This is a genomic window from Halomonas sp. G11 (genome assembly GCF_001663515.1).
Lineage (GTDB): Bacteria > Pseudomonadota > Gammaproteobacteria > Pseudomonadales > Halomonadaceae > Vreelandella.
The window spans coordinates 56180-113850 of record NZ_LYXG01000044.1; the positions used below are offsets into that span (position 1 = coordinate 56180).

Annotated in this window: 49 protein-coding genes (2 of these 49 running past the window's edge); 18 read left to right on the forward strand and 31 right to left on the reverse strand. The window is 58.7% G+C overall.

Annotated elements, in window-relative coordinates; genetic code table 11:
- From ADS46_RS17980 to doeA, 9 genes are all read right to left on the reverse strand, one after another.
- Window positions 1-557, reverse strand: the 5' portion of a protein-coding gene (locus ADS46_RS17980; protein WP_066322508.1) for an aminotransferase. The gene continues 877 nt to the left of window position 1, outside the view; 557 of the gene's 1434 nt are visible here — the first part of the coding sequence; the start codon lies at window positions 555-557; its stop codon lies off the left edge, out of view.
- A gap of 71 nt (window positions 558-628) precedes the next feature.
- Window positions 629-2125 carry an NAD-dependent succinate-semialdehyde dehydrogenase gene (locus tag ADS46_RS17985; protein ID WP_066322510.1) on the reverse strand — a complete coding sequence of 499 codons (1497 nt, stop codon included), beginning with the start codon at window positions 2123-2125 and terminating at the stop codon, window positions 629-631.
- A gap of 195 nt (window positions 2126-2320) precedes the next feature.
- Window positions 2321-5098: an aminotransferase class I/II-fold pyridoxal phosphate-dependent enzyme gene (locus ADS46_RS17990; protein WP_066322512.1), complete on the reverse strand. Its 2778-nt coding sequence runs from the start codon at window positions 5096-5098 to the stop codon at window positions 2321-2323.
- A 60-nt stretch (window positions 5099-5158) separates the two neighbouring features.
- Window positions 5159-6196 (reverse strand): C45 family autoproteolytic acyltransferase/hydolase, encoded by a 1038-nt coding sequence (locus ADS46_RS17995; protein WP_066322513.1) that lies wholly within the window; start codon window positions 6194-6196, stop codon window positions 5159-5161.
- A 2-nt stretch (window positions 6197-6198) separates the two neighbouring features.
- A complete protein-coding gene (locus tag ADS46_RS18000) occupies window positions 6199-7827 on the reverse strand; it encodes a biotin carboxylase (RefSeq protein WP_234346877.1) in 1629 nt (542 codons plus the stop codon).
- A 32-nt stretch (window positions 7828-7859) separates the two neighbouring features.
- Window positions 7860-8738, reverse strand: coding sequence for a carbon-nitrogen hydrolase family protein (locus tag ADS46_RS18005; protein WP_066322515.1), 879 nt, complete (start codon window positions 8736-8738; stop codon window positions 7860-7862).
- Between the two features lie 307 nt (window positions 8739-9045).
- Window positions 9046-9516 carry an Lrp/AsnC family transcriptional regulator gene (locus ADS46_RS18010; protein WP_066322516.1) on the reverse strand — a complete coding sequence of 157 codons (471 nt, stop codon included), beginning with the start codon at window positions 9514-9516 and terminating at the stop codon, window positions 9046-9048.
- An 8-nt stretch (window positions 9517-9524) separates the two neighbouring features.
- Window positions 9525-10556: a N(2)-acetyl-L-2,4-diaminobutanoate deacetylase DoeB gene (gene doeB / locus ADS46_RS18015; protein WP_066322521.1), complete on the reverse strand. Its 1032-nt coding sequence runs from the start codon at window positions 10554-10556 to the stop codon at window positions 9525-9527.
- A gap of 14 nt (window positions 10557-10570) precedes the next feature.
- Entirely contained in the window at window positions 10571-11770 is a 1200-nt protein-coding gene (gene doeA / locus ADS46_RS18020; RefSeq protein WP_066322524.1) for an ectoine hydrolase DoeA, read from the reverse strand.
- Window positions 11771-12130: 360 nt separating this feature from the next.
- Here doeA and ADS46_RS18025 point away from each other — a divergent pair, with 360 nt between their 5' ends.
- The 5 genes from ADS46_RS18025 (at window position 12131) to ADS46_RS18045 (ending at window position 16762) form a co-directional block, all read left to right on the forward strand.
- On the forward strand, window positions 12131-13066 hold the full coding sequence (locus ADS46_RS18025) for a 2-hydroxyacid dehydrogenase (RefSeq protein ID WP_066322529.1): 936 nt from the start codon (window positions 12131-12133) through the stop codon (window positions 13064-13066).
- A 77-nt stretch (window positions 13067-13143) separates the two neighbouring features.
- Window positions 13144-13713 (forward strand): nicotinamidase, encoded by a 570-nt coding sequence (locus tag ADS46_RS18030; protein WP_066322532.1) that lies wholly within the window; start codon window positions 13144-13146, stop codon window positions 13711-13713.
- Window positions 13710-15059 (forward strand): nicotinate phosphoribosyltransferase, encoded by a 1350-nt coding sequence (locus ADS46_RS18035; RefSeq protein ID WP_066322535.1) that lies wholly within the window; start codon window positions 13710-13712, stop codon window positions 15057-15059. Before ADS46_RS18030 ends, ADS46_RS18035 begins: the two co-directional genes overlap by 4 nt.
- A gap of 53 nt (window positions 15060-15112) precedes the next feature.
- Window positions 15113-15829: a hypothetical protein gene (locus ADS46_RS18040; protein ID WP_066322539.1), complete on the forward strand. Its 717-nt coding sequence runs from the start codon at window positions 15113-15115 to the stop codon at window positions 15827-15829.
- Window positions 15830-16762: a lysine exporter LysO family protein gene (locus ADS46_RS18045; RefSeq protein ID WP_066322540.1), complete on the forward strand. Its 933-nt coding sequence runs from the start codon at window positions 15830-15832 to the stop codon at window positions 16760-16762.
- 13 nt (window positions 16763-16775) lie between these two features.
- Here the strand turns inward: ADS46_RS18045 and ADS46_RS18050 are convergent, their stop codons facing one another.
- From ADS46_RS18050 to ADS46_RS18060, 3 genes are all read right to left on the reverse strand, one after another.
- Window positions 16776-17798, reverse strand: coding sequence for an asparaginase (locus ADS46_RS18050; RefSeq protein WP_066322541.1), 1023 nt, complete (start codon window positions 17796-17798; stop codon window positions 16776-16778).
- 43 nt (window positions 17799-17841) lie between these two features.
- Window positions 17842-19305, reverse strand: coding sequence for an alanine/glycine:cation symporter family protein (locus ADS46_RS18055; RefSeq protein ID WP_066322543.1), 1464 nt, complete (start codon window positions 19303-19305; stop codon window positions 17842-17844).
- A 248-nt stretch (window positions 19306-19553) separates the two neighbouring features.
- Window positions 19554-21737 (reverse strand): OsmC domain/YcaO domain-containing protein, encoded by a 2184-nt coding sequence (locus ADS46_RS18060; RefSeq protein WP_066322544.1) that lies wholly within the window; start codon window positions 21735-21737, stop codon window positions 19554-19556.
- 286 nt (window positions 21738-22023) lie between these two features.
- Between ADS46_RS18060 and ADS46_RS18065 the strand changes: the two genes are divergently transcribed.
- The gene (locus ADS46_RS18065; protein ID WP_066322545.1) at window positions 22024-23034 is read left to right on the forward strand and encodes a zinc-binding alcohol dehydrogenase family protein; all 1011 of its coding nucleotides are present in this window, start codon (window positions 22024-22026) and stop codon (window positions 23032-23034) included.
- A 108-nt stretch (window positions 23035-23142) separates the two neighbouring features.
- The gene (locus tag ADS46_RS18070) at window positions 23143-23943 is read left to right on the forward strand and encodes a helix-turn-helix domain-containing protein (RefSeq protein ID WP_066322551.1); all 801 of its coding nucleotides are present in this window, start codon (window positions 23143-23145) and stop codon (window positions 23941-23943) included.
- On the opposite strand, the gene ADS46_RS18075 is transcribed toward ADS46_RS18070, so the two are convergent.
- Window positions 23940-24530 carry a TetR/AcrR family transcriptional regulator gene (locus ADS46_RS18075; RefSeq protein WP_066322552.1) on the reverse strand — a complete coding sequence of 197 codons (591 nt, stop codon included), beginning with the start codon at window positions 24528-24530 and terminating at the stop codon, window positions 23940-23942. The genes ADS46_RS18070 and ADS46_RS18075 overlap by 4 nt on opposite strands.
- A gap of 214 nt (window positions 24531-24744) precedes the next feature.
- On the opposite strand from ADS46_RS18075, the gene ADS46_RS18080 reads away from it, so the two are divergent.
- From ADS46_RS18080 to ADS46_RS18095, 4 genes are read left to right on the forward strand one after another with little or no spacing between them, the layout of a single operon-like run.
- Window positions 24745-25950 (forward strand): efflux RND transporter periplasmic adaptor subunit, encoded by a 1206-nt coding sequence (locus ADS46_RS18080; RefSeq protein ID WP_066322553.1) that lies wholly within the window; start codon window positions 24745-24747, stop codon window positions 25948-25950.
- Window positions 25950-29048: an efflux RND transporter permease subunit gene (locus tag ADS46_RS18085; RefSeq protein WP_066322554.1), complete on the forward strand. Its 3099-nt coding sequence runs from the start codon at window positions 25950-25952 to the stop codon at window positions 29046-29048. Before ADS46_RS18080 ends, ADS46_RS18085 begins: the two co-directional genes overlap by 1 nt.
- Window positions 29048-30466, forward strand: a complete 1419-nt coding sequence (locus tag ADS46_RS18090) for an ATP-binding protein (RefSeq protein ID WP_199825264.1) — start codon at window positions 29048-29050, stop codon at window positions 30464-30466. The genes ADS46_RS18085 and ADS46_RS18090 overlap by 1 nt, the downstream gene beginning before the upstream one ends.
- Before the next feature lie 31 nt (window positions 30467-30497).
- Window positions 30498-31196, forward strand: a complete 699-nt coding sequence (locus ADS46_RS18095; RefSeq protein ID WP_066322555.1) for a response regulator — start codon at window positions 30498-30500, stop codon at window positions 31194-31196.
- A 13-nt stretch (window positions 31197-31209) separates the two neighbouring features.
- Here ADS46_RS18095 and ADS46_RS18100 read toward each other — a convergent pair whose 3' ends face one another.
- On the reverse strand, window positions 31210-32136 hold the full coding sequence (locus tag ADS46_RS18100; protein WP_066322557.1) for an alpha/beta hydrolase: 927 nt from the start codon (window positions 32134-32136) through the stop codon (window positions 31210-31212).
- A 131-nt stretch (window positions 32137-32267) separates the two neighbouring features.
- Between ADS46_RS18100 and ADS46_RS18105 the strand changes: the two genes are divergently transcribed.
- From ADS46_RS18105 to ADS46_RS19215, 4 genes are all read left to right on the forward strand, one after another.
- Window positions 32268-32654, forward strand: coding sequence for a hypothetical protein (locus tag ADS46_RS18105; protein ID WP_066322558.1), 387 nt, complete (start codon window positions 32268-32270; stop codon window positions 32652-32654).
- A 246-nt stretch (window positions 32655-32900) separates the two neighbouring features.
- Complete coding sequence (betT, locus tag ADS46_RS18110; protein WP_066322559.1) at window positions 32901-34949, forward strand: choline BCCT transporter BetT; 2049 nt, start codon at window positions 32901-32903, stop codon at window positions 34947-34949.
- A 284-nt stretch (window positions 34950-35233) separates the two neighbouring features.
- The gene (locus ADS46_RS19210) at window positions 35234-35461 is read left to right on the forward strand and encodes a DUF433 domain-containing protein (RefSeq protein ID WP_066322560.1); all 228 of its coding nucleotides are present in this window, start codon (window positions 35234-35236) and stop codon (window positions 35459-35461) included.
- Window positions 35458-35793 carry a DUF5615 family PIN-like protein gene (locus ADS46_RS19215; protein ID WP_082926145.1) on the forward strand — a complete coding sequence of 112 codons (336 nt, stop codon included), beginning with the start codon at window positions 35458-35460 and terminating at the stop codon, window positions 35791-35793. Before ADS46_RS19210 ends, ADS46_RS19215 begins: the two co-directional genes overlap by 4 nt.
- Before the next feature lie 70 nt (window positions 35794-35863).
- On the opposite strand, the gene ADS46_RS18120 is transcribed toward ADS46_RS19215, so the two are convergent.
- Entirely contained in the window at window positions 35864-36496 is a 633-nt protein-coding gene (locus tag ADS46_RS18120) for a methyltransferase domain-containing protein (RefSeq protein WP_066322561.1), read from the reverse strand.
- 228 nt (window positions 36497-36724) lie between these two features.
- Here ADS46_RS18120 and dauA point away from each other — a divergent pair, with 228 nt between their 5' ends.
- Window positions 36725-38449 (forward strand): C4-dicarboxylic acid transporter DauA, encoded by a 1725-nt coding sequence (gene dauA / locus ADS46_RS18125; RefSeq protein ID WP_066322563.1) that lies wholly within the window; start codon window positions 36725-36727, stop codon window positions 38447-38449.
- 95 nt (window positions 38450-38544) lie between these two features.
- Here the strand turns inward: dauA and ADS46_RS18130 are convergent, their stop codons facing one another.
- A complete protein-coding gene (locus tag ADS46_RS18130) occupies window positions 38545-40065 on the reverse strand; it encodes an aldehyde dehydrogenase family protein (protein ID WP_066322565.1) in 1521 nt (506 codons plus the stop codon).
- A gap of 117 nt (window positions 40066-40182) precedes the next feature.
- Here ADS46_RS18130 and ADS46_RS18135 point away from each other — a divergent pair, with 117 nt between their 5' ends.
- Window positions 40183-40872, forward strand: a complete 690-nt coding sequence (locus ADS46_RS18135; protein ID WP_066322567.1) for a response regulator — start codon at window positions 40183-40185, stop codon at window positions 40870-40872.
- On the opposite strand, the gene ADS46_RS18140 is transcribed toward ADS46_RS18135, so the two are convergent.
- From ADS46_RS18140 to ADS46_RS18185, 10 genes are all read right to left on the reverse strand, one after another.
- Window positions 40869-42269: a hybrid sensor histidine kinase/response regulator gene (locus ADS46_RS18140; protein WP_066322569.1), complete on the reverse strand. Its 1401-nt coding sequence runs from the start codon at window positions 42267-42269 to the stop codon at window positions 40869-40871. The two genes, ADS46_RS18135 and ADS46_RS18140, sit on opposite strands and share 4 nt — an antisense overlap.
- On the reverse strand, window positions 42241-43404 hold the full coding sequence (gene nosP / locus ADS46_RS18145; protein WP_066322574.1) for a nitric oxide-sensing protein NosP: 1164 nt from the start codon (window positions 43402-43404) through the stop codon (window positions 42241-42243). Before nosP ends, ADS46_RS18140 begins: the two co-directional genes overlap by 29 nt.
- Window positions 43385-45619, reverse strand: coding sequence for a hybrid sensor histidine kinase/response regulator (locus ADS46_RS18150; RefSeq protein ID WP_066322576.1), 2235 nt, complete (start codon window positions 45617-45619; stop codon window positions 43385-43387). The genes nosP and ADS46_RS18150 overlap by 20 nt, the downstream gene beginning before the upstream one ends.
- Window positions 45609-46127: a molybdopterin-dependent oxidoreductase gene (locus ADS46_RS18155; RefSeq protein ID WP_066322641.1), complete on the reverse strand. Its 519-nt coding sequence runs from the start codon at window positions 46125-46127 to the stop codon at window positions 45609-45611. Before ADS46_RS18155 ends, ADS46_RS18150 begins: the two co-directional genes overlap by 11 nt.
- Window positions 46128-46142: 15 nt before the next feature.
- Window positions 46143-46571 carry a universal stress protein gene (locus ADS46_RS18160; RefSeq protein ID WP_066322579.1) on the reverse strand — a complete coding sequence of 143 codons (429 nt, stop codon included), beginning with the start codon at window positions 46569-46571 and terminating at the stop codon, window positions 46143-46145.
- A 12-nt stretch (window positions 46572-46583) separates the two neighbouring features.
- Window positions 46584-49187: a TRAP transporter permease gene (locus ADS46_RS18165; protein ID WP_066322581.1), complete on the reverse strand. Its 2604-nt coding sequence runs from the start codon at window positions 49185-49187 to the stop codon at window positions 46584-46586.
- A 149-nt stretch (window positions 49188-49336) separates the two neighbouring features.
- Window positions 49337-50323 carry a TAXI family TRAP transporter solute-binding subunit gene (locus tag ADS46_RS18170; RefSeq protein ID WP_066322583.1) on the reverse strand — a complete coding sequence of 329 codons (987 nt, stop codon included), beginning with the start codon at window positions 50321-50323 and terminating at the stop codon, window positions 49337-49339.
- A 281-nt stretch (window positions 50324-50604) separates the two neighbouring features.
- Window positions 50605-51912, reverse strand: a complete 1308-nt coding sequence (locus ADS46_RS18175) for a TRAP transporter large permease (protein ID WP_066322585.1) — start codon at window positions 51910-51912, stop codon at window positions 50605-50607.
- On the reverse strand, window positions 51902-52381 hold the full coding sequence (locus ADS46_RS18180; protein WP_066322587.1) for a TRAP transporter small permease: 480 nt from the start codon (window positions 52379-52381) through the stop codon (window positions 51902-51904). The genes ADS46_RS18175 and ADS46_RS18180 overlap by 11 nt, the downstream gene beginning before the upstream one ends.
- A gap of 61 nt (window positions 52382-52442) precedes the next feature.
- Window positions 52443-53453: a DctP family TRAP transporter solute-binding subunit gene (locus ADS46_RS18185; RefSeq protein WP_066322589.1), complete on the reverse strand. Its 1011-nt coding sequence runs from the start codon at window positions 53451-53453 to the stop codon at window positions 52443-52445.
- 226 nt (window positions 53454-53679) lie between these two features.
- On the opposite strand from ADS46_RS18185, the gene ADS46_RS18190 reads away from it, so the two are divergent.
- On the forward strand, window positions 53680-54540 hold the full coding sequence (locus ADS46_RS18190) for a DMT family transporter (RefSeq protein ID WP_066322591.1): 861 nt from the start codon (window positions 53680-53682) through the stop codon (window positions 54538-54540).
- Here the strand turns inward: ADS46_RS18190 and ADS46_RS18195 are convergent.
- The 5 genes in view from ADS46_RS18195 to pyk are tightly spaced (at most 20 nt apart) and all read right to left on the reverse strand, a layout consistent with a single transcriptional unit that may run on beyond the window.
- Entirely contained in the window at window positions 54537-55058 is a 522-nt protein-coding gene (locus ADS46_RS18195; protein ID WP_066322593.1) for a DUF192 domain-containing protein, read from the reverse strand. The two genes, ADS46_RS18190 and ADS46_RS18195, sit on opposite strands and share 4 nt — an antisense overlap.
- A 15-nt stretch (window positions 55059-55073) precedes the next feature.
- Window positions 55074-56180 (reverse strand): ABC transporter ATP-binding protein, encoded by a 1107-nt coding sequence (locus ADS46_RS18200; protein WP_234346878.1) that lies wholly within the window; start codon window positions 56178-56180, stop codon window positions 55074-55076.
- Complete coding sequence (gene modB / locus ADS46_RS18205) at window positions 56173-56820, reverse strand: molybdate ABC transporter permease subunit (protein WP_234346879.1); 648 nt, start codon at window positions 56818-56820, stop codon at window positions 56173-56175. Before modB ends, ADS46_RS18200 begins: the two co-directional genes overlap by 8 nt.
- Window positions 56821-56840: 20 nt before the next feature.
- The gene (gene modA / locus ADS46_RS18210) at window positions 56841-57623 is read right to left on the reverse strand and encodes a molybdate ABC transporter substrate-binding protein (protein WP_234346880.1); all 783 of its coding nucleotides are present in this window, start codon (window positions 57621-57623) and stop codon (window positions 56841-56843) included.
- Window positions 57624-57625: 2 nt separating this feature from the next.
- Window positions 57626-57671: the 3' portion of a pyruvate kinase gene (gene pyk, locus ADS46_RS18215; protein ID WP_066322601.1), read on the reverse strand. It continues 1439 nt past the right edge of the window; only the last 46 of its 1485 coding nucleotides appear in the window; its start codon lies off the right edge, out of view — the gene reads right to left on this strand; it ends in the stop codon at window positions 57626-57628.

Consider the following 57671-nt stretch of genomic DNA (forward strand, 5'->3'; position numbering starts at 1 on the left):
TGCGGCGCCTCGGTGTGGCGAATCGTTTCAATCGGCAGGTCGAAATGGTCGTGGAAGGCTTTCAGGCCGGTCAGCGAGCCCGAGGCAATGCCGGAACCGTGGTAACCGCGCATCCGCGAAATGACCTTCTTCTTCTGCGGGCGGCCCAGCACGTTGTTGTAGTAGCGCACAATCTTGAGCTGGGTTTCGTTGGCGTCCGAGCCGGACATGCCGTAGTAAACCTTGGACATGTTCATGCCGGCAATTTTCAGAATCTGCTCGGAAAGCTCGATCTGCGGCTCGTTCGAATGGCCCACATAGGTATGGTAGTAAGAGAGTTCCAGAGCCTGCTTGTAGATCGCCTCGGCCACTTCGGTGCGGCCATAGCCGATGTTGACACAGTAAAGCCCGGCGAAGCCGTCGATGAATTCACGCCCATCCTTGTCCACGATATTGATGCCTTTACCGCCGGTAATCACCCGGCCCGGCGCATCGCCGTGGGCAAAATCACGCAGATGAGTGGAGGCATGAAAGGTGACGTTGCGGTCACGTTCGATCAGATCCTGGTGCAAGCTCATGGTGTTCCCTCTATACGGTAAACCTCCCCGATCAGCGGGGAGGATGTTGAAAATATGCCAAGCTTTTTGGGCTAGCTCCCGGACACGGAGCCCAGGGCGCCAAGGCAGTAATACTTGGTTTCGAGGTACTCATCGATACCCGTGGCGCCGCCTTCACGGCCAAGGCCGGACTGCTTCACGCCGCCGAACGGTACCGGCGGGCCGGTCATCTTCACCGAGTTGACGCTGACCATGCCATACTCCAGCGCGCGCATCAGCTTCCAGATGCGGCGGATATCGTGGGTATAGATATAGGCCGCCAGGCCGTACTCGGTGTCGTTGGCCATCTCGATCGCTTCATCATCATCGCGGTAGGCGGTAATACCGGCCACCGGGGCGAAGTTTTCTTCCCGCCATACTTTCATCTGTGGCGTGACGCCGGTCAGCAATACAGGCATGAAGAAGTTTTCGCCAGGCGCCTGGCTCTGATCACCCGCTACCATGGTGGCGCCGCGAGAGACGGCGTCATCGACGATCGAGGCGGCTTTTTCTACCGCCTGGCGATGGATCAAGGGGCCCAGGTCGATTTCGCTTTGCAGACCATTGCCCACGGTAAGCGCTGCCATGCGCTCAGCGAAATGCTCGACGAACGCATCATGAATCGACTCATGTACCAGAATGCGGTTCGCGGCGAGGCAGTCCTGCCCGGCGGTCTGGAACTTGGCGGCAACGGCTGCGTAGGCGGCTTCCTTGGGGTCCATATCCGGACCGACAATAAAAGGTGCGTTACCCCCCAGCTCCAACGATAGCCGCTTGACGGTGTTGGCGCTTTGCTCGATCAGGATGCGTCCGACGCGGGTGGACCCGGTAAACGACAGCGCCCGAATACGCGGCTCGGCACATAGAATCTTGGACACTTCCGCAGGGTCGCCCAGTACCACATTGAAGATGCCTTCCGGAATACCCGCGCGCTCGGCCAGTTCCGCCAGCGCCAGGGCTGAAAACGGGGTTTCGTTGGCCGGTTTGATAACCACAGGGCAGCCCGCTGCCAGTGCCGCAGCGGCTTTGCGGGTAATCATCGCCAGCGGGAAGTTCCACGGCGTAATCATTGCCGAGATGCCCACCGGCTCCTTGATGGTGCCCAGCGAGGCATTGGGAATCGGGCTTGGGATGGTATCGCCGTAGGTGCGCTTGCCTTCTTCGGCAAACCAGCGCACAAAACTCGCACCATACTCGACCTCACCGCGCGCGTCCGGCAGCGGCTTGCCCTGCTCCAAGGTCATGATGGTTGCCAGGTCTTCGCGGTTGGCTTGAATAAGGTCGTACCACGCCAGCAGTTTCTCGCAGCGCTCATCGGCACGCAGCGCCCGCCACTGCACAAAGGCGTCCTCGGCAGCATCAACCGCTGCGGTGATCTGGCCAGCTTCCATCAGCGGAATATGGCCAATGGCTTCACCGGTTGCCGGATCAATCACCGCTTCTTCGCGACCGCCTTCACCATGGGTCCACTTACCGTTCACGTAGGCATACTGCCGGAACAGGCGTGGGTCTTCCAGGCGCTTGGCGAGCGTTGTCGATAGTGTGGTCATGGAAACCTCCCCTGGTTGACGCCTAGCGTGGGCGACAGCCGTTGCACATTAAAAATGACGGCCTGAGCCGTCGTGTTTCGATGTGTCTAGCCTAAGGGAGATTGCGCACGAAGTGTTTTTGAAAGGGCCGGATAATTCTGGCCCTTTTTTGGCGAACAGTGACTTAACACTGTGTTTTTTTGGCAGCGCCGTTGATCAGTCGTCTGAAGGGTTCAGCAATGCCTCCTCGGTGAAGACCACCAGCCCTAACTCCGGCCGGTAGCCATGGATCTCGGTCACATCCAACGCCTGGAGAAAGTCGAGAATTTCTTCGCTGATGACCTGTCCAGGCACCAGTACCGGGAAGCCTGGCGGATAGGGGATCACGAAGCTTGCCGACACCACATCTCGCCCTTCACGCATCTGCGCCTGCAATTTGCCGTTATCGAAACGAAGATACTCCGTGTTTTCCTCGTCGTAGGCGAGGAAATAGGCGGTGCGAATATCGCCCTGGGGGGTATCCGCACTGGGACGGAATGCATCATGAAAGCGGCTGAAGTCCGGCAAGGGTGGCAGGTCATGATTCAAGGAATACACCTGCTGTTCGATAATCTTGCGCTCAGGGCGACTGCTGTCTTCCAGGCGATACTCGAACTCTTTAGCCAGTTTGATTAACACATCCAACAGGTAAGCAATCGATCCGCGGGTCGTGCCGATATTGGTCATGAACAGCACGGTATTGCGCGATGTCTTGTTGATTTGAATACCGTACTTGTTCATCAGATATTCGTTCTTGAAGGTATCGCCATCGACCCCTGTGTTGCCGATCGCGATGGTCACGCGGGAAGGGTCCACCACAAACTCATCGCGCGCCCAGGCTTCCTCCATCTTGTTCCAGCCGGTCACCGGGTCGTAATAAGACTCGACACCCGACTCACGGTAAGCCTCAGGCACCATGTCGCTATTTTTCAGTACGCGGAAATACTTTTGCAGTAACGGATGCGTATACAGCTGTTCGCGGAGCGACAGCGCCGTTTCGACCTGGGCGTGCACCAGCTCGAAGCCCTCCATTTCCGCCTGCATCCGTCCTACGTCCAGCGACGCCACAATTTGGTAATTGGGTGAAGTCGAGGTATGCGTCATGTAGGCCTCATGGAAAGAGGCCTCCACCTTCTGGCGAAAGTCCTGATCCCAGACGTGAATCATCGAGCCTTGTCGCAAGGAAGTCAGCGTTTTGTGCGTCGAATGGGTCGCATAGGTACGAATGCGTACCTCATCCGGGTCGGGCATCAGTCGCTGGTCAAGCCAGGTCGCGTCATCTTGCGGGTCGAGCTTGTCGAACTCCGCTTTCCAGGCCGCATATTCTTCACGATAGCTTTCACTGCGATAACGATACCGCAGGGTGCTTGCCGTATTCATCGCGGTACGCGGCCGATAAGTGGGGTTGAAGCCCGCGAAGGCGAACCAGGCTTCATCCCAGAGGAACACCAGGTCCGGCTTGATCGCCAGACATTCTTCCATGACGCGGCGAACGTTATACACAATGCCGTCGAAGGTGCAGTTGGTCAGCAGTAGCATCTTCACCTTGTGCAACTGGCCAGCGCGCTTGTAGGCAAGCAGTGTCTTCTTGATGTCGCGCAGCGGCACAGCACCGTACATGGAGTAGTCGTCGAGCGGATAGGAGTCCAGATAACTGACATGCGCACCGGCCAGCACCATCCCGTAGTGGTGCGATTTGTGGCAGTCGCGGTCGATGAGCACGATGTCCTTCGGCTTGATGAGGGCTTGCACCACGATCTTGTTGGCGGTTGAGGTGCCGTTGGTGACAAAGAAACTACGACGCGCGCCGAAGGCCCGGGCGGCATACTCTTGTGCCTTTTTAATCGGCCCGAAGGGTTGTAGCAGAGAATCGAGCCCACCCGACGTCGCCGATGTTTCAGCCAGAAATATGTTGATGCCATAGAAGTCGATCATGTGGCCCGCCCAATGGGAGCGGGTCACCGACTTGCCCCTGGAAATGGGCATGGCGTGAAACACCCCGGTGGGTTTTTTGCTGTATTCACGCAGGGCATCAAAGAAGGGGGTGCGGTAACGGCTATCGATCGCGCGCAGAATGGTGTGGTGCTGCTCGATATAATCCGTTTCACGGTAGAAGATACGGTTGAAATATTGAATGTCCCGGCTCGCCGTGGCCTCCACATCCCCGCTGGTGACCAGGAACTGATCGATTTCCGGGCGCAGCTCATGAATCATCGAGCTGAGCAGGATACTGCGCTCGGCTTCCGTTTGATGTTCCAGTTCCTTTTCCGACAGGCCTTCCAGGTAATTACGCAGGGCGCTGAGGTTGTACTTTGACTTGTAGGGAAACTCGTAGCGGATCAGGCAGGCCTGAATATTGGGATTGACCAGGATGGCAATCAACGCATCCTCGAAGCTCTTGACCGTAACCACGTCATAGACAAAACGATCCTCGGGGCGACGCATGTTGTGAAACGCTTCGCGCACCACCTCCTCTTCCTGGTTGGAAAGGTTGTCGACGATCAACAGCTCGAAATATGGCTGTGCCGAACTGTTGGAAGCCGGATGCCCGCGGCGCAGCTGATTGAGCGCATCGAGTGCTTCCATGTCCTCTGCCCCGGCATCCGTCTCGGAGAGGTCGACATGGCGACGTCGGTAGGACTCGCTGATCAAGGCTCTTACCAGGCGTTTTACGACTTTATCCAGCAGCGCGTATTCACCCCGGTTGAAGAGTGTCCACAGATGGCGGAAATCTTCCTTGGAGGGAAAGGCGTGATAATCCTCGATGATTTCCAGGCGAGTCAGCTTGACGTCGATGGACTTGATCAGGTTCTTGGCGCGATTCTCGTCGTCGAGCCGGGTCAGAATTCCCAGGTCACGTTTAAGGGCATTCCAGGTGTCGGCCCGCAGTTGGGAGATTTTGTGATAAAAACCCAGGGCGGTGTAGGACGTTTCGGTGGGATTATTCTCTGACATGACGACACCATCCTTTGTTGGTATTTATCTAGCAACGCATTGGCATGGGCAACGCGTCAATCAGCTGTATAGCCCTCGCGAGCCGTAGCGCACGATTGTTTGTTCTTCGCAAAATTTATCGAAACTCAGATCCAGCACCCTGCCCGGCCAACGAAACTCAACACGCCCTTCCTTGGGGTAATACACCGAGGTGTAGACGGTTCCAAGGCCGCGCTGGTAGTCGTGGCGAAACAGGGGAGGCGCGGAAAACGCCGCTATCAGACGCTCGTTGGTGGTCTCGTCATCGTCCACCAGAATCGAAAGCTGACGCTCGCGGATCAGCGTTTCCGAGGCCAGCGCGTGGGCATACCATTCGATTTTCTTTTGATGATTAGTGGCCACCGCAACTCGCCGGATATTGGCGCGGCGGTCCGGCGCAATCATCGCCGTGACATAGCGCCCACAGGCATCCGTCACGGTAATGTTGTAAGCCATGTGGGTGGGCACGCGTTCAAGTACCGCCGCCGCTTCGGGGACCGTATCGCAGAACTCAAGGATATAGCGCAGGATGATCGGCGCGCCGAAGCCATCCCCGACCACCTTGCGACCACCAAATGCCAGGGAAACGGCAAGCCCCGAATCGTTCATCCCATCCAGCACGCCCCACAGACAGTCCGACATGGCGATCACCCGGCGCTGATTCCAACGGGTGTAGAGAATCGTGCCCTCGCACAGCTCCGGTGGATAATCATAGTTGCGTGCCAGCACGGTAGACGTCGGCCTTGCCAACACCGCCTGGGAACAGCCGGTGATATAGGGCGGCGGCCGGTACAGACTGAGCAGCCGCGATGCCAGATCGCCGCCACCTGTCAGTGCGCAAAGGGTGCGATAGGTATCCAGCAGCTCCGGCATGTGATGACGAAAAGCGTTGTAACACTCCAGATAGGAGGGCCGTTCGCGTTCACCTTCGGACAGGTACCAGGGCTCATAGGCAGGCCAGTGGTACTCAAACAACGATTGCCACTTGGGCCCCGCCTGCTCTTCGTGAACGGTGCGAAACGTCAATGCCTTGTCCAGCTCGATCCCTGGCGCACGGCCCGCTGATAAATTTCCGTCCATACTCACAGAATTTTGAAGTTGCCACCGCCAATCGCATGGCTGACGGCAACTCCCTCCACCACAGGATCTTGCAGCGCCTGACCCGCATATTCACCGCGAATGCCTTTGATCCAGGCCTTGGCCCGCTCATTGAGATTGAAATCGTCGTCCATCAGGCGACCGCGGGTGATGAGAATGCCAAGATCCGCGCCTTCGTAGCGGAAGTCACCGGCGCCGCTAATGCGCATGAAAAAGGCTTCCTGCTCGTTTTCAGCGGCGTGGGGATGGTAGCTGTAGTGGTCATAGTTGATGCTGCCGTCGTCGCTGATACGCCATACCCCCGTCTTGGGGGCCTGGGTAAGCAGGTCCACGCTCTCGTCGGTGTGCTTGATGACCAGCTGGCTCCAGCTGTCGACGCTTTCAGGATGCGCCCAGCGCTCATTGATATCATCGATATCAAGGTCGAAATCGAGGTCTGAAAACTCCAGCAAGTGGAAAAGAAACAGCGGGATATCGGAGTGGGCAAACGCCGCCACGTTAGTCAGCGAACTGGCGCCGGTAACGCGCGGATTGAGCTCGCCCAGGTAGACATCGTCGGTATCCATGTCGATCAGGAAGTCGAGCTCGAAATAGCCGCGGTACCCTTCTTCGCGAAGCGCCTCACCGAATTGGAAGGTATAGTCACGCGCCTTGTCGCGCACTTCCTGGGTAAAGGCACCCGAGAACATCTCGTTGCCGCACCAGCCGCCCTTGTAGGGCGTCAATGTCTTGAACCCGACAAGTTCTGTCATCAAGGGGCCAACGACGGTACCGCAACGGGTGGCGCACGCCTCGATTGCCGAGCCGCGGCAATTGATCCGCTTCATGATCTTGACTTCAGGCTCGGCTTCAATCTCTTCGGCGTGCTTGTAATAGTCTTCTTCATTGGCAATGAAGAAAGTGGTATGCCCGGAGTCGCCAAAGGCGGTCTGCACCACCAGGTCGCTGCCGAGCTCCTGGCTGACCTCACAAAGCTCCTGATAGCTGCCGACCTTCGCCAGTACGTTGGGCACGCTGGGCACGCCCGCTTTATTGCCGATGCGCACCGTCTCGATCTTGTTATCCATGCGTTGGCGTAGCGTCGCCGGGGGAAAGGCAATCTTCAGCCCCAGTTGCTTGCAGATGTCTTCGGTATGCTCATCGAACATCAGGAAAGACGCAATACCGGCGTTATCACCGGTGGATCGCGACTGAATAAAATCAATCACCTCCTTATGTTCCAGCAGGTAGTTGTTGATATCTTCAATGCCTTCAAAATCACGCGGGAATTTTTCTTTAGGCACGAAAATGTTTCGCTGCTGCCCCTCAAAACAGTCGATGTAATTGATATGGCGAAAATTACTCACCCAGTCGCCAATCCCCAACAGGTTGAAATTGGTCGCTGATATGAAGTAAATCGGTTCCTGGTTATTGCGAAAGTGACGACGAACATCGGCAATGGAAGTGATCTTGCTCATGGTTGATGCTCCCTGGGTGGCGGAAGGAGTGCGCGTGTTATCAAGCGTCGTCTGTGAGGACGACGGAGCGCTTGAGGGCTCAACAGCATTGCTGGCGGCCTTATTGTTCTGCGCGGGGCGCAATAGCCGACGCATCAGATCCAACAGAAATTTCATCGATGGTCTCCCTTTGCCGGCCATTGCCGGGATTAATGTTCCGGAGGCGTCTCTAGATCAGCGCGTCCGGGCTTTACCAACGGCCCCAAGGTGTCCAGAAAGGCGGAAGAGCCGCCTTCGTTTGCATAGAGGGAGAAGTTCACCTTCCGGTCGCGGAAGCTCTTGAGCGGCTGGCCAAGGCCATGCAGGCCCCTCTCACGTTCGCGTCTCACCCGGTTCAGGTCGATCTCGATGGGTATCACTTGCTCACCACTGCCTGCCTGGTGGATGACGTCGCCAGAAGGCCCGACCACAATCGAGCGGCCATTGCCCAGGGCACCAGCCCCGTTGATATCGAAGAAGTAACACTGATTGAGCGCCGCGTTGGTGCGGGCAATGGAAAGCTCCAGGTCCCGATCAATGGTATCGGTCATGGTGGGGTGCAGAATGACCTCGGCGCCCATGGCGGCCAATGTGCGGGTCGTTTCCGGGAACCACATGTCGTAGCAAATCGAGATCCCAAAGCGCCCGACGTTTGGAACGTCAAAGACAACAAATTCGCTGCCGCTTTCCACACCGGCTTCGAAGGGACGGAACGGGAACATCTTGCGGTAACGCGCCACCACCTGACCCATGGGGTTGATGACCACGGAGGTGTTGTAGATGTGTTCGCCGACTTGCTCAAACATGGAACCCGGTATCAACCAGATGCGATGCTGCAAAGCCAGTTGGCAAAACATCGCCTCGGTATCACTGGGCAAGGGTTGGGCATGATGGGGGGAAGCCCCCATGGGCATGAGTTCACTGAACAGCACCATCTGAACCTGAGGAAAACGGGCCATCAGTGCGTCAACTCGATGACGCATGGCTTCGGTATTATCGCCGTGGTGCAGGGCATGCATTTGGACACCAGCAATGGTGAAGTAAGACATCGGGTTCTCTCTGCGTTAGGCGAACGGATTGTTTAAGCTTAGCTTGACGATATAGCTCGATGATTCAGGTGCGTATATTCCATTAGGCGAATGAGGAAATGTCATTTATCTCATAGTAAGCCAACGAAACGCTGAATTGGCGTTGACCAAGCACCTAGCAATATCAATATTTCAACTTTTTGACGCACTGCCACAATAAGCTTGCCGGGTCGAAGCTCGGGCGAGGACTAGAAGAATGGCTAACGAAATGAGGGAAGGCAAATTCGCCGCACCAGTATGCGTTTTAAACGGCTGATGCGGCGGCTCGCTAAACATCAATATCGATGCCGATAGACTCCTGCTTGACGGTCTTGGTCACGATATAAGTAAAGTAGCGCTCGATACCCGCGTCCGAGACCAGCCATTTGTCCATCAGGCGCTGGTAGCTATCGATGGTGCGCGCTTCGAACTTGACCAGGTAGTCCACACCGCCCCCGACCGCCACGCACTCGGTGACTTCCGGGGTTTGCATCACCAGGGCTTCGAAGCGCGCAAAGCTGTCGGCGTTATGCTGCTTGAGCTCGATCTGAACCCAGACGGGGTTGCGCGGCACCAGTACGTCGGTGTCGATGCGGGCACTGTAACCTTGAATGATACCGGCATTTTCCAGGCGTTTTACCCGCTCCCAGCACGGGCTGACCGATAGGTTGATCGCGGCGGCCAGCTTCGATTTGGTGATCCGCCCATCGCGGGAGAGGATGTCGAGAATTTTCAGATCGTAACGGTCAAGTTTCATCACGGTGAATGTTACGCCTCCAGACGCTCAACAACATCGGCAATCACCGCCAGGGTGTCCCCCATATTGATCAGCGAGGGCGCGCGGCGGGCCATTAGAATACCGTCACGCTCCGCCTTGTAAGCGACCGGCTCGGTACCGCTGCGGGTCATGTCGTACACGTAGGCAAGGGTCTGGCCTTTTGTCACCGTGTCACCCAGCGCCACCAACAGCTCCAGCACGCCTGAGTGCTGGCTCTGCACATAGCAGCTGGCATCGGGCATATCGAGATACGTCTGCCCACCTGCGGGCATCTCCACCTCGCCTTCTATCAGGCCGTAGTGGATCAGGAAATTGCGCACGCCGCGTTGCGTAATGGCGATGCTTTCGGGGGTGGAGGTGCCTCCGCCGCCAAGCTCGGTAGCCACAAACACCTTGCCCTGGCGTTCGCAGGCGGTATCGAAGAGTTTCTCGGCATCCAGCTCGAACATCACCATGGCGTAGGGCGCGCCGAAGGCTTTGGCGCCTTCGAGGGCTGCCTGCTGCTGGCTTTTGTCGTCCAGCACGTGGGAAGCGCCGAAAGGCAGGATATCCAGGGTGCGGCCGCCGGAGTGCAGGTCGAGTACCACATCGCTCATCGGCACCAGCACGCGGGTGAAGTAGTCGGCGATTTGTGAGGTGACACCGCCATTGGGGTCCCCCGGAAAGCTGCGGTTAAGGTTGCCTTTATCCATGGGCGAGGTGCGCTTGCCTGCCATGACGGCCGGGGTATTCATGCACGGCACGATAATCACCCGTCCGGTGACGTCTTCCGCCTTCAGCGTTGAAGACAGCTTCAACAGCGAGGTAATGCCTTCGTACTCGTCGCCGTGGTTGCCACCGGTCAGCAGCGCCGTGGGGCCGTCGCCATTCTTCACCACGGTGACCGGGATCATCACCGCGCCCCAGGCGGATTCATCGGTGGAGATGGGCAGCTTTAAAAAGCCGTGCTGCACGCCGTCGGCGTCAAAATCCACGGTGGCCGAAATCGGGCTGGGCCGCTGTTGGCTGGAGGTTATCGTCATGGTGTCTTCCTTAATTACTTAACAAACAGCTGGCGCGGAAAATTGGCCAGGGTTTCGCAGCCGTCTTCGGTGATCAAGATGCTTTCGGTAATTTCCAGGCCCCAGTCGTCCACCCACAGGCCGGGCATGAAGTGAAACGTCATGCCCGGCTGCAGGATGGTCTCGTCTGACGGGCGCAGACTCATGGTACGCTCGCCCCAGTCGGGCGGATAGGAGAGTCCGATCGAGTAGCCACAGCGAGCGCCGCCGCGGTCGAAGCCATATTTATCCATGGCCGCCCCCAGCGCCATGGCAATATCCGCCGTCCGATTACCCGGCTTGGCCACTGCCAGGCCGTTCTCGATACCCTCCAGCAGCGCCGACTCCGCGCGGATAAAATCCATCGGCGGCTTGCCCAGAAAGACCGTGCGCGACATCGGGGCGTGGTAGCGCTTGAACACGCCGGCGATCTCGAAAAACGTGCCTTCACCTTCACGAAACGGCGTGTCATCCCAGGTCAGGTGCGGCGCCGCGGCGTCCTTCCCCGTCGGCAGCATCGGAACAATGGCAGGATAATCGCCGCCGAACACCTTGCCGTTTTCGTCTTTCCAGCCTTCGATGCCGACGCGGTAAATTTCCGATACCAGCTTGCTTTTGGGTACCCCGGGTTCCATTACTTCCAGAATGCGCGAGTGCATGCCTTCCACGATCCTGGCGGCAATCCGCATGTAGGCGATTTCCTGGGGTGACTTGATCTGCCGACACCAGTTGACCAGAGCGTTGGCATCCATAAAACGCGCATGGGGCAGTTCTTTCAGCAGGCTCAAGTACGCCTTGGCAGAGAAATAGTAGTTGTCCATTTCCATGCCGACCACGCCCAGGTGCCAGCCCCGATCGGGCATGATCGACTGGGCCAGGTATTCCATGGGGTGCATGTCCGGATTCTGGACATAGTAATCCGGGTAATAGGTGATGTTCTCAGGATCAATCCAGCAGGTGAGCAGCGCGCCGTTGGCATCCATGCGGCGGCCAAACCATACCGGCTCGCCCTCGAGGCCCACCAGCACGCACTGATGCACGTAAAACGACCAACCGTCGTAACCGGTCAGCCACGCCATGTTGGAGGGGTCACTGACGATCAAGACGTCAATGCCTCTGCCAGCCATTTCAGCACGCACCTTCCACAGGCGGTTAGCATACTCTTCACGAGTGAAGGGCAGGGAAACCTGAGTCATCGGGCAACTCGCCATTAAAGATCACTAAGAACCAGCGCCGCTGGGCCACAGGATCGACCTGGCCACCGCCACAGTAGGCCCGCCAATGTCGTCTTGAGCCGATACTAGCACTCACCCTTGGTTGCCGGTCAAAGCCTTTATTACAAAATGTGCATACGGCATGCGAATCGGTGCTGAAACATCCCTCTCAAACCGCTTTATCGGCGTTCCGCGCTTTGTCGGCAAGCGTCCGGGGTCCTGCCTATTGGCCAAGCGCCGCTAAGAAAGGTGTTGCAAAGGCAACGGGCATATAAGCTTGCAGCGCTTTACGATGCTCCCCATGATAGACGCAACGAACAAGCGTCTGAGGGAGACAAGGCAATGAAGATCGTCGTACACATAGACGAGGCCGCCGAGTGGCAACAAGCGCTGGCCGATGCGTTTCCTGATGCCCAGGTCGTCACCAGCGATGCGCCAGCAGATCAGCGTCAAAACGCCGATTATCTGGCCGTCTGGAAAGCGCCTGCGCATCTGCTCGAGGAGCAGGCCCAGCTTAAAGGCATTATCAACCTCGGCGCAGGCGTCGACTACCTGCTCAAAACCCCGGGTCTGCCAACGGATGTGCCCATCGTCAAGCTGCGCGATGCGGGCATGGGCGAACTGATGGCCGACTATGTGCTGTATGGCGTGCTGCACTTCTACCGCAGCATGGACCGCTATACCGCTCAACAGCAGCACGCCAACTGGCAGCCGCAGAATGTCGTGGCGAAGTCTCAATGGCCGGTGGGCGTACTCGGCCTGGGGGCGATTGGCCGCTATGTGGCCGATGTGCTGCATCAGGCGGGCTTCCCGGTGCTTGGCTGGAGCCGTTCACCCAAACAGATCACCGGTGTGCGCTGCCACCATGGCGATGACGGGCTTGACGAGCTCTTGGGCCAGGTGCAGACGGTGGTCACCATACTGCCCGATACCGCCGCCACCCGGCATATTCTTGACGCCGAGCGGCTTGCCAAGCTGCCCGATGGCGCCAGCGTGATCAACCCCGGTCGGGGCAGCCTGATTGACGAGCAGGCACTGCTGGAAGCGCTGGGCAACGGCAGCCAACCTGGCCACATCCGCGGTGCCCTGCTGGACGTCTTCGAGGAAGAGCCGCTACCCGACGAGCATCCGCTGTGGCAGCATCCCAGGGTCCTCATCACGCCGCACATGGCCGCCCCCACGCCCCTCAGTGACGCCATCGACCAGGTGATTGATTACGTAAAGGCCTTTGAAGCAGGGGAAACCGTCACCACTATTGACCCTGAGGCCGGTTACTGAAGGCCGAAACAGACGGCGTGCTATCCTGTCCCTGCGGGACAGGGAGTAAACCCTTGTAAACGAAGGAGAAACGTACCATGACGTCGCCCCTCCATGATTATCAACGCCACGACGCCCTGCTGGTCGTCGATATGCAAAACGACTTCTGCGAAGGCGGTGCGCTGGCGATTAACGGCGGCAGTGCTCTGGTGCCGGGCATTAATACCGAGATTGCCGCCGCCCTGAACGCCGGTGCCACCGTGGTGGCTTCCCGCGACTGGCACCCGGTGGACCATGTCAGCTTTAGCCACCGGGGCGGCCCCTGGCCGATACACTGCGTTCAGGATACGCCGGGAGCGGCTTTCCACCCCGACCTCACCCTGCCCGATGAGGTCATTCGCGTCAGCAAGGCCACGGCGTTCAACGCCGATGCCTACTCGGCATTCGATGGCACCGGGCTTGGCGAGTACTTGCGCGAAAACGGTATCCAGCGCGTCGTGGTCTGCGGCCTGGCGCTTGATGTCTGTGTTCATGCCACGGTGCTTGCCGCCTGCCGTGAGGGCTTTACGACCCTGTTGCTGGAAACGCTATCCGCCGCGGCTGACCCTGAAGCCGTCGAGCGCTGCCGCCATGAAATGCAGGCTGCCGGGGCCGAGGTACGCGCATGAATGAACCGTTAACGCTGAGCGTTGCAGACGAGGAGTTGGCGCTATTAACCGACCTCTACCAACTGACCATGATCCAGGCGTACTGGAAGGAGGGCATACATGACACGCCCGCGACTTTCAGCCTGTTTTTCCGCCAGTTGCCCCCGTCACGCCGCTTTATCCTCGCCTGCGGCCAGCAGCACGCTGCGGCCAAACTCAGCCAGCTGCATTTTAACGATGCGGCCATTGAAAAACTCGCTTCGACCGGGCGCTTCGACGACGATTTTCTGAATTGGCTCGCGAACTGGCGGTTTTCCGGGGACATCTGGACCGTGCCCGAAGGGACGCCGCTTTTTCCCCATCAGCCGCTGCTTGAAGTGGACGCGCCGATCGCCGAGGCACAACTGCTGGAAAGCCTCATCATGAATCTCGTGCAACTGGAAACCGTGCTCGCCTCCAAGGCCGCCCGCATCGTGTGGGCGGCAGGCAACCGCCCGGTGGTCGACTTTGGCATGCGCCGTGTACACGGCATTGATGCTGCCGTGCGTGGGGTCAGGGCCTACAAGACCGCCGGGCTGAACGGTACCAGCAATGTGCTCGGCGGGCTGCGTCATGACCTGCCGCTGAGTGGCACCATGGCGCACAGCTATGTTCTTGCCCATGACGATGAGCCATCGGCATTTCGTGCCTTCGCCCGTCACTACCCCAACACCACCTTACTGGTCGACACCTACGATACCCTGGAAGGCGTCAGGCATGTGATTGACATGCTCCGCGACCTACCCGATTTATCGGTGGGTGCCGTACGCCTCGACTCCGGCGATCTAGGCCAGCTTGCAGGCAAGGCCCGCGCCTTGCTGGACGATGCCGGTTTCACCGACATCAAGATCATTGCCAGCAGCGGCCTGGACGAGCATGGCATTGCCGAGCTTGTCGCCCAGGAAGTCCCCATCGATGCCTTTGGCGTAGGCACTCAAATGGGCGTTTCGGCAGATGCCCCGGTCATCGATCTCTCGTACAAGCTGGTTGAATACGCCGGGCAGCCAAGGGCCAAGCACTCCCCCGGCAAAATCAGCCTGCCGACACGCAAACAGATATACCGCCGAAAGGATGCTGCCGGGCGGTATATTGGCGACACCATTGCCCAACGCGATGAAACCGACGTCCCCGGAGAAGCCCTACTGAGCCCGGTGGTACAAAACGGTGTTATCATCCCCGACACGATGGCACAAGCACATCAAGCCAGGGCTCGCGTGGCGGATGCCCTACCGCGTTTTCCTGCCTCGGTGACGGCATTGGAGCAAGGTGAAAGCGATTACCCGGTGGAACTGAGTGACACCCTGAAGCATCTATCGTCCACGGTGTGATAGCACTAGGCTACCCCCGTTGGCTGGACTACTACTTGTCAGGGAAACTCAAAATGCGATGCGCTCTACGACCTCCTCTTACGTACCCGCGCTGCCTTGCGGTAGCGGTTACACTCTGTTTTACCGGCTTGACGACGGCCGTCGCCGATGTGTCGCCCGGCACGGCTTTCTCGACGCCGAAGCCTTTTGAGGCACACTACCGGCTCAAGGTCGACGGCTGGCCAAGCGCCAATATTACTCACCATTTGAGCCAGGAAGAGAGCCACTGGCTAAGCGACATGCGCTTCTCGATTGCCGTGGTCAGTGGTGAAGAGCGCAGCCGCTTCAGCGTCGCTGACGACGCCACGCGTGCACTGCTTTATAACAGCCGCTACTCGCTGTTTGGCATCGGCAACGATTACCAACTCAAGGAAGAACAGCTCACGACCCTTGATCGGCAAACGGCTCTGTTCGACCTTTCCCGTCGTGCGGGAAAGGAAAACTGCAGCGCATCGGCCCCCTGCGATCTGCGCTTTCTCGATCATGAGGGAGAAGAGGAGCACTACCAGTACTATATGGAAAGCCAAGCCCCCATCAACGTCCCCGCCGGTGAGTTCGACGCACTGAATGTCATCATGCTCAATGCAGAAAAAAATGACCGTGAGCTTCACCTGAGCTTTCATCCGGACTGGCCCGGACTGTTGCTTTCAGCGGAATATTTCAAGGACGGCGAGCGCGAAACGCAGATTGCCCTGACCGACTTCAACCCAAGCGGGGGCGACACGCCGTAAATGCTTTCCGGATTACTGATTGTCCTTCTCCCGCTGCTGCTGGGTTACCTGGTATCTGTCCCCGCGTTACGTTGGCAACAGCGCATCAACCATGCCGTCAACAGTGCCGTTTACATCATCCTGCTGCTGATGGGCATTAGCCTGGCCGGGCTTGAAAACCTGTCCAACCAGCTTGCCAAGCTGGGCGGCAACACCCTTCTCCTGTTTAGTATTACCACCCTGCTTAACCTAGTCGCGCTGTGGTGGCTGTCGCGCAGGGTGGCGCTAAAGGCAGGCCAGTCACCGGTGGTCAAGGATGCGCCGACCAGCAAGCTCGCCGCGATGCAGGGCTCGTTATTGTTGGTTGCCGTAGTGGCGGCTGGGGTGATGGCCGGCCTGTTGGCCGGCCCGCGGTTTGGGGAAGGTCTGTTTTCCACGGCCGATTTGTTGGCCGAATGGGTTCTCTATGGCCTTCTGGCGCTGATCGGTTGCCAGCTGCGCAACTCGGGCATGCCGCTCAAGCAGATCCTGCTCAATCGCCTGGGGCTGGCCATTGCCGTCACCCTGGCGCTTAGCTCGCTACTGGCAGGCCTGTTGGCCGCCCCGCTTCTGTCACTCAGTTGGAACGAAGGCCTCGCCATGGCCGCAGGCTTTGGCTGGTACTCGCTGTCGGCGATCCTGATTGGCGACCAGTTGGGGCCACTGATGGGGGGCGTGGCGTTTTTCAACGACCTGACCCGCGAGCTGCTGGCATTTATCCTGATTCCGCTGGTGATCCACCGCCACACGGCGCTGGCCATCGGCTACGGCGGCGCCACCTCCATGGACTTCACCCTGCCCGTCATTCAACAACACGGCGGCGTGGCCTGCGTTCCCATCGCCGTGGTCAGCGGGTTTATTCTCTCGCTGCTGTCACCGCCGCTTATTCTGTTCTTTCTGTCGCTTTCGGGTTAGCGATACCCGACGTTCATTGATCAGTATGACGGCACTCACCCCTTACCGCGCTTTTCAGACAGTCTCGCAATGCAAGGCCCGTTAGTCCGCGGCCGAGTAAAACGGTGAGCTTTGCCAGGGCGGCTTCCAGTGTGATGTCGCTTCCAGCGATCACGCCCGCCTGATTGAGCGCGGCTCCGGTGGCGTAGGCGCCCTGCACCACCTCGCCCTGGGCACACTGCGTCACGTTGAGCAGCGCGACGCCGCGCTCGTTGGCCGCTTTCAGGGCTTCAAGCAGCTCGCCTCCAAAGCTAAGCGGATTGCCAACGCCGTAGCTGTAAAGCACCAGGCCTTTCAGACGCCCATCAGCCAGCAACGCCCTTGCCCGGCGCAACGACATCCCCGGATGCAGCGGCAGTACCGCGACCGCCTCGTCGTCCACCTCAATAGGGGCAAAGTTGGGCAGACCGCTCAGCAGTGCCGAGGGCTGGGGGAAACTTACGCCAATACCCAGTTCAGCGAGCCAGGGAAAGTTGGGGGAGTCGAAGGCATCCAGGCCTTGAGTGCGCACCTTGCGCGCCCGGTTACCGCGCAATAGCCGGTCATGAAACGCCAGGCTGACTTCGCAAGGTGTCGCGGGGTGAGCCGCAAGCTGTAACGCGCTGACGATATTATTCAACGCATCGCTTCTTGCCTCACCCAAGGGAATTTGGGAGCCGGTGAAAATCACCGGCTTGTTCAACGCACCGAGCATAAACGAAAGTGCAGCGGCGCTGTACGCCATGGTATCGGTGCCGTGGAGTACCACAAAGGCGTCGTAGTGGGGCCAGTGGCTTTCCAGCAGCGCCACCAGACGGTTCCAGGCAACTGGCATTAGCTCGGCGCTATCCATCAGCGGCTGTATCTCAATCACATCAAACGCTGGCAGCCGGTAAGGGTCACCCAGCGCCAGGTGCGCCGCCAGGCGTTCGGCCAGCCCCGCGCAGGGTATATAACCTTGTGGCGATGGCTGCATACCAATGGTCCCACCGGTATAGAGCATCAGTACGCGGGGCATGGGTTCTCCTATTTTGTCTTAGCAATACGTTCCAGTTAACTGCTTACTTCGCAGGCACCCCTTCCAGGCGCTGCTTTAATGCATCAGCCTCTTCGGGGTCCAGTTCCCAGGCTTTGGGATCCAGATCGAGATCCGGGTGCTGGTTAGCATCAAAAATCGGCTGTTTGATGCCCTGACGACGCTGCCCGTCGAAGTCTTTCAAAATGCGCAGGCCGCGCTTGAACAGCATGATCAGCGCCAGCAGGTTAACCACGGCCAGAAGCCCCATGGTGACATCGGCAAAGCCGAATACGGTGCCCAAATCGGTGGTCGCGCCCCAGCACACCAGCAGCACGATGGCTACTCGGAAGGCATTGAACAGGTTCTGGTTGTCACGGCTGAAAAAGTTGAGGCTGTTCTCGCCCAGATAGTAGTTGTACAGAATGGTACTGAAGGCAAACAGCAGCAGCGCCAGGCTGACAAAGGTGCGTCCCCATTCGCCCACATGGTCGGCCAATGCGGCCTGAGTTAGCGCGATCCCCTCAACGCCAGCGCCTACAGCGGGGTCATAAGCGCCGCTAAGCAGAATCAAGAACGCCGTGGCGGAACAGATGATCACGGTATCGATGAAGACCGAAAATGCCTGCACGATACCCTGGTTAGCCGGATGCGGTACGTAGGCCACTGCCGCCACATTGGGCGCACTACCCAGGCCCGCTTCGTTGGAAAACAGGCCACGCTTCAGGCCCATCATGATCGCCGCGCCAATACCGCCACCCATCAGCGGTTCAAGGCCGAAAGCACTTTTCACAATCAGCGCGATAATGCCCGGAATGTCACCGATGTTCATGGCAATGACCAACAGCGCAATGGCGATATAGCTCACCGCCATAAAGGGCACCAACACTTCGGAAATACGCGCAATCCGCTTGATACCGCCGAAGATAATCAGCCCGACGAGCATCGCCAGAGCAATACCGCTATACAGCACCGGCACGCCGAAAGCGTCACCGAAAGAGGTCGCCACTGAATAAGATTGCAGTGCGGTAAACGCAAAACCGAAGGTCAACAGCAGCAGTGCCGAGTAGAACGCTGCCAGCCAGCGCCACTGCTTACCCAGCCCTTTCACAATGTAGTAAGCGGGACCGCCGCGATAGGTGCCGTCACCTTCGGCCTCTTTATAGGTCTGTGCCAGGGTGCATTCCAAAAAGCTGGTGGCCATGCCCATCAAGCCCACCAACCACATCCAAAAAATTGCCCCTGGGCCACCCAGCGTAATCGCCACCGCCACACCGGCGATGTTGCCACCACCGACACGCCCGGCTACAGACAGCACCAGCGCCTGGAACGAGCTTAAATGGCCGTGTTGGTTGCGCTTGAAGGCCTGGCCGGAGCCCAGGATACGAAACATCTCACTGAAATAGCGAAACTGCACAAAGCGGGACGCAACGGTAAAACCGATGCCAACCCCCACCAGCAGCACCAGCAGCACCTTCCCCCACAGAAGGTCATTGAGCATATCGAGCATGTGATTCTCTCCGCGTTGTTGTATTAGCGTTATGTTGGAATACGTGGCTATTTAAAATCGCGCGTTTGGAATGCGCGCCGCGGAGAACGTTTTACCAAGCGTGGGGCAGGATGAAATTTGGCGCAGCGTTGCAGTTGTATGCAGTAACTGCATCAGCGAGTGCACCAGAGTGCATCACAAAAAAAGTGCGCGCCTTTTGGGGCCGCGCACTTTTTGTTTAGCGTGATGTAAGGAGTGGCGTTGTTTCTTTACACTTCTGCTCTCGTCGCCCGAGCCGCGTGAAGCTTCTTATAGCTTTCTATCAAGCGCTGGTGGCGTTCCAGGCCTTCTAGCCGCATGTTGGTGGGCGTTAGGCCATGGAAGCGCACGGAGCCTTCCACCGAGCCAACAACGGCTGCCATGGTCTCTTCGCCAAACATGCGCTGGAAGTTGGGCAGATAATCATCCAGCTCCAGCTCGTCATCCAGGGCGATTTCCAGCACCGCGTTCACCGCTTGATAGAACAGGCCACGCTCGACGGTGTTGTCGTTGTACTGGAGGAACATCTGCACGCAGTCCAGCGCCTCTTCATGACGCTGCAGCGCCAGATAGACCAGCAGCTTCAGCTCCAGAATGGTCAACTGCCCCCACACGGTGTTTTCATCAAATTCGATACCGATCAAGGTGATGATATCGGTGTGATCGTCCATCTGGCTGTCTTCCAGGCGCTCGACCAGGTCGGTGAGTTGGTCGTCATCCAGGCGGTGCAGGTTGAGAATATCCTCGCGGTAATCCAGCGCCTTGTTGGTGTTGTCCCAGATCAGATCCTCGATGGGATAAACCTCGGAGTAGCCTGGCACCAGAATACGACACACCGGCGCGCCCAAGTCCTCGTGAACCGCCATATACACTTCCGCGCCCAGCTCTTCAAAGATACCAAACAGCGTCTCGGCTTCCTCCTCGTTGCTACCGGAGAAGTCCCACTCGCTGAATTCAAAGTCGGGCTTGGCGCTAAAGAAACGCCAGGAAACCACGCCTACCGAGTCGATAAAGTGTTCAACAAAGTTATTCGGCTCAGCCACGGTTTGTGAGTTGAAGGTCGGCAGCGGCAGATCGTTCAGGCCCTCGAAGCTACGGCCCTGGAGCAGCTCGGTCAGGCTGCGCTCCAGCGCCACTTCAAAGCTTGGGTGGGCGCCAAAGGAGGCAAACACACCGCCGGTGCGCGGGTTCATCAAGGTCACGCACATGACCGGGAACTGCCCGCCCATGGAGGCATCCTTGACCAGCACCGGAAACCCCTGGGCTTCCAGAGCGTTAATACCCTCGACTATGCTTGGGTACTTGGCTAACACCTCCTGGGGCACATCCGGCAGAGCCAACTCCTGCTCGAGGATTTCACGCTTGACCGCCCGCTCGAAAATTTCCGAGAGGCACTGCACCTGGGCTTCCACCAGGGTATTGCCCGCGCTCATGCCGTTACTGAGGAACAGGTTTTCGATCAGGTTGGAGGGGAAGTAGACTGTTTCGCCGTCGGATTGACGCACATAGGGCAGCGAGACAATACCGCGGTCTTCACGACCCGAGTTGGTATCAATGAGGTGGGAGCCGCATAGTTCGCCTTCCGGGTTATAGATCGCAAGGCAGTGCTCGTCGAGAATCTCCGCGGGCAGCTCGTCATTCGGCCCCGGCTTGAACCACTTCTCATTGGGGTAATGAACAAACTCACTGTTCGCAATCTCTTCGCCGAAGAACTGATCGTTGTAGAAAAAGTTACAGCTCAGGCGCTCGATGAACTCGCCCAGCGCCGAACACAGCGCGCTCTCCTTGGTGGCGCCTTTGCCGTTGGTAAAACACATCGGCGAGGCCGCATCACGAATATGCAGCGACCACACGTGAGGCACGATATTGCGCCAGGAGGCGATCTCGATCTTCATGCCCAGATCAGCGAAAATCGCGCTCATGTTGGCAATGGTCTGTTCCAGCGGCAGGTCCTTGCCTTCGATGTAGGTGCGGCTGCCTTCCGGCGCCCCCATCAGCAATGCCTGGGCGTCTTCGTCGATGTTCTCGACCACCTCGATCTGAAACTCGGGGCCGGTCTGGACGACTTTTTTCACCGTACATCGGTCGATGGAACGCAGCATGCCTTCGCGATCCTTGTCGGAGATATCTTCCGGCAGTTCGACCTGGATCTTGAAAATCTGCTTATAGCGGTTTTCCGGGTCGACAATGTTATTTTGCGACAGGCGGATGTTTTCGGTGGGAATGTTCCGCGCGTTGCAGTACACCTTGACGAAGTAGGCGGCGCACATGGCCGATGAGGCCAGAAAGTAGTCAAAAGGACCTGGGGCCGAGCCGTCGCCCTTGTAGCGAATCGGCTGGTCGGAGGTGACCGTAAAATCGTCGAACTTGGCCTCCAGGCGGAGGTTGTCGAGGTAGTTGACTTTGATTTCCATGAGCGGGTGTCCGGGGTAATGAGTGTGCCTGGGCGGTTAAATACATGAGCCGGTCGGCGAATGGCCGCCATTATCCAGTTTTTCACCCGCTTCGTCTTGGGGAGTCTCGCGAATCGCCTATTCCGTAGCGTTAACAAGTAGAATGCGCGCTCGCCGGGGGATAATCGCAAACTGCGGGTGGCGCTCAGCCATGAGCGCGGGCCGAGCGCGCAATATCTAGTCCCCTTTTTAGCAACCCGATATCCAGGCATGATGGCGCAACGACAACTCACGGGAACCCACCATTATGAAAGCGATCGCCTTTACCCAAAGCCTGCCCATTGATCACCCCGATGCGCTGCAGACTATCGACTTACCCACCCCAGCCCCGGAAGCCCACGATATTCGCGTTGCAGTGAGCGCCATTTCCGTTAACCCCGTTGATGCCAAAGTGCGTAGTAGCGCCCTGCCGGAAGTCGGCGAGCCGCGCGTGCTGGGCTATGATGCGGTGGGCATCGTCGATGCCGTAGGGAGTGCGGTTAGCCGTTTGCAGCCGGGCGACCGGGTGTGGTACGCGGGCAACGTTGCCCGCCAGGGCTCTAACGCCGAGTTTCAACTGGTCGATGAGCGCATCGCCAGCCTGGCGCCGAAAAGCCTCTCGGACAATCAAGCCGCTGCGCTTCCACTAACTGCGATTACCGCCTGGGAACTGCTGTTTGATCGCCTGGAACTGGGAATGCGCAACACCCAAGGCAAAAGCCTGTTGGTGATTGGCGCAGCAGGCGGCGTGGGCTCAATTCTGGTGCAACTTGCCAAACAGCTCACCGATATTACCGTCATCGGGACAGCGTCTCGGCCCGAAAGCCAGGCCTGGGTGAAGTCGCTAGGCGCCGACGCGGTGATTAATCACCACCAGCCACTTGATCAAGAGCTTAAGGCGGCGGGCTTTGACGGGGTGGATATGGTGATCAGCCTTAATCAAACCGATCACCACTTCGAGGCCATAATTGAAGCCCTTAACCCCCAGGGCAAATTGGCACTGATTGATGACCCTGAACTGATCGATGTGCGGAAGCTCAAGATGAAGAGTCTTTCACTGCATTGGGAACTGATGTTTACCCGCCCGTTATTCACCACTGACGACATTGCCAAGCAGCACGATCTGCTCACAGAAGTGGCGGCCATGGTCGATGATGGAAGGCTAACAACCACCTTAGGCAAGGTGTTAGGCCCCATTAACGCTGAGAATCTAAAACGCGCGCACGCCCTTATTGAGAGCAACAGTACGATTGGCAAACTGGTCTTGGAAGGTTTTTAAACAAAAGATTGATTAATGGGCGCGACGGCCCTAGTACGTGGCCGTTGCACTCTGAAGTGTGAGCCATCACATTAGGCAGCCACGACACTAAGAGAATCGAGTCACCCCATGCATGACGATTTTGTGGCCAACCTGCGCCTGCTCTGCAGCTACTACCCGTCCATTGCTGAAGTTTGTCGGCGTTTGGCGATCAATCGTGCTCAGTTTAACCGCTACCTGAGTGGGCGCTATCGACCCAGCCATGCGGCGCTTCAGCGCATTTGCCACTTTTTTGGTGTCACCACCGGTGATATTGCCCTTTCCCACTCTGATTTTCGTGCTCTGGTCCAAACCGGACAGCTCAACAGGGAAGACCCAACCACATTGCCATGGCCTAACGCACTGATTCAGCGTGGCCGCGAAGGCATGGAGCGCTATATCGGCCGCTACTTTGAGCTTTATCGCTCGATGTCGCGGCCGGGGCTGTTAATGCGGACCCTGGTTTGCCTGGAAGCACGGGAGGGCGGCGTGGTCTATCAGCGCACCGAGCGGATGCAGACCCTGCCTGGCGCCCGCTCGTGCCACAACCGCTATGTAGGCACCGCGGTCAAGCTTGCTGATCGGCTCTTTTTGGTCGACCACGAAACGCTCAACGGTCATGAAATCACCCAGACGATTCTGTTTCCGAGCTTTCAGAGTCAGGTGACGCGTTTGACTGGCTTGAAAATGGGCGTGGCGGATAATAGCGAACGCATGCCCTGCTGTGTGCGGGTGGTGTATCAGCGCCTGGATGAGCAGGTCAGCCTGCGCGAAGCGCTGGCACAGTGCGGCTTGATAAACCCGGAAGACCCTTCCCTGGATGACGCCCTGATCGCTGCCACTCAAAACGATGTGGCAGCTGATGAGCATCACTTCAGAGCCAGGCATTAATCGTCAGAAACCAGCACCTGTTGAAACAGAATCGTCTCAAACTGCTCCATCGGCTCGACAGACTTGAGCGTTTTAGCCCGCAGAATCGCGCCTTCCCAGCCGGAAAGAATAAAGCTGGCCAGGTTATCGGCAGGCAAGGCCGTGCTGAGTTCGCCGGCCTTTTGAGCGTCCTGCAGGCAAGCGACAAAATACTGTTCCCAGCGCTGGAAAACGCGATCCAGAGCGTCGCGAAAGGTATCGCTTTGCCCGGAAAGCTCCTGCCCAAGGTTGCCAATCAGGCAGCCGGTCGCATGATTGCAATCGCACATATGCTCACGACCCGCCGCAAAATAGCGCCTGAGCCGCTCAAGCGCAGGTAGGGTGGTGTCTCCCAGAAGCTCGGCAAGCTGTGCGTCATAGGCCGTCGCAAACTGATCGATCACCGCCAGACCAAACGCCTCTTTGCTCGAGAAATAGTGGTAAAACGACCCCTTCGGCACGCCGCAGGTTTTTAAAACGGCATTGATGCCCGTGGCATTATAGCCGTGCTGGCCAATCAGTTCGGCACCGGTCTCAATGAGCTTGTCGCGCGTAGCGGTATTTTTCATATCATCAAAAGTAGACCAGTCAGTCTATTGTTAGCAAATAAAGTGTCAGCCAAGTAGCCTTGAGCCACGTTGCGACAAGATGGGCGCTGCGCGGGGCGAGTTGCACGCAATTTACACATTGCTTACCTAATCGCTGCGTGACACAGGGTGATGCTAGCATGATACGCCCCAATAGCTCTAAGTTTCGATTTCGGCCAATGGATAACCCGCGACCATGACAGATCATCAACCTCCCTCACCATCACAGCATGGTCGCATTCGGCCAAGCGCGGTGGTCGCGCTGTTTGTTTTGATAGGGGGGGCGGCACTGGCATGGTGGATCGTCACTCAGCCCCCGCGTATCGAACGCCAGCCCCCACCCGAACCGACGCCACCCCTGGTCGATGTGGTCAGCGTATCATCCACCGCACGTTCTCCTGATCTGCAGGGCTTTGGCCGCGTTGAGGCCGAGCAGGAAGCCATGCTCGCCAGCCGGGTCGCCGGTCAGCTCGAACGGTTTGCCAAAGGCGTGGTGCCTGGACAGGTGGTCGAACAGGATACACCCGTCGCGTACATCGACCAGGCTGACCTGAAGTTGACGCTGGAAGATGCCGAGGCTCAGCTAGCCGATGCCCAGGCGCAGTTGGCACTTGAACAGGCAGAGCAGCAACGCGCCCGCAGTGAGTATGAGTCTTTCGGACGCCAGCTTTCCGCCGAACGCCGCGCCTTGGTCCTCCGCGAGCCCCAGTTGCGCCAGGCTCAGGCGCTGGTTGCCCAGGCCCGCGTTGCCCGCGACCAGGCCGCGCTTAACCTGGACCGAGCCACCCTGCGTTCGCCCTGGCAGGCGATGGTACAGGAGCGCCTGGTCGGCGCGGGCAGCCTGCTGAGCCAGGGCACCGAGGTGTTGCATCTGGTGGGCGTCGAGCAGTTCTGGGTGCGCGCCTCGCTGCCAGGCGAATGGCTTGACTGGCTCCAGGAAGGCAGCCGTGTCAGCTTGTCGAGCAGCGGCTGGCCTGCAGACGCGCAGCGCCATGGAACACTGGTGTCCATTCTTCCCGCGCTGGAAGAAAACGGCCTGCAGGCGCAGCTACTGATTGCCGTTGATGACCCGCTGGCGCTTAACACCGAAGGCCCGGCTCTGCGCTTGGGTGATGTGCTGCGCGTCTCGTTTGCCACCAGCCCCCGGCCTGACCTCATCGCCCTGCCCTCCGCCGCGCTGCGGCCGGGCGAACAGGTGTGGTGGGTCGACGATGATGACCGCCTGCAGCGTAGTCACGTCACCCTGGCCTATCGCGGCCAGGATCAGGCATTGGTCAGCAGCGGCCTGGCCGACGGCCGACGCGTCGTGACAGCGGGGTTGGCCCAGCCCAGGGAAGGTCAGCGCGTTCGTATCCGACAACGCGGCGACATACCCTCGGGCGACAACGGGGGTGACAGCTGATGCTGCGTAAAGGCCCCCTGGCGTGGATGGTCGACCATGGCGTTGCCCCGAACCTGTTGATGGTCCTGTTCATTGTCGGCGGGCTCATGGCGTCGCTGGCAATCAAGAAGGAGATCTTCCCGGAATTTGAAACCGAGGTGGTCCAGGTCACCATCAGCTACCCGGGTGCCACGCCGGAAGATATCGAACAGAGCCTGCTGCTGCCCGTTGAAGCAGCGATCTCCGACGTCGAAGGCATCGATGAACTGACATCCAGCGCCAGCGAGGGTAGCGCCAATATCAGCGCCACTCTGGTGGATGGCATCGACGTGATGCGCGCCTATCAGGATATTCAGCAGTCGGTTAACGCGATCACGACACTGCCCAACGCCGCTGACCCGCCCCGCTTCACCCTGGCCGGTCGTGCGCGAAGCGTATTGAGCCTGCAGGTTTACGGTCAGGCCGACCTGGGCACGCTCCACGATGCCGCGGAAAACGTCCGCGCCGAACTACAGGCCACCGACGGCCTTTCCCGTGCCGAGCTATCGGGGAATCGCGCCCGGGAAATCCAGGTGCTGCTGGATGATGAAGCCATTGAACGCTACGGCCTGGATCACCAGGCGCTTGCCAATGTGATTGGTGAGGAAGCGCTGGACCTGGCCAGCGGCCAGTTGACCACCAACGAAGGTGAATGGCTGGTGCGCTACCAGGGGCGACGAAACAGCGCCGCTGCCTTCGCCGAGCTGCCGGTTCTCACCAGTACCCAGGGTATGCCCATTCGACTTGGCGATATCGCCGAGGTCCGCGAGGGCTTTGCCGAGACCGACCGTGAGGAGTTTTATAACGGCCAACCCGGCCTTTCGGTGGACGTCTACCAGATTGGCGACCAAACGCCGACCAGCATTTCAGAAGCCGTCAACGGCGAGCTTGAGCGCCTGCGTGCCGGGCTACCCGAAGGTGTCAGCCTGGATATTTCCCGGGACAGCTCGGCTGTCTACGAAGACCGATTGAGCCTGCTGCTGAAAAACGCCTGGATGGGTCTGGCGTTGGTCCTGGTATTAATGGCGCTGTTTTTGGAAGCGCGCTTGGCCTTCTGGGTCACGCTTGGCATTCCCACGGCATTTCTGGGCGCGATGCTATTCCTACCCTGGATCGGCGTGTCGCTGAACATGATATCGATGTTCGCGTTTATCATCGCACTGGGCATTGTGGTCGACGATGCCATCATGGTGGGTGAAAACATCTACAGCTACCGTGAAGAGGGCTATTCGCTGCGCGATGCAGCGGTCAAGGGCGCCCGGGAAATCGCCACGCCACTGACCTTTGCGATTCTTTCCAACATCGTCGCCTTCCTACCGCTGCTGTTCTTGCCCGGCTTCCTGGGGCTGATTTTTGCGACCGTCCCGGTAGTGGTCATCACCGTCTTTCTGATTTCCTGGGCCGAAGCGCTGTTCATTCTGCCCGCGCACCTGGCCCATAGCCGTAAACCCCGCCAGACACCCACCTGGCAACGCCCGCTGGAAGCCTTGCGTCAACGCATGCAAGGCGGGCTTCATCACTTTACCTATCATCAGTTCGAGCCCTTTTTGCAGCGGGCGCTCAATGTCCGCTGGCTGACCGTCGCACTGGGAATCGTCATCTTGCTGGTGACGCTTGCCTGGAGCATGAGCGGACGCCTTGGCTTCTCGCTGATGCCTCGGGTCGAGTCCGATGAGGTCGAGGCCAGCGTGACACTGCCCATTGGAAGCCATATCAGCGTTAGCCGCGAGCTCAGCCAACAGCTATTGGATGCTGGCGATCGACTGAGTCAACGCGAGGCGTCTCTGCACTTCAGCAGCACCCATACCCGCTTGGACGGTGAAAGCCTGCAGGTAGAATTGGAGATTGCGCCAGACAGCCTTGAGGATTGGCCGCCTTCGCGAGTTGCCAGGGAGTGGCGCGAGCTAACCGGCGACTTGCTGGGCGCTCAGTCGGTGCGCTTTGCTTCGGATGCAGGCGGGCCCGGTAGCGGTGCGGCGCTCAGCTTACGCCTGTCACACCCTGACACCCAGGTGCTCGAAGAAGCGGCCAACCAGTTGGCCGACTCACTAAGCAACTACGGCTTGATCGATATCGACAGCGGCCTGGGCGATGGCAAACCGCAACTTGAAATGCGCCTTTCCTCCGAAGGCCGTTCGCTGGGCCTTAGCGGCAGCGACCTGGCCCAGGCCCTGCGCGGCCCCCTGCAGGGGGCCACGGCCCTGGAACAGTTTGTCGGGCGCAGCGAAGTCAGCGTCGAGGTACGCCTGCCCGAAGAAAACCGCAATAGTCTGAACGAACTCTACCGCCTGCCGGTGCGCACGCCCGACGGCCTCAGCGTGCCGCTTTCCCGGGTTGCGGATATCTCGCTGAGCCAGGCCTCCAGCGGCCTTGAGCGGATTAATGGTCGGCGGGTTATCACCGTCACGGCGGATGCCGAGGACGACCTCCCCATCAACCAGGTGCTCGCCACCCTACAGACGGATATTTTCCCCGACCTGGAAGCCAACTGGCCGGGGCTTGAGGTCACCCTGGGCGGGCGCCAGCAGGATACCGCCGATAACCTCGCGACGTTGCGCACCTCCATGTGGCTGATGATTGCCGCACTTTATGCATTGTTGGCGATCCCTTTCAAAAGCTATCTGCAACCGCTACTGGTGATGGCCGCGATCCCCTTTGGTATCGTCGGGGCGATTGGCGGGCATATGCTGATGGGCTTCGGACTGTCGATCATCAGCCTGCTCGGCATGCTGGCACTCTCCGGCGTGGTGATTAACGACGCCCTGGTGCTGATCGATTATGCCAACCGCAAGCGGGGCGAGGGCATGGCGGCGCGTGAAGCCATCGTCACCGCCGCCACCCGTCGGCTGCGCCCCATCATGATGACCACTCTGACCACGTTTTTGGGGCTGGCGCCGATGATTCTGGAGACGTCCCGGCAGGCGCGCTTCATGATTCCCATGGCGATCTCGCTGGGCTTTGGCATGCTTTTCGCCACGCTGATTCTGCTGATTCTGGTGCCGTGCCTCTACCTGAGCCTCGAGAATCTGCGCGAGCGGTCACGCACCCCGCCACAGCCGCATTCGGCAGGAGCTAGCTAATGTCGTTGATCTCGTTGCGCACACCCCTGGGGCGCTTTCGCTGGCGCTTCTCGCGGCTAGGGCTGAAGTTGTTCCTGATCATCCTGAGCGTCAATGTGGCGATTTCCACTGGCGCCTTTCTGGCCGTCTCGTACAGCATCGACCGAGGCTTTCTTGAGTATCTTAATCAGGCTCAGGAGCGCCGGGCCACCTTGCTGGCCGACAGCCTGGTCACGCGCTGGCAGCCCCGGCAAAGCTGGGCATGGCTCGAGCGCTCACCGGAACGCTGGCCGATGGTCGTGCGTCACGCCCTGGGTCAGGAGCACCGCGACCGCCCTAGCCCACTCGGCGAGGCACAGGACTTTGTGCTGCGCGATGCCGATGAACGTTTTGTGATACCCCCCCACAATGCCAGTCAGAGCAACTGGCACTGGCTCACGCTACGCAGCGATGACGAAGAGATCGGCGAACTGGGGTTTCGCCCGCCCCAACAAGTCATGGAGCGCATGGAAAACCGCTTCCTGGAACGTCAGCAGCGCAATCTGATGATTATCGTTCTCTCGCTGGGTGTCGCCTCCTTGTTACTGGCCGGGGGACTTTCCTGGTGGCTGGGTCGACGCACGCGGGCGCTCGCCACTGCCACCCGGCGCTTGACCGAAGGTGATTACTTAAGCCGCCTGCCTGAGCGTGGCCGTGACGAACTTTCGCTTTTAGCCCGCGATTTCAACGTATTGGCAGCCACCCTGGAGGCAAGTCGCAACGCCCGTGCCCGCTGGGTCTCCGACACCGCCCATGAGCTCCGCACCCCGCTGGCGGTGTTGCGCGGTGAAATTGAAGCCATGCAGGATGGCATTCGTCCGCTGAACCAGGAGAGCCTTGGGTCCCTCGGCCAGGAAGTGGATCAGCTTGAACGGCTGGTCGCCGATCTGCGTCTGCTTTCGCAAAGCGATGCTGGCGCGCTGGATATCCAGTTGGCGCCAATGAACCTAAGCGATGCCTTGGCGGGACGTCTGGACGATGCCGAACGCTGGCTGAACGACAGCGACATGAGCCTGACCCGGCAGATCGCCCCCGATATCATGATTCGCGGCGATGCCCAGCGCCTGCGCCAACTATGGGATAACCTGATGGATAACAGCTGCGCCTATACCAGCGCCCCGGGCTCACTCAACGTCACCCTGACCCAGGACGGGAACGAGGCCGTGGTCAGCTGGCAAGACAGCGCGCCAGGGGTGCCCGATAGCGAACTTGCGCGCCTCACTGAACGGTTGTATCGGGTCGAAGGCTCGCGCAGCCGTTCAAGCGGCGGCAGCGGCCTGGGCCTGTCGATCGCCAGCGCCCTGGTGCACGCCCATGGCGGCAGCCTTTCGGCATCTCATTCGACGCTGGGTGGATTATGCTGGACACTTCGCTTCCCGTTGCTGAACACCGATAATTAATCCGGTCCTTTTTCTTAAAGCGAGCTTGCCCATGATGGATAATGCCTCTTTACTGGTCGTGGAAGACGAACCCAAAATTGCCCGCCTGATGGCAGACTACCTGACCACCCATGGCTTCGAGGTGACCACCCTCGACCACGGCGACCATGTGATGCCGTGGCTTGACCAGCAGACCCCCAGCCTTATCCTGCTCGACCTGATGCTGCCCGGCAAAGACGGCCTGACGCTGTGCCGCGAAATTCGCCACCAGTGGCCGCATATCGCCATTATCATGGTGACCGCCAAGGTCGAGGAGGTGGATCGCCTGCTGGGGCTTGAACTGGGCGCCGACGACTACATGTGCAAGCCGTTCAGCCCGCGCGAAGTGGTTGCCCGTGTCAAGGCGGTACTGCGGCGAAGCCAGGCGGCGGCCGACAATACCCCGCAAGCGGCGAGCAAGGCGCTGGTAACGCTTGATGAAGACGGCTGGCAAGCGCTGGCACAGGGTCACGACCTCGGGCTGACCGCCGTGGAGTTTCAGCTGTTGCGGGTGATGATGCAGGCACCGGGGCGTATCTTCAGCCGCGAGCAGCTGATGGACCACATGTACCGGGACAACCGGATCGTTTCGGAGCGCACCGTGGACAGCCACATCAAGAAGCTGCGCAAGAAAATCCACGAAGCGCTCCCCGAGCAGGAGATTATCCGCTCGGTGTACGGGGTCGGCTACAAGTACCAGCCGGAAGGTTAGCGGCCAGTACGCCTCAGGGGGAAACCTGGTCGTTGAGGAACGCAATCCCCGCCTCTATCGCGCCACCGCGCAGCAGAAAGCTGGCGAAATGGCCACGCCCATGCAGCAGGTAGAGCTCGCTTTCAACGCCGTTGTCGACCAGCGTTTGATAAAAGTCTTCCGCATGGTCGACCGGCACTAACTGATCCCAGGTGCCGTGAAAGAGAAAAAACGGCGGCGCGTCCGGCGTTATCTGGCGCTCGGGGGAAGCGAGACGGTAAGCCTGATTTTTTTCAGCGCGGGTACCACCGATAAAGTCGACCACCAAGCGCCCGTCATCAAATTTGAGCAGATCGCTGGGCAGGCCACCGGCCAGCACGGCGGCTAAGCGGCTCTGCTCCCCTCCGTAGGGCTCCGCCAGCGGCCCTTCCGATCCTGCCAGTGCCAGCAAGCTCACCAAGTGCGCGCCGGATGAAAAGCCTACGCCCACGATGCGCTGCGTATCTACTTGCCACTCATCCGCGTTGGTGTGTATCCAGGCCATCGCCTGCTGCAGGTCATGCAACTGGGCGGGAAACTGGTAGCTCGGCGCAAAGCGGTGCTCGATATTCACCGCCACATAACCCTGCGCAGCCAGCTGCTCGGCAATCCCCCGCATATCTTCAGGGCCACGATTGCGCCACCCCCCACCGTGGACAATCAGCGCTGCGGGGCGACGGCTCCGGTTAGGTGACGCTGGTAAAAAGACCTCGGCGTTGAGCGCTTCAGGCCATGCATCAGGCGTATAGGGGGTGGGCGGAAGGCGCTGGTAGGACAACGCCTGATGGGTATCTTCGTCAGCGCTACTGGCAGGCTCACCTTGGCTGGCAAGATGCGTTACACCGCAGCCGCTCAACAGCAACGCCAAGGCACTCACGGCACTGCAACGTCGTAAGCAAGACCACCGCGATATATTCAACACAGCATTTCTCCTTGAACGATCCCCTGCCCCCTCAGCGAGCCTACCAAGATCACGATTATTGCACACTCCCTGCAAAGGGTTTGCACCCGGCCGGACAATACTTATAGCGTCAACCCACCAGGAGATACGTCATGACCCTTTCACTTCGTCAATTCGTTGCCCCGGCGCTGTTCGCCGCCGCCTTATTGCCATTGGCCGCGACCGCCCAGGCGGATCATCACGACGGCGAGAAACCTCACCATGACCGCGAGCGCATGGAAGAGAGAATGGAAGAGCACCGTCAGGACGTTTATGAACGTGCGGAGCTCAGCGAGGATAAGCAGCAAGCACTGAACGAGGCCCACGAAACATTTCGTGATGAAATGAAAGACGTTCGCGACGCTCACCAAACGCGTATGAACGAGATTCTGACCGAGGACGAGCAGGAAGCGCTGCGCAACGCCATGCACGAGGCCCGTGAAGAATACCGCCAAGGCCGCGGCAAACGTCATCATGGTGACGAAGACGATAGCCAATAAGCGCGTTTATGTCATCGCCAATACGCTTAATGCCCGGTTCTGCCGGGCATTTCTATTTCTAGCCTGACCATGTAGCGCGCTTGACCACCCAGGCTCGCCCTTGGTGCCAGTCAACGAAGCAATACGGGGAACTGAAACACAGACTTGAAGGCAAAGGGTAAAGCGCGTATTTTATTTGAACGTTCATTCAAAATAAAATTGCTTGATCGCTATTCCATTATTGTCTAACAACAGGAGTCCGCCTCCATGGCGAAAGACAACCCCGTTCTACCCTCCCGAGACCGCCTCAACCCCGTGGTATTCCACGGTAGCGTGGCAGGCATTGTGGTCTTTCTGGTACTGACCATGCTCTTCACCGAGCAGGCCGGTGCCTTTTTCGATGCTGGCCTTGCCTGGGTGAGCAAAACCTTTGGCTGGTATTACATGCTGGCGATTGTCGCGTACCTGGTATTCGTCGCGCTGATTGGCATGTCGCGCTACGGCAGCATTCGGCTGGGGCCTGACCATTCACGACCGGAGTTTTCCCTCTTGTCGTGGTCGGCCATGCTGTTTGCCGCGGGTATCGGTATCGATCTGCTGTTCTTCAGCGTTGCCGAGCCGGTTGCCCACTATTTGGCGCCACCGGATCTGACCCCTGAAAGCCAGGCCGCCATGCGTAATGCCGTCGTTCAAACCTATCTGCACTGGGGGCTCTCCGGCTGGGGACTCTACGTGTTGATGGGTATGGCGCTGGCTTACTTCAGCTACCGCCACCGCCTGCCGTTGGCAATTCGCAGCGCTCTCTATCCCATACTGGGCAAGCGCATCCATGGTCCTATCGGTAACGCGGTTGATATTACCGCGGTGATTTCCACCGTGTTCGGTATCGCGACCAGCCTGGGCATTGGCGTCATGCAGCTCAACTACGGCCTGAACTACATGTTCGACGTGCCGGAAACCCTCACCGTGCAGATCATCCTGATTGTGCTGGTCGTGGTGTTAGCGACGATTTCCGTGGTCACTGGCGTTGAGAAAGGTATCCGCCGACTCTCCGAATTCAACATGCTGTTGGCACTGGCGTTGATGCTGTTTGTGCTGTTTTCCGGCGATACGCTGATGCTGCTGGATAAAGTGGTCAACAACGCAGGTGATTACCTGTCCGGGTTTGTGGCCGCCAGTTTCAACACCTATGCGTTTGACGGTGAAGGCGCTCAAGAATGGAAAATGTGGTGGACGATCTTCTTCTGGGGCTGGTGGATTGCCTGGACGCCGTTTGTCGGCCTGTTTCTGGCGCGTATTTCACGTGGCCGCACCATTCGTGAGTTTGTTGCCGGTGCGCTGTTTATCCCGCTGGCTTTCATGATGGTATGGATGTCGATCTTCGGCAACAGCGGTATCGAACTCGTCGCCAACCAGGGCATCACGGAGCTTGGCGAACAGGCACTCAATACGCCGCAAACCACCCTCTACACCCTGCTTGAATACTATCCGTACGTCGGCATTACAGCGGCTGTGGTCACTATCCTGGGGATTGTATTCTTTATTACCTCGGCAGACTCCGGCGCGCTGGTATTGGCCAACTTTACGTCCATTCTCAGCGACGTGAACCACGACGCGCCGATCAAGCTGCGGATTTTCTGGTCAGCCATCATTGGCCTGATCACCATTGCGCTGCTGATGGCAGGCGGCCTGAACGCGCTGCAAAGTGCCGTGGTGATTACCGCTCTGCCGTTCTCACTGGTGATTTTTGCCATCATGGTGGGCATGGTCAAAGCCCTGAAGCTTGAAGGCAGCAAGGCCGATGCACGCCGCATGATTGCCGGCGGCGCCTCCGGAGGTGACTGGCGCGAGCGCCTTGACCGGGCGCTGGACACGTCCAACCGTGCAGGTGCGGCGGCCACCATCGAGCACTCGATTCGTCCGGCCATGACGCAGTTTGCCCAGGAGCTTGAGAGCCGTGGCCAGACCGCTAACGTCAGCGAAGAGCAGCTGGAGGGCGAATCACTGCCCAAGTTGATGCTGCAGGTCGACTTTGGCGACGCCACCAGTTTTGTCTACCAGGTATGCCCGCACCGCATGCGGACGCCAAGCTTCATCCCGGCGGACGACGACTTCTACGTGCGGCTGGATGTCTTCCTTGCCGAAGGCGGTCAGGATAAAGACCTCAACGGCTATACCCGTGGTCAGGTGATTGGCGATCTGGTGAGCGAGTACGAGCGCCACCTGCACTTCCTCACCCTGGCCGGTGAGCAGATGGGCCACGTGCAGGCAATGCCCGGCACCATCGGCGAACCGCCGGAAGACTCCCAGATGTAACGCCGCGAGCGTTTAAGCCAACAGATCAATCCCGGCCTGAGTGCCGGGATTTTTGTGCGCGACCATCAGGGACACTAGGAAGATGGCAATGCCGCCATGGCAGGGGCCATCAAGCGCCTGAGTGCTTCAGGCGGCGCACCATCACGAGCTTGCAATGGAATGATTTGACTGTTGACGCTTCATTCTGACAACGGTTGACAAAAAGCCTTCAATTTTCCCTTCTTGACGCCTCTATCCCCCAAGGATCAAAATGAATTTCACAATCCAATTACCCTTGGCTGATCATGAATTACAGTGAGCATATCGAGATAACAGCAGGCAAGAGAAGCGGGAAGCCCTGTGTGAAGGGGACGAGGATAACCGTTTACGATGTGTTGGGCTGGCTCGCGAATGGCATGCCTGCAGCGGAAATTCTCGATGACTTTCCGGAACTAAGCGCAGAGCAAATTCAAGCCTGCTTGGCTTATGCAGCTGATCGCGAACATCACCTGACGGTTATACATGCTGCGTGAAACTACTTCTTGACCAAAATCTCTCTTATCGTCTGGTTAAGCACTTGGACGAATTCTTCCCCGGCAGCAGCCAAGTCGCGCTCCTGGGGTTGGATGCCGCGTCTGATCAACAAATATGGCGCTATGCAAAGGATCACCAATACGCGATTGTCACGTTAGATGCAGATTTCCATGAATTCAGCCTTCTGTGGGGCGGCCCACCGTTAGTCATATGGTTAAAATGTGGAAACCAACCGAAAAGCGTGATTAAAGAAATCCTTTTGAGTAACAGACAAGCAATAACACAGGCATTCAGCGACCCAGAAGTATGGTGCGTAGAACTATACAGCTAAGGACTACCCGCTTTCTGCTTTCCCCCTCTCTAGCCTGTGCCCCCTGTGTTCATAGAAAAACCGCGGCATATCACTGGGAGGGCGTTTTTTCTGTCAGCGTATGGGTAAAGTGAGCCAACTGGGTCGGCTGACCCAGTGCGTCATGCCACTCGCCAATACCGGTGAAGCGCACTCGATAGCCATGTCGCTTGGCCACGCCCCTTGCCCACTGCTGAAAACGCCCTCGTGACCACTCAAACTTATGGTCCGGATCTCGGTACTCGCCCTCATCTAACCCGAGTAACGGGTTATAGTCGGCATTGGGGGTGGTAATCACCAGGTAGGCAGGCCGAAAGTTGGCAAACACCGCTTTTTCCAAAGCCGACAGTTGCGCAGGTGGGATATGCTCAATGGTTTCCACCATCGCCGCGGCTGAAAAGTGCTTGAGCGGTTGTTTGTCATCGGTATACGAGCCACAAATTAGCTCCAGACACTGCTTGGCTCGGGGTAAATCCGCCAGACGAAATTTGGCTTGCGCTAATAGTTCACCGTCCAGTTCCACGCCGACGACGCGCTCAAACTGCTCCACCTGCAATAAATATTGCAACAACCCTCCAGAGCCGCACCCTAAATCCAATACGTTATGGGCTTGGGTTGCTCGGAGCTGCTCGGCGACGTACAGCAGGCGCTGCTGGTGAAGATCCGGCGTTTCTATATCGGTCACACAGACTCCAATGTAAAGTAAAAGACCCTTTGTGAATCGGCCTCATCGAACAACTTGGCGAAACTGTCAGCCTGTGCAACTGCAACGGCGATAGCTTAACGTCCACCGGACAGTTGCCTGCGGCAAACCATCGCAAAATGCCCATCATGCATAACGCCCCGTTGTGCAAATTCAATGAGCAGAGTAACGTAACAGGTTGATTTGCTTGCCACCCAGGAGGCCTATCGCATGTCCCGTTCGCGTTACATTTTTCCAGTGCCTGGTAGCGCACTCATCCGCACCTGGCGTGAAGGATACACCCTTGGCAAATTGAAGCGCGATATAATGGCGGGGCTCACGATTGGCGTAGTGGCGGTACCGCTTTCCATGGCACTGGCAATTGCCACCGGCGTCCCTCCTCAACATGGGCTCTACACTGCCATCGTGGCAGGTGCGGTGATCGCCTTGACTGGCGGTTCGCGGTTCAATATCTCCGGCCCTACCGCCGCCTTTGTGGTCATCCTGTTTCCCATCGTGGCCAGCCACGGCCTGGGTGGGCTGCTGATTGCCACACTAATGGCGGGTGCCATCTTGGTCGCACTGGGGGTGTCGCGGCTGGGCAGCCTGATTCAGTACGTGCCTTATCCGGTGATTCTCGGCTTTACAGCGGGTATCGGCGTGGTGATTGCGCTATTGCAACTGCCGGACTTTCTGGGTCTGTCTGGCGTCGAGCTTGGCGATAGCACCCTGCATAACCTGATGCTGATCGGCCAGGCGCTACCCACTCTTTCACCCGCAGAGGTCAGTGTCGGGCTTATCACCCTGGCGACGCTGATAATCTGGCCCCGCCTGAATACCCCCGTCCCTGCCCCACTGGTGGGTTTGGCAATAGGGACGCTGATGGCCGCGCTGCTGATGATGAGTGGCGTTGAAGTCGATACCATCGCCTCACGTTTTAGCTGGGAGTTCGAAGGCCAAACCGGCGGTGGCATTCCCCCCTTCGCGCCTGGTTTTTCGGCACCATGGCATTTTCCCGGGGCGGATGGCGCACCGCTTGAGATCAACTTTGCGCTGATTCAGTCGTTGCTCGGTCCGGCACTGGCGATTGCGCTCTTGGCGGCCATTGAGTCACTGCTGTGTGCCGCGGTGGCGGATGGCCTGACCCGCACCCGCCATGATCCTAACGCCGAGCTAATTGGTCAGGGCCTGGGCAATATGGTGGTGCCTTTCTTTGGCGGCATTACCGCTACCGCGGCCCTGGCCCGCACCGCGACCAATATCAAAAGCGGTGCCTGCTCCCCTGTCGCCGCGGTGGTGCATTCGCTGGTGGTACTGCTTGCCGTGGTCGCTTTGGCGGGTGTACTGGGTTACGTTCCCATGGCCGCCCTGGCCGCCCTGCTGTTTATCATTGCCTGGAACATGAGCGAGGTGCGCCACTTTGTGCATACGCTGAAAAGCGCCCCCGCCAGCGATGTCGCCGTGCTGGTAATCTGCTTTGCATTGACGGTGATTTTCGACATGGTTATCGCAGTGGCGGTCGGCATTGGCTTGGCAGCGGCGTTATTTATTCGCCGTATGGCTCAGTTGACCCATACCCGGCGCTTGGCGGCACCCGACACCGATGAATACTTCCCGTCGGAAGTGGCGCTTTATAAGATCAGTGGCCCGCTTTTTTTTGGCGCGGCCGAAAAGGCCATTGCCACGCTAAGAGTCATTGACCACAGCATTCGGATTGTCGTGCTGGATATGCGCAATGTGCCGAGCCTGGATACCACCGCCATGGTGGCGCTGGACAGCCTGCGACGGGAACTGGGTGAGCAAGACGTAGGCGTTATATTTGTTGGACTGCCGCCGCGGATGGCGCTGAAAATCAAACGCGCAGGCATTAAGCGTGAAGCAGGTAAGTTAGCGGTCGTCAGCAACCTTGCCCACGCCGAGCGTATGGCGCGCCGTTGGTTGGATAGCGCTGCCTAACGGGCAGATGCGGACAACAAAAAAGCATCCCGGCAATCCATGCATTGCACACATGGCCGGGATGCTTATGCTGACATGTTATAAATCGCTAGGCCTTAGAAGAAGCCCAGCGGATTGATGTCGTAACTGACCAGCAGGTTTTTGGTCTGCTGATAGTGTTCGAGTGCCATCTTGTGGGTTTCGCGACCAACGCCGGATTTCTTGTAGCCACCAAAGGCCGCGTGGGCGGGGTACTGGTGGTAGCAGTTGGTCCAGACACGCCCGGCCTGAATGCCCCGGCCCATGCGGAAGGCGACGTTCATGTCGCGGCTCCACACGCCGGCGCCCAAACCAAACTCGGTGTCGTTGGCAATCGCCAGCGCCTCTTCTTCGTCCTTGAAGGTGGTGACCGCTACCACCGGGCCAAAGATCTCTTCCTGGAAGACACGCATCTGATTATTACCCTTCAGCAGCGTGGGCTGAATGTAGTAACCGCTGTTGATGCTGTCGTCCAGGGTCTCTTTGTTACCCCCCGTGAGGAACTCGGCGCCTTCGTCGCGGGCAATATCCATGTACGACATGATCTTGTCGAACTGTTCCTGAGACGCCTGCGCGCCTACCTGTACGTCGGTATCCAGCGGGTTACCACGCTTGATGGTCTGCGTACGCTCGATGACCTTGGCCATGAACTCGTCGTACATGCTTTCCTGGATCAGCGCACGAGAGGGGCAGGTACACACCTCGCCCTGGTTAAAGAACGCCAGCACCAGGCCTTCGACCGCTTTATCAATGAACGTCGGTTCGGCGTTCATGATATCGGCGAAGTAGATATTGGGGGATTTGCCGCCCAGCTCGACCGTGGAGGGAATGATGTTCTCAGCTGCGCACTTCAGGATATGCGAGCCGACCGGGGTGGAGCCGGTAAAGGCGATTTTGGCGATACGCTTGCTGCTCGCCAGTGCCTGACCCGCCTCGGCACCGAAGCCATTGACGATATTCAGCACGCCAGGCGGCAGTAGATCACCAATCACTTCCATCACTTTCAAAATCGACGCTGGCGTCTGCTCAGCAGGCTTGAGCACCACACAGTTACCCGCCGCCAGCGCAGGCGCCAGCTTCCAGGTAGCCATCAGAATCGGGAAATTCCAGGGGATAATCTGCCCCACCACGCCCAGCGGTTCATGGAAGTGGTAGGCCACCGTGTTGCCGTCAATATCTGCCGCCGTGCCTTCCTGGGAGCGTATGCAGCCAGCAAAGTAGCGGAAGTGGTCAACGGCAAGCGGGAGGTCAGCGTTCAGGGTTTCGCGCACCGCCTTGCCGTTATCCCAGGTTTCGGCAACGGCCAGCATTTCCAGGTTTTGTTCGATGCGGTCGGCGATCTTGAGCAGAATATTGCTGCGCTCTTGTGCCGACGTTTTGCCCCAGGCAGGTGCTGCGCTGTGGGCTGCGTCCAGGGCCTTGTCGATATCCTCGGCACTTGAGCGGGGAATTTCGCAAAACACCTGGCCGTTAACCGGGCTGACGTTATCGAAGTATTGGCCCTTCACCGGGGGGACAAACTCGCCGCCGATGTAATTGCCGTAGCGTTTTTCGAATGATACCAGTGAACCAGCATCACCAGGATTGGCGTATATCATTATTGAGCTCCTGCGTATTATGATTATTAAAGGTTGCTCATGCAGTGTTGGTCAGACGGGCGCAACGCGATATACCCCGTTGGCAGGATGCGCCCTCATCCCTTGGTAGGAGACGCCATGTATTCGTTATTGGTGGCAGACGATCATCCGCTGTTTCGCGACGCGCTGCAGGTGGTGGTCAACAGCGGCTTGCCGCATAGCCAACTGTTGGAAGCCGATAGCCTAGCCGCCGCCATCTCGCTGATTAGCGAGCACGACGGCCTGGACTTGCTGCTGCTCGACCTGAGCTTGCCCGATGCGGAAGGCCTCGACGGCCTGACCCACCTGCGCGAGGCGTTTCCCTGGCTACCGGTGGCGATTATTTCGGCGCATCAGGAGCGTCAGCTAGTACTGGATGCGATCAGCCTGGGCGCTGTGGGTTACATCCCCAAATCAACCCCTAGAGAGGCCATGATTAGTGCGCTCACCCAGATTCTCGAAGGGCAACTCTATCTGCCTTCCGATGTCATGCGCCGTCCTCCCTCAGCAAGGCCCTTGGCCGAATCCAGGCCATCGGCAGCCACCGAGCACCCGGCAGGTGACAAGCTCGACCGATTGACCGACAAACAGCTTGCGGTGTTGAGCTGCATGACCCAGGGCATGTCGAACAAGCTGATCGCCCGCGAACTAAGCATTGCCGAGACGACCGTCAAAACCCACGTCTCGGCGATCTTGCGCAAGCTGGAAGCCACCAGCCGCGTCCATGCCATCGTGATGGCAGGCGAGGCAAACCTGCCGCTTTACTTGGCCAGCCGCACGACGCGCTAACCCTGGCTGCCCTGTGGTGTTAGCAGGCTGACCAGCAGCATCCTCAGGCGCATCGGCTTTAACGGTTTCAACAAGCAGTGCATGCCCGCCTCGCGGGCGGAACGGCTGAGTTGCGCATCATGGTTGGCGGTAATCACTACCGCTGCCAAGCCTGGATAGCGACGGCGCAGGCGCGCTGCCAGCGCCAAGCCTGTTTCCCGGTGATCGCCAAGATGATAATCAACCAGCAAGACGTCAGGGGTCTCGCCGTCACTGGTGGCCTCAAGCGCACTGGCCGTGGCCGCCGCCCTAACCCGGCAGCCCCAGCTCCCCAGCAGCGCCTGCATGCCATCGATAATCGCCTCATCGTCATCGATGACCCACACCACGCACTCAGCAAGCGGCGACCCGGGGTCATCGTCTGCCACTGCCCCTCTCGGCTCAGCACTACGTCGGGACGAAGCGGCATGGGAAGACGCATACGGCACGGTGATTGAAAACAGCGAGCCATGCCCGGACCGAGAGGCCAGCGTTACCGGCTGCTCCAGCATGGTGCTGATGCGGTCGACAATAGCCAAACCGAGGCCCAGCCCTCGGCTGTGATGGCGCTGGGCATCCGGGGAGCGCTGAAACTCGAGGAAGATCGCTTCGCGCTGCTGTTCGGCAATCCCTGGGCCGGTATCACCGACCATGATCTCCACCCCTTCTGGGCGGCGGCGGCAACCCAACAGCACGTGGCCTTGCTCGGTATATCGCACGGCGTTGCTCAAGAAGTTACGGATCACCCTTGCCAGCAGCGCCAGGTCTGACTCCACCATGACATGCGACGGCACGTAATGCAGGCTCAAGCCACGCACGGCCGCCACCTGACGGTACTCCTCCGCCAAGGCATCCAGCAGAGTGCTGACCGCAAAGGGTGCCTTGTCGGCGTGCAGCACCCCCGCATCCAGACGCGAAATATCCACCAGCGTGCCCAGCAGCCCTTCGACATCTTTCAACGAGCGCCCCACATGGCCGACCAGCGTCGTCGATGCCTCGGGCAAGGAATGAGCTTCCAGGGCACTGACAAACAGCCGGGCGGCGTTAAGCGGCTGCAGCAGGTCGTGACTGACGGCCGCGAGAAACTTGGTTTTCGACAGGTTGGCGGCGTCAGCATCGGCTTTTGCCGCCTGTAGACGGGCGTTGGCCTGCCCCAGCTCATCCAGGGCACGGTGTAGCGCATCAGTGCGTTCCTTGACCTGTTCGGCCAGCAGAACGGAGCGCTCAAAAGCCGCGTAAGGCGCGCCATCGGCACCGCTGCCTGATTCCACACGGCTCATCAACGCCTGACACACTTTGCGCAGACGGCGATTTTCTTCGCGTAAAGCCTCGGGGCTGAGTGTCGTGTCGTCACCCGTCGAGAGTTGGAAGAGTGCCAAGTGCCACTCCTGTAAAGGTTTGATTGACATGCATGCCGTGGTGCTGCTCACCGTAGGTGTTAAACCCTACCACCCGCGAGCGGCGCAGCAGTGCCGAGGCCTGCTCAAGATGGTCGACCGCTTCCAGCTCCATGCGGCGTAAGAAGCAGTCGCAGCCAATCATCAGCGACGGTGGCCCCAACCGCGCCGTCACCCCGTCAAGCATGCGATTGAGATCATCCAGTAACGGAGCAGGCTGCATTGCCGTCAGGACAATGCCGTTTTCCACCGCACAGTAAAAGTTTAGGCTACCGTCGTCGTTCACGCGCTGAATCGAGCGCACGAAATGCTGTCCCCCAAGTTGTACCGCGAGGGGGTGCCGTGCAAATACCTCGGGCACGAGGGCATCTAGCGAGACGCCGACCAAGTCAGCGTAGACACTGGCCGCAGGAAGGCCGTTCAGCTCCACCACGCGGCGGCGATCGCGGTCCGCTTCGGTCACGACCAGCTTATGCGCCAACGGCAACAGATGATGGGTCGAGAACACTTCAAACGGTAGGCACGTATTGATCATGACGACCACGGCGGCACGGCTGTGAAAGCGCCCGTTGGCATATACATGGGTGTGGGCCAGGTGGTTATCGTCACCGGCGGAGCCGCCGAAGCTGGGTATACGCCCCAGGGCTGCGTCCAGGGTCGCCAGCACCTGCTCCTCACGGCTTGAAAGCCCGTCCAGCAAGGTCAGCGCAAAACTGTGCTCGTTCACCGGTGCCAGCGCCCGGCGACGGCAGCGCTCGGTCAAGTCATCGACCAGCGGCTGGGCGTCACTCAGCGCGAAACGGTCCAGATCGTCGACCAGCGACGCTTCCATGGCAAATACCCGATGATCAAAGCCAATCGCTACAATGCTGCCGCGATCATACCCCTCGGGGGTAATCTCGCCTGCTGTGGTGCAGCCACTGACCGGGACCGTCGGAAAAGCGCGGTCCAGCGCGGCCGATAACCGATCCAGATCATACTCGGCACTGCAGAAAAAAATGACGCCGCCAAGATCGGCATGGCTGAGGCCCTCGGCCAATGCTTGCACTGCCTGCTCGGCATTTGCCGATCGGCTGGCGACCACCACAGTGCCGTGGTTAGCGAGAGAAGTCGTCACGCTGCCATTTCTCCAACGCCAAATGCGTACGCGCGGCGGTCTGACGCAGCTCACCCAGGGCGTGATTCAGCTCGTCGGTAGCCGTCGTCTTGGCGACCAATATCTCGAGCCGCTTGGCGTGCTTCGCCACCTGCTGCGCCCCGATACTCAGCGCTTCACCGCGCAGTTGATGGGCCAGACGTGCAACCTGTCGGGTGTGCTCGTCGGACAAGGTGTCAAACTCGAGGTAAGCCGTAAACTGTGCCAGATAATCCTCGACTTGCCGGTGGTACAGGGCAATAAGCTCGCGCAGATGCTCCCCGTCAAGGTTACTGGAAAGGCTGGCCAAGGTGTCCCCATTGAGCAGGGTGTCATCGCTTGAAGACGCTGTGGATTGCAGAGAAGCGTCCGTAGCCTCACCCAACTGAAACGCGAGAACGTTGCTCAACGCATTCGTTGATAGCGGCTTGGTGATGTAGTCGTTCATGCCCGCCTGCAGGCAACGCTGCCGGTCGTCCTCAACACCACCGGCGGTCATGGCCACGATGGGCACCTCGACCAGCCAACCGCCCTGTGCACGCAGCTTGCGGGTGACAGCCAGGCCATCCATATCGGGGAGCTGAATATCCATAAAAATCAGGTGGAAACGCTGAGCCGCCACCATGGCCAGCGCATCATGGCCACTTTCAGCACAGACCACATCGCAGCCCAGACGCGCCAGCAATTCAGTGGCGACTTTGCGGTTGATAGCGTTGTCTTCCACCAGTAGGAGTGACGTACCGGCGAAATGTGGCTGGGCCGAAGGGGCTGGCAGCTCCGTGCGCTGCTGGGGCGTCGCTTCCTCCAGGGGTAGTTGGCAGCGGAAGGTGCTGCCCTCACCCGGCTGACTATCAACACTCAACTGCCCCCCCATGGCGTCGCTTAACCGCTTGGAAATGGCCAGCCCCAGGCCGGTGCCGCCAAAACGCCGGGCGACCGATGCATCGGCCTGCTGGAAAGGCTCGAAAAGACGCTGTTGTTGTACATCGCTCAGGCCGCAGCCCGTATCACTGACGTCGAAGTGTAAGTGGTCAGCCGTGGCCGAGACCCGCACAGAGACCGCCCCGTCATCGGTGAACTTGATGGCGTTGGCCAGCAGGTTGAGCAGAATTTGCCGAAGACGACCGGCATCCACCATTACCCAGGTAGGCACCTGTTCATCCACCTCGGTCGTGAGCATCAGCCCTTTGGCTTCAGCCCTTGGCTTGAACAGCGCCACGACGCTTTCCACCAGCGGCTTGACCGCAGTGGCTGCCGTCTCAAGACGAAGATGACCGGCTTCAATTTTGGAAAAGTCCAAAATTTCATTGATCATCGCCAATAACTGATTGGCACTGTCATAGATCGTATTGGCGTAATCTTCGACCTGCCTCCGATTGGCGGGCTCACGCAACAATTCGCTCATTCCGATGACGCCATTGAGCGGCGTGCGAATTTCATGACTCACCATGGCGAGGAAGTCGGATTTCGCCTGATTGGCTGCCTGGGCCTGCTCGGCGGTGACTTCCAATTGGCGGCTCATCGCTTCCTGGTCTCGCCGTGCAGCGGCGCTCTCGCGCATTTCCCGCACCAGAAAGACCACCACCAGCAATGCCGCCAGGCTCATTGCCATAATCAGGCTCATCAACAGCTTGTACAGCAGGCTAAGCTGGGCGCGCTCTTCCGTGGCAGACTCTGCCAGATAACCATTGATGGTGATCACCAGCCGTTCGGTGAGCCGAGTCAGCGCTTGCAGCTCGGTTTCCAACGCGGTGATCGGCATCTGCTCGAGAGTTTCGTGGGGCTCGAACATCGGGTCGAGAGTGTCAAGCTGCTGCTGGATATCATCGAGTAGCTGGCGCGCAGGCTCAATGCGGTTGAGCAACTCGCTGACTTCCCCTTCATTGAGCAAGGTAAGGCGGCTATAGAGCAGCTCAAATCCCAGTTCCAATTCATCCTGAGCACTCGGCGCTATCGGCCCCCGGGTTGCGTTGAGTAGCTGATTAAGCAACTGGACCGCATCGCGGTCCAGCTTATAAACCACCCAGGAAGTGTCTTCACGCAGTGTTTGGGTCAGGTTATCCTGCCGCCAGGCGGCGATTGTCGCCACGACCAGGGCTGCCGCAAACAGCACTACCGCGGCCATGGCAACCAGTTTGAAGCGCCAAGGGTAGCGCAGCAAACGAGGATAATGCGTCAAGGGAACGCTAGAGGACATTAATCAGCATCACCTGCCAGACGGCTCGAAAGCGCATTTTCTCACTCAGCAGGGCGTCATCCTGATCAAAGGGATACAGGACCCAAAGCGGGCCGTATTCTCGGACTGGAATCGCCTCACCATCGCGTTTGAGTGCCAGAATGACATCGTAGTCATAAAAATCACTGACCGGAATTTCAGCCTCGTAGCCATTCAGCGCCAGTACATTGACGTTGCCCTCCTCCACGCCCAAGTGCGCCAGCAAGTCGCGCATCAGCGGGCCTTCATAATGATTCCGGCTGTCGGTCCAGGGCGTGGTCGTGGCAAAATCATGCTGCGGCAGTTGCTCCAGCATCTTGCGATCGAAATGCGCTTCGTCATCGACATTTGTGTGGGCAATATCACCCACAACTTTCAGAATCACCGGCCCCGTCGGCGAATGGCTTTCAACTGACGTGGACGCGACCCCCGCCAGCGGAATGCTGAACGCCAGCAGGACGGCTCTCAATAAAAATGCCTTCACTGCGATATCCCCTTCGGGCAACTAGCGGACAATCATGACCGACATCTTGGCATGATGTACCACATGCTCGGCGTTGGGCCCAAGTACGTAATCGACAAACTTGCGCTTGGTATGCGAGGCCATGACGATCAGGTCGATATCCAGCTGTTTACCGACCTTGATGATCGCCTCCCACGGTGAACCGTCGACAATCACGCTTTGGGTATTGATGGTTTCAGGCACGTGCTGCTCTATAAAAGCATGTTGGGCGTCCTTGACGGCCTCATGCGCCTTCTTGGAGAAGTCTTTAGGAAAATACGCCCCCACCATGGGCATCTTAAAGTCCGGCAGCACCGTCACCACGTGTAGCGACGCGTCAAACGTCTGGCACAGCTCGATGGCCGTGGGCAACGCCTTGCTCCATGAACTTTCTTCATTGAGATCAACGGGCAGTAAAATTTTGTGGTACATGACAGCCCCTCCTCACGCGGCATTGGCCTTGGTAGTGCGACCCTCGGCGTCCCGCCGACGGCGCTGTAGCATGACGATCAGAGCGAACATGGCGAGAGCGGGTATCCAGATCCACTCTTTTGTCCAGCGGTCCACCGGTGCCAGCACTTCGACGATTTCCTGATCGAAATCAAAGCCCAGGTCTGCCGCATCACTGCCGTAGGTCACCATATCGACGATGGCTTCATCGTTTTCTGTCAACAGCATCAGTCCCAGATTATCCAGGCGCTCCTGCCCACTATCACCTTCCGGCACCGGCACCAGAATATAGGTGGTCAAGGGATCGCCATAATCATCCTGACCACTAATCTGGACTCTTAGCGACGATCCCTCATCGACATTACCCAGGGTTTCAACGAACTCGGTGGGCTCGGTAGACCGATAAGGATCGTGAATCATGTCCATGAAAAAGCCCGGACGGAAAAGCGCAAAGGCCACCACGAGCAACAGAACCGACTCATACCAGCGGTTACGCGTAATCATGAAGCCTTGAGTCGCGGCAGCAAAAATCAGCATCGCCACGGTCGCCACCACAAAGATCAATATCCCTTGCAGCGGCGTCACGTCAATCAAGAGCAGGTCGGTGTTGAAGATGAACAGAAAGGGAAGCGCTGCGGTGCGCAGACTGTAGTAAAACGCCTGGAAACCGGTGCGAATCGGGTCGCCCCCGGACACGGCAGCCGCCGCAAACGAGGCAAGCCCCACCGGTGGCGTGACGTCCGCCATGATGCCGAAATAAAACACAAACAGGTGCACGGCAATCAGTGGTACCAGCAGGCCATTTTGAGCCCCCAATTGAATAATCACTGGCGCCAGCAGGGCCGATACCACGATGTAGTTGGCAGTGGTCGGCAGCCCCATGCCGAGGATCAAGCTGAGTACCGCGGTAAACAGCAAAATCAGCAACAGGTTGCCCATTGCCAGGGTTTCGACCACATCGGCCAACACCAGTCCGACCCCTGTCTGGGAAACCGCACCGACAATGATACCCGCCGTCGCCGTCGCAATGCCGATACCGATCATGTTACGGGCGCCGGTCACCAGTCCGTTCCACAGGTCAATAGCGCCTTCACGCAGGTCGGAGGCAATATCGCTGCGGCCACGAAAATACGCGGTAATCGGGCGCTGGGTCAGCATGATAAAGATCATGAACACCGTGGCCCAAAAAGCGGATAGCCCTGGGGACAGGCGCTCGACCATCAAACACCACACCAATACGATCACGGGCAGAATGTATTGCAAACCGACCAGCACCGTGGGGCGGGTTTGCGGTAGTTTGACCACCGGCTCATTGGGGTCATCGACTTCCAGCTCAGGGTAGCCCGAGGCCAGTTTGAGCAATGCGACATAAACCGCCGCCAACGCCAGACCGATGACCCAGGGCGCAGCCGGTCCCAGCACTGGTTGCAACCAGCCCAGGCCGTAGTACACCGCAAACGCCGTGATCATCATCAGCAGCAGGCCGGCCAGAAAGCCCGTCACCTTGCGGACGAGCGGCTTGGGCGGGTTGCTGCTTTCAAGCCCCTGCATATTGGCTTTCAGGGCTTCCAGGTGAACGATATAAATCAGCGCGATATAGGATATCAACGCGGGCAGAAATGCGTGCTTGATGACTTCGACATACGAAATACCCACGTACTCGACCATCAGAAACGCGGCAGCCCCCATCACGGGCGGCATGATTTGCCCGTTGACCGAGGAGGCGACTTCGACAGCACCGGCCTTCTCCGAGGAGAAGCCCACGCGTTTCATCATGGGAATGGTAAAGGTGCCAGTGGTCACCGTATTGGCAATCGAGGAGCCCGAAATCAAGCCGGTCATGCCCGACGCCACCACCGCCGCTTTGGCCGGGCCGCCCTTGTAGTGCCCAAGCAGCGAAAACGCGACTTTAATGAAGTAGTTACCGGCGCCCGCTTTATCCAGCAAGGCACCAAACAATACGAACAGGAAGACAAAGCTGGTGGACACCCCCAGCGCAATACCGAATACCCCTTGGGTAGTTAGCCATTGATGGTTAACCAGTCCATAAAGACTGACACCACCGTGGGCCAGCATGCCTGGCATCCAGGGCCCGGCCAGCGAATAGAATAAAAACACGGAGGCAACAATCATCAGCGGCGGCCCAAGGGCACGTCGTGTGGCTTCCAGCAACAGCAAAATCCCCGCCACCCCGACGACGACATCGATCAGCAGCGGCGCGCCAGGGCGCTCCGACAAGCCCTCGTAGAAGATGAACATGTAGGCGCCACAAAATGCGGCCACCGCCGCCAGCACCCAGTCTTGCAGTGGAATACGATCGCGAGGCGACCGCTTGAGCGCAGGGTATGCCATGTACGCCAAGAACAGCGCAAAGGCCAAATGAATCGAACGAGATTGCGTCGCGTTAAACACCCCGAAGCCGACGATGTAAGGCAATGGCGACGCGATCCACAGTTGAAAAAGTGACCACACCGCCGCAATCCCTACCAGCAGCTTGCCAGGCATTCCGGCCGGTTTACGAGACCCGGAGTCCGTAGAAGTCACCAGGTCTTCAAGATCAACATTTGACCCACCGGTCTTGGTGTTATCCGTTGTCATATGCATGCCCTGCAAAAATTTGGATGACAATGAGGAATGCCAATAAGAAGCCCTGGATCAATCCAGGTGACATTCCAAACACAGCGCGCGGCCCCGTGAGAGACCGCGCGCATCTTTCAGTCGGTGATTAACACCCAGTACCGATAACCTTACTCTTCGATCCAGCCCTGCTCGACGTAGTAGCGCTTGGCGCCATCATGCAGAGGTGCAGACAGGCCTTCCGTCACCATGTCCTGGGCATCCAGATTTTCGAAGGCAGGGTGTAGACGCTTGAAGCGGTCGAAGTCGTCGAATACCGCTTTAACGGTTTCGTAGACCACATCGTCGTCGGCATCCGCTGAGGTCACGAACGTCGCCGCCACACCGAACGTCTCGACATCGTCGGGGTTGTTTTTATACAGACCGCCGGGAATCACAGACGTGGAGTAGTAGGGATATTCGTCAACAATGCCCTGAATATCGTCGTCGTTCATCGGGATCAGGTGTGAATCCACCGTGGTGGTGGCTTCCTGAATGGAACCGTTCGGGTGGCCGACCACATACACCATGGCATCGATGTTGTTGTCAGACAGTGCAGCAGCCTGCTCGGCGGCATCCAGCTCGGAGACCAGGGAGAAGGTGTCTTCGTCCCAGCCTTTGGCATCCATCACCACTTCCATGGTGTTGCGCTGACCTGAGCCCGGGTTGCCGATATTAACGCGCTTGCCTTCGAGGTCATCCAGCGTTTCGATACCCGAGTCCGCGCGGGCCAGCAGCGTCAACGGCTCACCATGAATACGGAAGACGGCACGCAGATCCTCAAACGCATCCCCCTCGAAATTCCCGGTACCGTTATAGGCTTGGTACTGAACGTCGGACTGGGCAACCCCCATATCCAGCTCGCCGGATTTAATGCCGTTAATATTGGCAACCGAGCCACCGGTCGATGGCGCGTTACAACGGATGTTGTGCTCGTCGCTGCCGCGGTTGACCAGGCGACAGACGGACTGGCCGACGACGTAATAAACCCCGGTCTGGCCACCGGTACCGATGGTAATGAATTGTTCGTCTTCCTGTGCCATTGCGGGAGAAGCAAAGGCAGTAGCAGCAAGTAGCGTGCCTGAGAAGGCAGCGGTGGAAAATGCATGGCGTTTCATGAATACACCTCTTTATCTTGATGTTATGAGCATTGTGCGTTGGCCCCCACCTGCGCTCTATTTGTGCAGGTTGATGGATCCAAAACGTTTTCAAGACAATCTGTTATCAGCATCGACAGTTTCTGTCGGCTTTCACTACTTTAGCGAAAAAAAACCTCGTTGGCGAAATCAGATACATCAAACCAGCAAACTTCGTTTACCAACCTGTAAACCCAGTGTAGCGATCTTCACCGTTTAGGGAGCGTTAACCGTCATTCCGCTTTGGCATAGGCCAATCGATATCAATCAACGTTATAGCCCAGCACACGTGGTAGCCACAGCGCAATGCTCGGGAATATGGCCACCAATGCCAACGCGCAGCCCATGGCCACCACGAACAACAAGGCCCAGCCCAGTGTCTGCTCAAGGCGGATTTTGGCCACCTCCGTGGTGACCATCAAATTCACGGCCACCGGCGGTGTGAACTGCCCGATGGCAATGTTCATGGCGAGCAATATGCCGAACCACACGGGGTTCCATTCAAAGTGCTGCATGACCGGAATCAGGATCGGCATCATGATCAGATAAATCGAGATCGCATCCAGCAGCATTCCGGCCACCAGGACGGCCAGCATCACCAGAATCAGCAGCAGCACGCCGTTATCGGTCAAGCCAATAATCCACTCCGCCAAATGGCGAAATGTGCCTAGCATGGTGCCCGCCCAGGCAAAGATACCCGCCAGAGCGATAATCAGCATCACCACGCCTGAAATAATGGCCGCTTCGCCAAACAACTCCCACAAGTCCCGCCATGACAGCTCGCGAGTGAGAAAAAGCCCGACGATGGCGCCGTAGGCGACCGCCACCACCGCGGCTTCCGTCGGGGTAAAGAGCCCAGAGCGCAGCCCGCCCAGGATCAGCACCGGTGCGAATAAGGCGGGCAATGCCTGCCTGAAGGTGTCTCTTACCGTCAGCCGCTCAGCGCCCTCCAATGGTGTCCCGCCTTCCCAGCCGTAGCGTCTGGCTACCAGCAGTGCCGGTAGCAACAGCGCGAGGCCCGCGAGCACCCCCGGAAACAACCCGGCGGCAAACAAGGCTCGCAGATCGACACCCGGTACGACAATGGAATAGAGAATCAACGCAACGGAGGGCGGGATGAGAATCGCGGTGGAGGCCGAGGCCGCAATCAAGGTGGCGGAAAACGGCTTTGGGTAACCTGCCTTGGTCATGCTCGGCAGCATCACCATCGCCACCGCCGCCGCGTCTGCGGGACCAGAACCGCTCATGCCCCCCATAATCATGCACACCAGCACCGCGACCAGCGCCAACCCCCCGTGGCGCGGGCCAATCAACGCCTGGGCAAAGCGCACCAGGCGCAGCGCGACACCGGCACGCTCGAAAATCAGCCCGGTTAAGATAAACAGCGGAATCGCGATGAGCGGGTATTTGGCAATACTGTTGTAGGTGTTGGTGCCGAGGGTTGCCAGCATATCCGGCGACAGCCCGATAAGGATCCCCACCGCGCCCGAAAGCGCTAGCGAAAACGCCACCGGCACGCCCGCGATCAGCAACCCTGCGAACGCCAGAATCATCCACACATCAGGCGTCATCGCCAAACCTCCCGGTCAGACGATCGCGGGTTTGCTCCAGCAAACGCCACAGCATGGCGGCAGACAACACCGGCAGCCAGACGATATACCACCACTGGGGCAGGCCAAGCCCAGGCGACAGCGACTCCCACTGGTATTCCTGCCAGGCAAGCTTGCCGCCGTACCAGGTGATCAAGCCCAGTACAATGGCACCACATAGCGCCTGAAAAAAAATCAGGGCACGGCGATATTTGAGCGGCAGTGCGCGTTCCAGAAAGCTGATCCGGATATGGCGGTTACGCCGCAGCGCCACCGACGCCCCGGCGAAAGTCAGCACGACCAGCAGGAACACCGAAAACTCCTCGGTGAAGGAAAACGACCCGCCGGTTAAATAGCGCGTGATTACGTTGCCCAGGCTAATCAATGCAATAATGATCAATGCCAGCGCGCCCAGCCAGCGCTCAGGTCGCGCATCAGGAAAGCCTTTCATGGCAGCCTCACAGCAAAAAACTCCCAGCCTTGACGACTGGGAGACACAACGTCAAGGATGATTAACGTGCGTCGATAGCGGCTTGTGCGGCCTCGACCAGGTCTTCGCCAATGCGGGGCGCCCACTCTTCATAGACGGACTGCGTTGCGTCGACAAACGCCTGGTACTGCGCATCGGTAAGCTCCGTCACCGTCACGCCGCGTTCTTTAATGGCCTCAAGCCGCTCGCTTTCCTGTTCACGGGTCATGGCGATTTCCCACTCGCCGGCTTCAACCGCGGTTTCGCGCAGCAGCGTTTGCTGATCTTCACTCAATGATTGCCACACCTGCTGGTTGACGGCAAAAATCAGCGGGTCATTCATGTAGTTCCAGAGCGTCAGATGCTCCTGGCCGACCTGGTCAATGCGCGCCACATCAAATACAGAGAGCGGATTTTCCTGGCCGTCAACCGCACCGGTGGTCAGCGCTGGCTGAGCGTCGGTCCAGCTCATTTGTGTCGGGTCGGCATCCAGCGCGGAGAACGTATCCTGGAACAGCGGCGAGCCCACTACGCGGATTTTCAAGCCGTCCAAATCACTCGGCTCACTGATGGGGCCTTGTGAATTGGATACCTGGCGAAAGCCATTTTCCCCCCAGGCCAGCGGAATAACTCCCCGTGACTCGATCGCTTCAAACACCATTTCTCCGGCCTCACCACCGGTGACCGCATCCACCGCAGCTTCATCAGGAATGAAAAACGGCAACGAGAAAAGGTTGAGCTCGGGCACCTGCGGCGACCAGTTGATGGTCGAGCCGACGGCGGCGTCAATAAGCCCCGACCGCATGGCCGAGAATTCGCGGGTCTGATCGCCGGATACCAACTGAGAGTTGGGATACACCCGCATTGTCAGTTCGCCATCGCTGCGTTCCTCGACCAGTTCTGCCCACTTCTCCGCCGCCTGCCCCCAAGGGAAAGCGTCAGACAAAACGGTTGAAACCGAGAGTTCGCGCGCCTGGGCAGATAACGAGAAAGACAGCAACATTGCACCGGCCAAGCCGGTAGACAGGCAAGCCATTGAGCGTGTCAGCGTCATGATAGATCCTTTTTTATCGGTTTTTATGGTGGCGTGTTCAACGGCGCAACGCCGCTGACAGTGCCCCGTTTCATTGTAAGCACTTCACTCACAAAAGGAAGACACCGAAGGTCGGCATCGTTCACCTAGAAGGAGACGGAAATGCGGTGACTTACGGCACTATCATTTTGGCAGTCTCCCAAGCTGATACAATGGCGAGCATCTCCATCTGTCAACGGACATCAACGTGCCCCTACGCGACCTGCTGCTCGGCCTCTTTGTCATCACTGTCTGGGCGTTGAATATCATCGTCATCAAGGTCGGTGTCACAGAACTCCCGCCGCTGCTGCTGACCACGCTGCGCTTTACGCTGGTCGCTGTACTGCTGGTGCCCTTCTATCCTGTGTCGCGAGCCCAACTGCCATTTTTGCTATTACTTTCCTTCACCTTCGGCAGTCTGCATTTTGGCCTGCTGTTTATTGGCTTACAGCAGGCCGAGGCGGGTACGGGTGCGCTTTTAGTGCAGATGGGCACGCCCTTTGCCACGCTGCTGGCGGTGATCTTTCTGAAAGAAAAACTCGGCCCCAAACGCGTTATTGGGCTGCTGCTCTCGTTTGCGGGCATCATTGTGCTGGCAGGTGGCCCCACCTTACCGACGCCTCTCCCCCTGGCGATTCTTTTGTGCAGTGCCATGGGCTGGGCGGTATCGCAGCTGTTAATCAAACGCGGCCCACCCATTGCGCCGCTGGCGTTGGCGGGCTGGGTCGCGCTGTTTGCGGTACCTCAGGTAGGGCTGGGGTCTTGGCTGTTTGAGAGCGGCCAATGGCAGGCAATCCAGCAGGCGAGCTGGTTGGGCTGGGGGGCGATGATTTACACCGCCGTGATGTCATCGATTGTTGCTTACGGCATCTGGTACGCCCTGTTACGCCGCCACCCGGTCAATCGCGTGGTCCCCATGACGCTGCTAGTACCGGTTTTGGCGGTCGGCCTCGGGGCGCTATTGATGGGCGACAGTCTGGGTGTGCATAAACTGGCGGGCGGCGGCCTGGTGGTCGCAGGCATTGCCCTGATTGTGCTTAATATCGGCCCTCGCTCCCGGCCAACTTAATTTTCCGGCTGGCAAAAGCCGGTCAGGGCGGGTACCGATACACAGTCACCCACGCCAATTCCCCGTTCAGCAAAGTAGCCCGCATTGACCTCAAGCGCCGCATGATAGGCAGCCCCTGGCGCATACGAGGGGCAGTCACCTGGCGACGACGACTCGCAGGGCTGCATGGTATCAATGGCGACGATGCGCCCTGCGGCGTCGATGAAGGCGATGTCCAGCGGAATCAGCGTTTGATACATCCAGAACCCATTATTGGCCGACCGTTCGTTGTCGAAAACAAACAGCATGCCGCGCTTTGCGGGGAGGTGCTCGCGTTGCATCAACCCCCGCTGACGTTCAGCCAATGTATCGGCCAGTTCGACATCCAGGCGATGCGGGCCTTGCTGGGTATGGATCGCCAACGACAGCGTTTCGGCGTCGTCCGGCGTCGCTTGCGCCCAAAGTGACGCCCCGGGTAGCCATAGCGACAGCGGTAGTATGATGGATGCTTTCAGCAGCGACCGGCGGTTTATGGTCATGATGTTTTCCTTGTCTTATCGGGCGCTATTAACGCCGTGTCCGGGCATCAGGTGAATGCCCCCTGCCAATAGCGATACATGCACCGCCGCGCCGGGGGTCAATTGATTACGTCGTGCCGCATGGGTGGCAATATCGAAACGTAGCAGATCGCCGTGTTGAACGCGCAATGCCACCGAGGTCATGCCGCCTAGCACGACCAACTCATCGACCGTCGCGGCAATAGGGTTTTCCCGATCGCCAAGCGAAGGACGACCGCGACGATGGAGCACGATATCCGAGGGTGGCAGGTACCATGCTACATGCTCATTGATATTAAGCCCGTCAAGCCCCGAGGCAACGTCCAGTTGAGCGTTGCCCCAGCGCAAACGGCGCTCTCCACCGACCTCGACCACCTGGCCTTCAAAGACGTTATGCCGATCCAGCAGCCGGGCGACGTTAGGCGAGGCAGGGGTTCTGAACAGGGTGTCAGGCGAAGCTTGTTGTAAACTGCGACCGTTATGCAGCACACAGACTTGATCCGCCAGCGCGGCGGCTTCTTCCAGGTCGTGGGTGACCAACACGATGGGGATCGAGATTTGCTGGCGAAGCCTGGCCAGTTCGCGCTGCAGCCGTCGCCGGGTTACCTGGTCCACCGCCGAAAACGGCTCGTCGAGCAGCAGAACCTGAGGCTCGCGAGCCAGCGCACGAGCCAGTGCCACACGCTGACGCTGGCCACCGGAGAGCTCGTTGGGATAGCGGTTTTCAAGACCTTTCAGGCGCACCGTTTCAAGCCATCGTTCCGCCTGAGGGCGACGCCTGGCGGGCGGCAAATGCCGCAATGCCAGCGCAATATTGGCCAAAGCGGTCAAGTGAGGAAACAACGCATAGTCCTGAAACACCATGCCGACCCGGCGTTGCTGGGGCGAAAGCGAGCGCTTACCCCGCGTGTCAAACCAGGTTTGTCCGGCACACTCAATAAGTCCTTGATGAGGGCGATACAGCCCGGCAATGGCGCGCAGCAAGGTGGTTTTACCACTCCCCGACGGCCCCACCAGCGCCAATAGCTCGCCGGGAAGGCAACTGAACTCGGCATTTAGCGGAATCGGCCCGCTTTGCTGCGCGCTCACCATCAACCTAGCCACGCGCCCACCTCCGGCGACCCGCCAAGCCATAGACGACGCCCAGAGTGGTAAATGACACCACCAACAGCAACGCCGCCATCAGGGCCGCCCCCTGCTCGTCAAAGGCCTGTACCCGGTCATAAATGGCAATCGCCAGCGTGCGGGTTTCGCCGTCTATCGCCCCACCGACCATCAGAATGACGCCAAACTCGCCCAGGGTGTGAGCGAAGGTCAGCGCGGCGGCGGACAGGATACCCGGCCACACCAGCGGTAACTCGATGCGCAGCAGCGTTTGCCAAGGACTTAGCCCGCTACACCACGCCGCCTCGCGCAGGTTATGGGGGATATTCTCAAAGGCGCGCTGAATCGGCTGCACGGCAAAGGGCAGGTTGGCGACCAGCGAGGCCAGCAGGATACCGCTGAAGGTGAAGTTGAGCCCCCCGCCAGTGAGCGACATCCACAGCTGGCCGACCGGCGCTTCGCGGCCAAAACTCTGCAGCAGATAAAACCCCAATACGGTTGGCGGCAGCACCAGCGGCAGTGCCACCAGCGCCTCGCAAAGGCCTTTGCCGCGAAAGTGGGCACTCGCTAACCAGCGGCCCAGAAAAATTCCTAACGGCAGCAAAAAAGCACACGTCAGCGCCGCCAGCCGGAATGACACAGAAAGCGCCGACCAATCCATCAGTCTGTACTAAACCCGTAGTGTTGAAAGATCGCCCGCCCCTCTGCCTGCTGGAGCCAGGCATAGAATGCCTGCGCTGCCTCGCCCGCTTGGCGGGTGAGCACCATGCGCTGGCGCAGTGGCTCATGCCAGCCTTCAGGAATAAGCATGTACTCACTTCGCTCCGCTAACGGCGGCGCCAGCGCCAGTGAATAGGCCACCAGTCCGCCTTGGGCGTCGTCGGAAAGCGCGAACTGCGCCGCCTGGGAAACGTTTTCGCCCAGCACCCGCAGCGGTTCGGTTTGAGACCAAAGCCCCGCATGGGTAAGCGCTTGCTTCGCGGCAACGCCATAGGGTGCGTGCTCGGGATTGGCAAGCGCGATGCGCGGCCGTTCACCGTTCGCATAGCGCGCCAGCGCCTTTTCAACCCCGGCCAATGGCATGTCTTCGCCAGGCGCCTCGCCTTGCCCCGCCCGCTGCAGCCACACCAAACGCCCGACGGCATAAATCACGCCCTCATCAAGGGTATAGCCCTCGTCGTGCAACGCTTCTACGTAGCGCTCATCGGCGGAGAGAAAAAGCTCGAAGGGCGCGCCCTGGGCAATCTGGCGGCGAAAATTGCCCGACGAGCCAAAGTTCAGCCGCAGCGTGTGGCCGGTTTCATGCTCGAAGCGTTCGGCGGCCTCCGTCAGCGCAAACTGCAAATCTGAAGCCGCCGCAACCGTTGCAGTCCCCGCGGATGCGGGCATCGCGACCGCCAGCAGCCACGCTATCCACAGGCCACACACACACAAGCTACGCACGCTTAGCCCGCCTGTGGGGGAAGGTGTTGTTCGGTAATCTCCATCACT

What these genes read in the sequence shown, in the direction of transcription:
- ADS46_RS17985 (WP_066322510.1), bottom strand. Translation starts at nt 2,125, where the DNA reads ATGACCACACTATCGACAACGCTCGCCAAGCGCCTGGAAGACCCACGC.
- ADS46_RS17990 (WP_066322512.1), bottom strand. Translation starts at nt 5,098, where the DNA reads ATGTCAGAGAATAATCCCACCGAAACGTCCTACACCGCCCTGGGTTTT.
- ADS46_RS17995 (WP_066322513.1), bottom strand. Translation starts at nt 6,196, where the DNA reads ATGGACGGAAATTTATCAGCGGGCCGTGCGCCAGGGATCGAGCTGGAC.
- ADS46_RS18000 (WP_234346877.1), bottom strand. Translation starts at nt 7,827, where the DNA reads ATGAAATTTCTGTTGGATCTGATGCGTCGGCTATTGCGCCCCGCGCAG.
- ADS46_RS18005 (WP_066322515.1), bottom strand. Translation starts at nt 8,738, where the DNA reads ATGTCTTACTTCACCATTGCTGGTGTCCAAATGCATGCCCTGCACCAC.
- doeB (WP_066322521.1), bottom strand. Translation starts at nt 10,556, where the DNA reads ATGACGATAACCTCCAGCCAACAGCGGCCCAGCCCGATTTCGGCCACC.
- doeA (WP_066322524.1), bottom strand. Translation starts at nt 11,770, where the DNA reads ATGACTCAGGTTTCCCTGCCCTTCACTCGTGAAGAGTATGCTAACCGC.
- ADS46_RS18025 (WP_066322529.1), top strand. Translation starts at nt 12,131, where the DNA reads ATGAAGATCGTCGTACACATAGACGAGGCCGCCGAGTGGCAACAAGCG.
- ADS46_RS18030 (WP_066322532.1), top strand. Translation starts at nt 13,144, where the DNA reads ATGACGTCGCCCCTCCATGATTATCAACGCCACGACGCCCTGCTGGTC.
- ADS46_RS18035 (WP_066322535.1), top strand. Translation starts at nt 13,710, where the DNA reads ATGAATGAACCGTTAACGCTGAGCGTTGCAGACGAGGAGTTGGCGCTA.
- ADS46_RS18040 (WP_066322539.1), top strand. Translation starts at nt 15,113, where the DNA reads ATGCGATGCGCTCTACGACCTCCTCTTACGTACCCGCGCTGCCTTGCG.
- ADS46_RS18045 (WP_066322540.1), top strand. Translation starts at nt 15,830, where the DNA reads ATGCTTTCCGGATTACTGATTGTCCTTCTCCCGCTGCTGCTGGGTTAC.
- ADS46_RS18050 (WP_066322541.1), bottom strand. Translation starts at nt 17,798, where the DNA reads ATGCCCCGCGTACTGATGCTCTATACCGGTGGGACCATTGGTATGCAG.
- ADS46_RS18055 (WP_066322543.1), bottom strand. Translation starts at nt 19,305, where the DNA reads ATGCTCGATATGCTCAATGACCTTCTGTGGGGGAAGGTGCTGCTGGTG.
- ADS46_RS18060 (WP_066322544.1), bottom strand. Translation starts at nt 21,737, where the DNA reads ATGGAAATCAAAGTCAACTACCTCGACAACCTCCGCCTGGAGGCCAAG.
- ADS46_RS18065 (WP_066322545.1), top strand. Translation starts at nt 22,024, where the DNA reads ATGAAAGCGATCGCCTTTACCCAAAGCCTGCCCATTGATCACCCCGAT.
- ADS46_RS18070 (WP_066322551.1), top strand. Translation starts at nt 23,143, where the DNA reads ATGCATGACGATTTTGTGGCCAACCTGCGCCTGCTCTGCAGCTACTAC.
- ADS46_RS18075 (WP_066322552.1), bottom strand. Translation starts at nt 24,530, where the DNA reads ATGAAAAATACCGCTACGCGCGACAAGCTCATTGAGACCGGTGCCGAA.
- ADS46_RS18080 (WP_066322553.1), top strand. Translation starts at nt 24,745, where the DNA reads ATGACAGATCATCAACCTCCCTCACCATCACAGCATGGTCGCATTCGG.
- ADS46_RS18085 (WP_066322554.1), top strand. Translation starts at nt 25,950, where the DNA reads ATGCTGCGTAAAGGCCCCCTGGCGTGGATGGTCGACCATGGCGTTGCC.
- ADS46_RS18090 (WP_199825264.1), top strand. Translation starts at nt 29,048, where the DNA reads ATGTCGTTGATCTCGTTGCGCACACCCCTGGGGCGCTTTCGCTGGCGC.
- ADS46_RS18095 (WP_066322555.1), top strand. Translation starts at nt 30,498, where the DNA reads ATGATGGATAATGCCTCTTTACTGGTCGTGGAAGACGAACCCAAAATT.
- ADS46_RS18105 (WP_066322558.1), top strand. Translation starts at nt 32,268, where the DNA reads ATGACCCTTTCACTTCGTCAATTCGTTGCCCCGGCGCTGTTCGCCGCC.
- betT (WP_066322559.1), top strand. Translation starts at nt 32,901, where the DNA reads ATGGCGAAAGACAACCCCGTTCTACCCTCCCGAGACCGCCTCAACCCC.
- ADS46_RS19210 (WP_066322560.1), top strand. Translation starts at nt 35,234, where the DNA reads ATGAATTACAGTGAGCATATCGAGATAACAGCAGGCAAGAGAAGCGGG.
- dauA (WP_066322563.1), top strand. Translation starts at nt 36,725, where the DNA reads ATGTCCCGTTCGCGTTACATTTTTCCAGTGCCTGGTAGCGCACTCATC.
- ADS46_RS18130 (WP_066322565.1), bottom strand. Translation starts at nt 40,065, where the DNA reads ATGATATACGCCAATCCTGGTGATGCTGGTTCACTGGTATCATTCGAA.
- ADS46_RS18135 (WP_066322567.1), top strand. Translation starts at nt 40,183, where the DNA reads ATGTATTCGTTATTGGTGGCAGACGATCATCCGCTGTTTCGCGACGCG.
- ADS46_RS18150 (WP_066322576.1), bottom strand. Translation starts at nt 45,619, where the DNA reads ATGTCCTCTAGCGTTCCCTTGACGCATTATCCTCGTTTGCTGCGCTAC.
- ADS46_RS18160 (WP_066322579.1), bottom strand. Translation starts at nt 46,571, where the DNA reads ATGTACCACAAAATTTTACTGCCCGTTGATCTCAATGAAGAAAGTTCA.
- ADS46_RS18165 (WP_066322581.1), bottom strand. Translation starts at nt 49,187, where the DNA reads ATGACAACGGATAACACCAAGACCGGTGGGTCAAATGTTGATCTTGAA.
- ADS46_RS18170 (WP_066322583.1), bottom strand. Translation starts at nt 50,323, where the DNA reads ATGAAACGCCATGCATTTTCCACCGCTGCCTTCTCAGGCACGCTACTT.
- ADS46_RS18175 (WP_066322585.1), bottom strand. Translation starts at nt 51,912, where the DNA reads ATGACGCCTGATGTGTGGATGATTCTGGCGTTCGCAGGGTTGCTGATC.
- ADS46_RS18180 (WP_066322587.1), bottom strand. Translation starts at nt 52,381, where the DNA reads ATGAAAGGCTTTCCTGATGCGCGACCTGAGCGCTGGCTGGGCGCGCTG.
- ADS46_RS18185 (WP_066322589.1), bottom strand. Translation starts at nt 53,453, where the DNA reads ATGACGCTGACACGCTCAATGGCTTGCCTGTCTACCGGCTTGGCCGGT.
- ADS46_RS18195 (WP_066322593.1), bottom strand. Translation starts at nt 55,058, where the DNA reads ATGACCATAAACCGCCGGTCGCTGCTGAAAGCATCCATCATACTACCG.